62 protein-coding genes (1 of these 62 running past the window's edge) are annotated in these 57671 nt (G+C 44.9%); 40 read left to right on the top strand and 22 right to left on the bottom strand.

Annotation, left to right across the window (positions count from 1 at the left end; translation table 11 throughout):
- Positions 1-226 carry the 5' end (the start) of a hypothetical protein gene (locus tag L5M28_RS16810; RefSeq protein ID WP_263203990.1) on the bottom strand. The gene continues 590 nt to the left of window position 1, outside the view, so only the first 226 of its 816 coding nucleotides appear in the window; its start codon is at positions 224-226; the stop codon falls past the left edge of the window.
- A gap of 327 nt (positions 227-553) precedes the next feature.
- On the opposite strand from L5M28_RS16810, the gene L5M28_RS16805 reads away from it, so the two are divergent.
- The 8 genes from L5M28_RS16805 (at position 554) to L5M28_RS16770 (ending at position 8623) form a co-directional block, all read left to right on the top strand.
- Positions 554-2611: a TonB-dependent receptor gene (locus tag L5M28_RS16805; protein ID WP_411569182.1), complete on the top strand. Its 2058-nt coding sequence runs from the start codon at positions 554-556 to the stop codon at positions 2609-2611.
- A 275-nt stretch (positions 2612-2886) separates the two neighbouring features.
- The gene (locus L5M28_RS16800; RefSeq protein WP_263203987.1) at positions 2887-3729 is read left to right on the top strand and encodes an AraC family transcriptional regulator; all 843 of its coding nucleotides are present in this window, start codon (positions 2887-2889) and stop codon (positions 3727-3729) included.
- A 138-nt stretch (positions 3730-3867) separates the two neighbouring features.
- Complete coding sequence (locus L5M28_RS16795) at positions 3868-4581, top strand: LysE family translocator (protein WP_263203986.1); 714 nt, start codon at positions 3868-3870, stop codon at positions 4579-4581.
- Between the two features lie 97 nt (positions 4582-4678).
- Positions 4679-5509, top strand: coding sequence for a hypothetical protein (locus tag L5M28_RS16790; RefSeq protein WP_263203985.1), 831 nt, complete (start codon positions 4679-4681; stop codon positions 5507-5509).
- Positions 5510-6241: 732 nt separating this feature from the next.
- Positions 6242-7183, top strand: coding sequence for a hypothetical protein (locus L5M28_RS16785; protein WP_263198414.1), 942 nt, complete (start codon positions 6242-6244; stop codon positions 7181-7183).
- 64 nt (positions 7184-7247) lie between these two features.
- A complete protein-coding gene (locus L5M28_RS16780; protein ID WP_263198412.1) occupies positions 7248-7631 on the top strand; it encodes a hypothetical protein in 384 nt (127 codons plus the stop codon).
- A 101-nt stretch (positions 7632-7732) separates the two neighbouring features.
- On the top strand, positions 7733-8146 hold the full coding sequence (locus L5M28_RS16775; RefSeq protein WP_263198409.1) for a hypothetical protein: 414 nt from the start codon (positions 7733-7735) through the stop codon (positions 8144-8146).
- A gap of 81 nt (positions 8147-8227) precedes the next feature.
- Positions 8228-8623, top strand: a complete 396-nt coding sequence (locus tag L5M28_RS16770; protein WP_263198408.1) for a hypothetical protein — start codon at positions 8228-8230, stop codon at positions 8621-8623.
- A 187-nt stretch (positions 8624-8810) separates the two neighbouring features.
- Here L5M28_RS16770 and L5M28_RS16765 read toward each other — a convergent pair whose 3' ends face one another.
- Positions 8811-10751: a GGDEF domain-containing protein gene (locus tag L5M28_RS16765; RefSeq protein WP_263198406.1), complete on the bottom strand. Its 1941-nt coding sequence runs from the start codon at positions 10749-10751 to the stop codon at positions 8811-8813.
- Positions 10752-10975: 224 nt separating this feature from the next.
- Here L5M28_RS16765 and L5M28_RS16760 point away from each other — a divergent pair, with 224 nt between their 5' ends.
- A complete protein-coding gene (locus L5M28_RS16760; protein WP_263198403.1) occupies positions 10976-11737 on the top strand; it encodes a phosphatase PAP2 family protein in 762 nt (253 codons plus the stop codon).
- A 76-nt stretch (positions 11738-11813) separates the two neighbouring features.
- On the opposite strand, the gene L5M28_RS16755 is transcribed toward L5M28_RS16760, so the two are convergent.
- A complete protein-coding gene (locus L5M28_RS16755; RefSeq protein ID WP_115335541.1) occupies positions 11814-12362 on the bottom strand; it encodes a DUF2799 domain-containing protein in 549 nt (182 codons plus the stop codon).
- Between the two features lie 179 nt (positions 12363-12541).
- On the opposite strand from L5M28_RS16755, the gene L5M28_RS16750 reads away from it, so the two are divergent.
- Together L5M28_RS16750 and L5M28_RS16745 are read left to right on the top strand one after the other, a co-directional pair.
- Positions 12542-12859 (top strand): hypothetical protein, encoded by a 318-nt coding sequence (locus tag L5M28_RS16750; RefSeq protein WP_317629898.1) that lies wholly within the window; start codon positions 12542-12544, stop codon positions 12857-12859.
- A gap of 335 nt (positions 12860-13194) precedes the next feature.
- Positions 13195-14055 (top strand): PA4780 family RIO1-like protein kinase, encoded by an 861-nt coding sequence (locus L5M28_RS16745; protein ID WP_028759534.1) that lies wholly within the window; start codon positions 13195-13197, stop codon positions 14053-14055.
- A 728-nt stretch (positions 14056-14783) separates the two neighbouring features.
- On the opposite strand, the gene L5M28_RS16740 is transcribed toward L5M28_RS16745, so the two are convergent.
- Positions 14784-15017, bottom strand: coding sequence for a transposase (locus L5M28_RS16740; protein WP_106649408.1), 234 nt, complete (start codon positions 15015-15017; stop codon positions 14784-14786).
- Positions 15018-15689: 672 nt separating this feature from the next.
- On the opposite strand from L5M28_RS16740, the gene L5M28_RS16735 reads away from it, so the two are divergent.
- Both L5M28_RS16735 and L5M28_RS16730 read left to right on the top strand, forming a co-directional pair.
- The gene (locus L5M28_RS16735; protein WP_168825788.1) at positions 15690-16379 is read left to right on the top strand and encodes an OmpA family protein; all 690 of its coding nucleotides are present in this window, start codon (positions 15690-15692) and stop codon (positions 16377-16379) included.
- Between the two features lie 265 nt (positions 16380-16644).
- Positions 16645-17481: a molybdate ABC transporter substrate-binding protein gene (locus L5M28_RS16730; protein ID WP_263203983.1), complete on the top strand. Its 837-nt coding sequence runs from the start codon at positions 16645-16647 to the stop codon at positions 17479-17481.
- A gap of 79 nt (positions 17482-17560) precedes the next feature.
- Here the strand turns inward: L5M28_RS16730 and mgtE are convergent, their stop codons facing one another.
- The 11 genes from mgtE to L5M28_RS16675 form a co-directional block, all read right to left on the bottom strand.
- On the bottom strand, positions 17561-18925 hold the full coding sequence (gene mgtE / locus L5M28_RS16725; RefSeq protein ID WP_113939980.1) for a magnesium transporter: 1365 nt from the start codon (positions 18923-18925) through the stop codon (positions 17561-17563).
- 250 nt (positions 18926-19175) lie between these two features.
- On the bottom strand, positions 19176-19451 hold the full coding sequence (locus L5M28_RS16720) for an HPr family phosphocarrier protein (RefSeq protein ID WP_006083073.1): 276 nt from the start codon (positions 19449-19451) through the stop codon (positions 19176-19178).
- Positions 19438-20292: an RNase adapter RapZ gene (gene rapZ / locus L5M28_RS16715; RefSeq protein WP_105251390.1), complete on the bottom strand. Its 855-nt coding sequence runs from the start codon at positions 20290-20292 to the stop codon at positions 19438-19440. Before rapZ ends, L5M28_RS16720 begins: the two co-directional genes overlap by 14 nt.
- Positions 20289-20732, bottom strand: a complete 444-nt coding sequence (ptsN, locus tag L5M28_RS16710; RefSeq protein ID WP_006083071.1) for a PTS IIA-like nitrogen regulatory protein PtsN — start codon at positions 20730-20732, stop codon at positions 20289-20291. Before ptsN ends, rapZ begins: the two co-directional genes overlap by 4 nt.
- A gap of 2 nt (positions 20733-20734) precedes the next feature.
- Positions 20735-21022 (bottom strand): ribosome hibernation promoting factor, encoded by a 288-nt coding sequence (gene hpf, locus L5M28_RS16705; protein ID WP_028759468.1) that lies wholly within the window; start codon positions 21020-21022, stop codon positions 20735-20737.
- 28 nt (positions 21023-21050) lie between these two features.
- Positions 21051-22529 carry an RNA polymerase factor sigma-54 gene (locus L5M28_RS16700; RefSeq protein ID WP_105251391.1) on the bottom strand — a complete coding sequence of 493 codons (1479 nt, stop codon included), beginning with the start codon at positions 22527-22529 and terminating at the stop codon, positions 21051-21053.
- Between the two features lie 107 nt (positions 22530-22636).
- Positions 22637-23368, bottom strand: a complete 732-nt coding sequence (gene lptB / locus L5M28_RS16695) for an LPS export ABC transporter ATP-binding protein (RefSeq protein WP_105251392.1) — start codon at positions 23366-23368, stop codon at positions 22637-22639.
- Positions 23365-23919 (bottom strand): lipopolysaccharide transport periplasmic protein LptA, encoded by a 555-nt coding sequence (gene lptA / locus L5M28_RS16690; protein WP_105251393.1) that lies wholly within the window; start codon positions 23917-23919, stop codon positions 23365-23367. The genes lptB and lptA overlap by 4 nt, the downstream gene beginning before the upstream one ends.
- Complete coding sequence (gene lptC / locus L5M28_RS16685; protein WP_263197417.1) at positions 23906-24466, bottom strand: LPS export ABC transporter periplasmic protein LptC; 561 nt, start codon at positions 24464-24466, stop codon at positions 23906-23908. The genes lptA and lptC overlap by 14 nt, the downstream gene beginning before the upstream one ends.
- A complete protein-coding gene (gene kdsC / locus L5M28_RS16680; RefSeq protein ID WP_028759542.1) occupies positions 24463-25014 on the bottom strand; it encodes a 3-deoxy-manno-octulosonate-8-phosphatase KdsC in 552 nt (183 codons plus the stop codon). The genes lptC and kdsC overlap by 4 nt, the downstream gene beginning before the upstream one ends.
- Complete coding sequence (locus tag L5M28_RS16675) at positions 25014-25991, bottom strand: KpsF/GutQ family sugar-phosphate isomerase (protein WP_168825500.1); 978 nt, start codon at positions 25989-25991, stop codon at positions 25014-25016. The genes kdsC and L5M28_RS16675 overlap by 1 nt, the downstream gene beginning before the upstream one ends.
- A gap of 643 nt (positions 25992-26634) precedes the next feature.
- On the opposite strand from L5M28_RS16675, the gene mlaF reads away from it, so the two are divergent.
- From mlaF to murA, 7 genes are read left to right on the top strand one after another with little or no spacing between them, the layout of a single operon-like run.
- A complete protein-coding gene (mlaF, locus tag L5M28_RS16670) occupies positions 26635-27453 on the top strand; it encodes a phospholipid ABC transporter ATP-binding protein MlaF (protein ID WP_263197415.1) in 819 nt (272 codons plus the stop codon).
- Positions 27450-28235, top strand: coding sequence for a lipid asymmetry maintenance ABC transporter permease subunit MlaE (mlaE, locus tag L5M28_RS16665; RefSeq protein WP_105251396.1), 786 nt, complete (start codon positions 27450-27452; stop codon positions 28233-28235). Before mlaF ends, mlaE begins: the two co-directional genes overlap by 4 nt.
- A 56-nt stretch (positions 28236-28291) precedes the next feature.
- Positions 28292-28765, top strand: coding sequence for an outer membrane lipid asymmetry maintenance protein MlaD (mlaD, locus tag L5M28_RS16660; RefSeq protein ID WP_028759401.1), 474 nt, complete (start codon positions 28292-28294; stop codon positions 28763-28765).
- A gap of 11 nt (positions 28766-28776) precedes the next feature.
- The gene (locus L5M28_RS16655) at positions 28777-29439 is read left to right on the top strand and encodes a phospholipid-binding protein MlaC (protein ID WP_263197413.1); all 663 of its coding nucleotides are present in this window, start codon (positions 28777-28779) and stop codon (positions 29437-29439) included.
- Positions 29436-29720, top strand: a complete 285-nt coding sequence (locus L5M28_RS16650) for a lipid asymmetry maintenance protein MlaB (RefSeq protein ID WP_105251398.1) — start codon at positions 29436-29438, stop codon at positions 29718-29720. Before L5M28_RS16655 ends, L5M28_RS16650 begins: the two co-directional genes overlap by 4 nt.
- Positions 29721-29739: 19 nt before the next feature.
- A complete protein-coding gene (locus L5M28_RS16645; RefSeq protein ID WP_006086065.1) occupies positions 29740-29997 on the top strand; it encodes a BolA family protein in 258 nt (85 codons plus the stop codon).
- 9 nt (positions 29998-30006) lie between these two features.
- The gene (murA, locus tag L5M28_RS16640; protein WP_105251399.1) at positions 30007-31266 is read left to right on the top strand and encodes a UDP-N-acetylglucosamine 1-carboxyvinyltransferase; all 1260 of its coding nucleotides are present in this window, start codon (positions 30007-30009) and stop codon (positions 31264-31266) included.
- Between the two features lie 97 nt (positions 31267-31363).
- Here the strand turns inward: murA and degS are convergent, their stop codons facing one another.
- The gene (gene degS, locus L5M28_RS16635; protein WP_105251400.1) at positions 31364-32446 is read right to left on the bottom strand and encodes an outer membrane-stress sensor serine endopeptidase DegS; all 1083 of its coding nucleotides are present in this window, start codon (positions 32444-32446) and stop codon (positions 31364-31366) included.
- Between the two features lie 115 nt (positions 32447-32561).
- Positions 32562-33914, bottom strand: a complete 1353-nt coding sequence (gene degQ / locus L5M28_RS16630) for a Do family serine endopeptidase DegQ (RefSeq protein WP_263197411.1) — start codon at positions 33912-33914, stop codon at positions 32562-32564.
- A gap of 412 nt (positions 33915-34326) precedes the next feature.
- On the opposite strand from degQ, the gene zapE reads away from it, so the two are divergent.
- The 8 genes from zapE to rlmB all read left to right on the top strand — a co-directional run bounded on the left by zapE (position 34327) and on the right by rlmB (position 42233).
- A complete protein-coding gene (gene zapE / locus L5M28_RS16625; RefSeq protein ID WP_263142838.1) occupies positions 34327-35439 on the top strand; it encodes a cell division protein ZapE in 1113 nt (370 codons plus the stop codon).
- Between the two features lie 290 nt (positions 35440-35729).
- Positions 35730-36158, top strand: coding sequence for a 50S ribosomal protein L13 (gene rplM, locus L5M28_RS16620; protein ID WP_105251403.1), 429 nt, complete (start codon positions 35730-35732; stop codon positions 36156-36158).
- A gap of 14 nt (positions 36159-36172) precedes the next feature.
- Positions 36173-36565, top strand: coding sequence for a 30S ribosomal protein S9 (rpsI, locus tag L5M28_RS16615; protein ID WP_006083052.1), 393 nt, complete (start codon positions 36173-36175; stop codon positions 36563-36565).
- A gap of 138 nt (positions 36566-36703) precedes the next feature.
- The gene (locus tag L5M28_RS16610; protein ID WP_105251404.1) at positions 36704-36892 is read left to right on the top strand and encodes a DUF2065 domain-containing protein; all 189 of its coding nucleotides are present in this window, start codon (positions 36704-36706) and stop codon (positions 36890-36892) included.
- A 72-nt stretch (positions 36893-36964) separates the two neighbouring features.
- On the top strand, positions 36965-38260 hold the full coding sequence (locus L5M28_RS16605) for an adenylosuccinate synthase (RefSeq protein ID WP_028759421.1): 1296 nt from the start codon (positions 36965-36967) through the stop codon (positions 38258-38260).
- 112 nt (positions 38261-38372) lie between these two features.
- The gene (motX, locus tag L5M28_RS16600; RefSeq protein WP_105251405.1) at positions 38373-39029 is read left to right on the top strand and encodes a flagellar protein MotX; all 657 of its coding nucleotides are present in this window, start codon (positions 38373-38375) and stop codon (positions 39027-39029) included.
- Positions 39030-39068: 39 nt separating this feature from the next.
- Positions 39069-41492: a ribonuclease R gene (rnr, locus tag L5M28_RS16595; RefSeq protein ID WP_263203981.1), complete on the top strand. Its 2424-nt coding sequence runs from the start codon at positions 39069-39071 to the stop codon at positions 41490-41492.
- A complete protein-coding gene (gene rlmB, locus L5M28_RS16590) occupies positions 41493-42233 on the top strand; it encodes a 23S rRNA (guanosine(2251)-2'-O)-methyltransferase RlmB (RefSeq protein WP_105251407.1) in 741 nt (246 codons plus the stop codon).
- Positions 42234-42359: 126 nt separating this feature from the next.
- Here rlmB and L5M28_RS16585 read toward each other — a convergent pair whose 3' ends face one another.
- Both L5M28_RS16585 and L5M28_RS16580 read right to left on the bottom strand, forming a co-directional pair.
- Complete coding sequence (locus tag L5M28_RS16585; RefSeq protein WP_263197404.1) at positions 42360-43802, bottom strand: MFS transporter; 1443 nt, start codon at positions 43800-43802, stop codon at positions 42360-42362.
- Between the two features lie 242 nt (positions 43803-44044).
- Entirely contained in the window at positions 44045-44788 is a 744-nt protein-coding gene (locus L5M28_RS16580; RefSeq protein WP_219255974.1) for a YdiY family protein, read from the bottom strand.
- Between the two features lie 213 nt (positions 44789-45001).
- On the opposite strand from L5M28_RS16580, the gene rpsF reads away from it, so the two are divergent.
- From rpsF to rplI, 4 genes are read left to right on the top strand one after another with little or no spacing between them, the layout of a single operon-like run.
- Positions 45002-45397, top strand: coding sequence for a 30S ribosomal protein S6 (rpsF, locus tag L5M28_RS16575; protein WP_105251410.1), 396 nt, complete (start codon positions 45002-45004; stop codon positions 45395-45397).
- A gap of 8 nt (positions 45398-45405) precedes the next feature.
- Positions 45406-45711 carry a primosomal replication protein N gene (priB, locus tag L5M28_RS16570; protein ID WP_105251411.1) on the top strand — a complete coding sequence of 102 codons (306 nt, stop codon included), beginning with the start codon at positions 45406-45408 and terminating at the stop codon, positions 45709-45711.
- Positions 45712-45723: 12 nt separating this feature from the next.
- A complete protein-coding gene (gene rpsR / locus L5M28_RS16565) occupies positions 45724-45951 on the top strand; it encodes a 30S ribosomal protein S18 (protein ID WP_006083042.1) in 228 nt (75 codons plus the stop codon).
- 36 nt (positions 45952-45987) lie between these two features.
- The gene (rplI, locus tag L5M28_RS16560; protein ID WP_113939970.1) at positions 45988-46440 is read left to right on the top strand and encodes a 50S ribosomal protein L9; all 453 of its coding nucleotides are present in this window, start codon (positions 45988-45990) and stop codon (positions 46438-46440) included.
- Between the two features lie 268 nt (positions 46441-46708).
- On the opposite strand, the gene L5M28_RS16555 is transcribed toward rplI, so the two are convergent.
- Positions 46709-48907, bottom strand: a complete 2199-nt coding sequence (locus L5M28_RS16555) for a S46 family peptidase (RefSeq protein ID WP_263197402.1) — start codon at positions 48905-48907, stop codon at positions 46709-46711.
- 125 nt (positions 48908-49032) lie between these two features.
- Here L5M28_RS16555 and dnaB point away from each other — a divergent pair, with 125 nt between their 5' ends.
- Entirely contained in the window at positions 49033-50439 is a 1407-nt protein-coding gene (gene dnaB, locus L5M28_RS16550) for a replicative DNA helicase (protein ID WP_105251415.1), read from the top strand.
- Positions 50440-50542: 103 nt separating this feature from the next.
- Positions 50543-51619: an alanine racemase gene (gene alr / locus L5M28_RS16545; protein WP_263197399.1), complete on the top strand. Its 1077-nt coding sequence runs from the start codon at positions 50543-50545 to the stop codon at positions 51617-51619.
- Positions 51620-52043: 424 nt separating this feature from the next.
- On the opposite strand, the gene L5M28_RS16540 is transcribed toward alr, so the two are convergent.
- A complete protein-coding gene (locus L5M28_RS16540; protein WP_105251417.1) occupies positions 52044-52508 on the bottom strand; it encodes a chemotaxis protein CheX in 465 nt (154 codons plus the stop codon).
- A gap of 967 nt (positions 52509-53475) precedes the next feature.
- On the opposite strand from L5M28_RS16540, the gene L5M28_RS16535 reads away from it, so the two are divergent.
- The 5 genes from L5M28_RS16535 (at position 53476) to L5M28_RS16515 (ending at position 56783) form a co-directional block, all read left to right on the top strand.
- Positions 53476-53961, top strand: coding sequence for a hypothetical protein (locus tag L5M28_RS16535; protein ID WP_106649440.1), 486 nt, complete (start codon positions 53476-53478; stop codon positions 53959-53961).
- Between the two features lie 129 nt (positions 53962-54090).
- Complete coding sequence (locus L5M28_RS16530; protein ID WP_041411001.1) at positions 54091-54555, top strand: hypothetical protein; 465 nt, start codon at positions 54091-54093, stop codon at positions 54553-54555.
- A 198-nt stretch (positions 54556-54753) separates the two neighbouring features.
- On the top strand, positions 54754-55023 hold the full coding sequence (locus L5M28_RS16525) for a DUF1778 domain-containing protein (RefSeq protein WP_012586779.1): 270 nt from the start codon (positions 54754-54756) through the stop codon (positions 55021-55023).
- On the top strand, positions 55020-55550 hold the full coding sequence (locus L5M28_RS16520) for a GNAT family N-acetyltransferase (protein WP_011847801.1): 531 nt from the start codon (positions 55020-55022) through the stop codon (positions 55548-55550). Before L5M28_RS16525 ends, L5M28_RS16520 begins: the two co-directional genes overlap by 4 nt.
- Before the next feature lie 681 nt (positions 55551-56231).
- Positions 56232-56783 carry a hypothetical protein gene (locus L5M28_RS16515; protein WP_263203974.1) on the top strand — a complete coding sequence of 184 codons (552 nt, stop codon included), beginning with the start codon at positions 56232-56234 and terminating at the stop codon, positions 56781-56783.
- Between the two features lie 262 nt (positions 56784-57045).
- Here L5M28_RS16515 and L5M28_RS16510 read toward each other — a convergent pair whose 3' ends face one another.
- On the bottom strand, positions 57046-57264 hold the full coding sequence (locus tag L5M28_RS16510) for a hypothetical protein (protein WP_263203973.1): 219 nt from the start codon (positions 57262-57264) through the stop codon (positions 57046-57048).
- Between the two features lie 232 nt (positions 57265-57496).
- On the opposite strand from L5M28_RS16510, the gene L5M28_RS16505 reads away from it, so the two are divergent.
- Positions 57497-57671, top strand: a 175-nt coding sequence (locus L5M28_RS16505; protein WP_263203831.1) for a transposase, incomplete at its 3' end; no start/stop codon positions are given.

The following is a 57671-nucleotide window of genomic DNA, read 5'->3' as shown; positions in this document are numbered from 1 at the left end:
AGGAGAAGTCATATCCTAAGCGTTCAAAGGCTTGGGCGTAAATCAGTTCAGCCCATTTAAAGTAGAAGTTATGTTTGGGATCCTCATAAAACGCCATCGTAATGATAGGTTTATCAGCAATCATCGCTGTGGTTTCTGCTGTTGATTTACTGGTTGCATGAACCGAGACACAAAAGAAAAGGCCTACCCACACACTCCAAATGTGCATATTGCTCCATCGTTGCATAGCGTGTCTCTCAAAGTGTTGAGTTATTTAGAGTATAGCTAGCCTGATAAATGGGTTCATTTTTATTCAAGCAAGATTATTTCATTACCATGATTTCGCACTAACACACGGTTGAAATGTGATCTGCTGGCGGACATTTTGTCCTTTTGGGTTTAAAAATGTGCGATACGGCACATAGAAATGATATTTGCCTGTATTTTGCTGGTTTTTTATTCATCAGAGTTTGAGCTTGATCGGTTTTTTGCTTGTAAATAAGGCGTTAAATCCCTGCCGTCTATCACCTGTAGTAGGAAAGAAAGGATGAAATCGGGACTGGGATTATCAGGAATGCGGTTATCAAAGCTTTGGTTATCAATGACGTGGTTATTACCTCTTTGTTGTTTATCGAGTGCCGTAGTGGCAGAGGCTGCAACGGACAATATTGAACGCCTAGAGGTGCGCGGCAGGCAAATTAACACCTTAGGCCATAGCACTTCGGCATCTGAGGGAATAGTCGGCGCGGCAGAAATCGAGAGTCGCCCCCTATTACGAACCGGCGAAATCCTCGAATTTGTTCCTGGGATGATAGTCACTCAGCACAGTGGTTCGGGTAAGGCGAATCAGTATTTCTTACGCGGCTTTAATTTGGATCATGGCACAGACTTTAATACTCGAGTCGATGGTATGCCTGTGAATATGCGAACCCATGGGCATGGTCAGGGTTATACGGATCTTAACTTTTTGATCCCTGAACTTATAGGCGAGATCCATTATGCCAAAGGCGCTTATTATCCTGAGGTGGCCGATTTTTCTGGCGCGGGTGCAGCCCAATTACTGCTGGCAGATCAACTCCCCCATAACCAAGTTGGGGTGACGTTGGGTGAATATGGCTACCAGCGACTCGTGGCGACTCAGGAGCTAAATACTGACATGGGTCGTTTTATTTGGGGTGGTGAGGCACAAACCTATGATGGCCCGTGGACGGATATTGATGAGGATGTGAGTAAGATCAGTGTCGTCGGGCGTTATTTAACTCGGCTCGGCGAGGGTGACTTGAGCGTCACTATGATGGCCTACGACAACAGCTGGAATTCGGCGGATCAGATCCCCGCCCGTGCGGTGGATTCTGGATTAATTGATTTTTATGGATCTTTAGATAAAGACGTCGGCGGTGAATCTAACCGTTATAGCGTTTCAGCTAATTACGATGCGGGTGATTGGCAGGGAAATGTCTACGCCATTCGCTCGACTATGAATTTATTCTCTAATTTTACCTATTTTTTAAACGATCCCATCAATGGTGATGAGTTTGAACAAGTCGATGAACGCACGATTTGGGGCGGTGATCTTAAGCGTGATTGGCAGACTTCACTTGGTGGCACTCAACTGAATTACAGTGTGGGCGGCGATGTGCGTTATGACGATATTGGCGCAGTGGGTTTGTATAACACTCAGGCGCGACAACGGCTGAATACGGTAAGGCTTGATGAAGTGCAAGAGTTATCGAGTGGCATCTTTGGCAAAGTTGAGTGGCTGCCAGCTGAGCAATGGCGTTTTAATCTTGGGCTGCGTTACGATTATTTTGATGTGCAGGTCGACAGTGATAATCCGCTTAACAGTGGCGATGCGTCCGATGGTATGTTCAGCCTCAAAGCCGGCGCTTCTTATTTGTGGAGCGATAATCTTGAGTTATATGTTAATGCAGGCCAAGGGCTACATTCGAACGATGCCCGCGGTGCAACGATCAAGGTTGACCCTGTGAGTGGCGATGAGGTCGAAAAAGTCGATCTGCTCGTGCGCTCAAATGGCGGCGAATTTGGGGTGAAATACTATGACAGGGACTTTATTAATTTCTCTGCTGCGATCTGGTATCTGCAACTAGATTCAGAATTAGTATTTGTGGGCGATGCGGGTAACACTGAGCCGAGTCGTGCATCTGAACGTTATGGTGCTGAATTAACGGCTTATTATTGGCTGAATGAGGCAATCAGTATCGATATGGAATTAGCGTGGACTAACGCTAGATTTACTGAAAATGAATTTGAAGAGGGCAAGTATATCGATGGCGCGGTTCCCTTTGTTGCCAGTGCGGGCATCACCTATCGACCCGACGGCGATGGCCTGTATTCGAGTGTACGCGTGCGGCACCTTGGCGAGCGGGTGCTCGACAGCTTTAATGACCACAAGGCTGATGCGACCACATTAGTTAACCTCGCATTAGGATACGAGTTCCGCCGCTTCGATACTAAGCTTGAGCTGCTCAATGTGTTTGATAGTAAAGATCACGACATAGATTATTTTTATGCTTCTCGTTTGCCCGGCGAAGCAGCCGAAGGGGTTGAAGATCAGCATTATCATCCTGTTGAGCCACGAATGGTGAGAGTCAGCGTGAGTTATCATTTTTAGTGATATTCATCTGTTAAGGCGATATCGAAGGTTATTACGTATGTCGCCGAGCAAAAATGTATCTCAATTAAGCGTCCAGATAGTTGGGCGCTTTTGTTTTTCAGCGGCACTCATTTAAGCGCTAATTTAAGCACTAATCTAAGCCCAAATCGCTTCAAACTATGTGGCTGCAATAATTTACTATTCCCGCGCTGACGATGAAGGCTAGAATGAACCCTAGTGGATTTGAGTTTTCCCAGTGTTAAAACTGATGTTATAGGTAATAGCCGCGAGCGATGAGTACAGCAACACCCATTGAAAACATTAACTATTGGCGCCATCCTAGCTTATCAGGCATAGAACTGAGTCAGGCGGAATTCACTCATTTCAGCTTTGATAAACATGTGCATCTGGATTACCACTTAGGCGTAGTCACTCAAGGTGCGCAGCAGTTTGTGAATAAGGGCTGCAGTTATCAGCTTGGTCAGCATAGTTTATCGACCTTAAATCCCGACGAAACCCACGATGGTCAGAGCCGCGATGCCGACGGTTATCGGGTGAAAGTGATGTCGATCCCTGTGGAATACATGAATGAAGTCAGCCAAGAACTGGGTTTGAAGGAGCACTTTTTCAGCGCGCCTATGGTGGATGACCCTACGCTTTATCAATATTTTATTCAGCTACACGAGCTATTAATTCAAGGCCAATGCAGTGCGCTTGCGGGTGAGTCCCACTTACTGAATTTTATTCATCTGCTGCTGGAGCGTTACCCAAGCGGTATTTCATCTTGCCTATCTAAGCCGAGTGAACAACTCGGGTTATCTAAGTTGCAGGTGAGCTTAGTGAAACAGCGAATTCACGATGAGCCTTGGCATAATACTCAACTTGAAACCTTAGCTAATGAAGTGAATTTAAGTAAGTTTCAGTTTTTGCGGCAATTTAAACAGGCAACAGGGATGACTCCCCATGCGTACCTTAAACGGGTGCGCTTAGAGTTGGCGAAAAAATCCTTAAGTCATGGCGCTTTAGTGGCGGATGTGGCGCAGCAGTTCGGATTTTTCGATCAAAGTCATTTAAACAAAGCTTTTAAGCAGGCATTCCTATTATCGCCAGTGCAATTTCAGCGGCGTATGCTCTAATTTCCCCCCGTCTTTCGACGCCGCTGGTTTTTAAAAAACACTGAATAGTGCAATTTATTACAATTCAGCGCTGCGACAAATTGCCATACTGGCTGCCTCAGTTATCGTTATTAACTTTTTTTGCGGAGCCGCATATCTATGGATTTATCTTTATTACTCACCTTGGCTGTAATCCATGCCGTTGCTTTAATCAGTCCCGGACCCGATTTTGCCATTATGGTGAAGATTGCGACTCAGCAGTCCAGAAGCACTGCGGTTGCCGCCGCTGTGGGGATTTCAATAGCCATTTTAGCTCATACGATTTTGAGTCTGACCGGTGTGAGTCTACTCATTAAGAGTTCGCACACCCTGTATCTCTTAGTGCAAATTGTGGGCGCTTCTTACCTCGCTTGGATGGGGTTTGGTGCCCTGCGAGCCGGTCTTGCGATACTCGCTAAACGTAAAATGAGTGCCAGAGTCCATGCAGGGACAAATGATGATGCTGTCATTAGTGCTGGTGACGTTGAAGGCGTGGCGTCTGTTGCTGGTGGCTTAGGTGGCGCTATGTCACGCAGGCAAGGTTTTTTGACTGGGCTTTATACTAATCTATTGAATCCGAAAGCATTAGTATTTTTCTTAACCCTGTTTTCGGCCTTGATTACCCCAAGTGTTACAACGAGCACTAAAATCGCTTCCGCTATTTTGTTGTTGTCTTTGTCATTGGCATGGTTTGGCTTTTTAGCGGTAATGTTGTCAAAGGCGCAGGTGCAACTTAAATTGCAGCGACTAACACCGGTTATCGATGTGGTTATTGGTGTCATCTTTATGTCGGTAGCCTTGGCGATTTACTCAAACCTATTGTTAACCGCTTAGTCTGGCGCAGTGTAAATCACCTTAGGTTTTAGTCTGAGGCACTTATGGTATTCTTGGCCTTTAGTCTCAGCAGAGACATTTGGAGTAAGGGATAAATATGCCATTCGCCTCACGACTCAAGGGAAGCAAATTAGCTGTTTTCAGCCAAGTTACACTAATGAATATCGCGTTTTCTGCGGCGTTAATATTCAGCGTTATGGGTTTAAGCATCAATGCAAACGCCGCTGATGAAGCCATGCCACAGGAATATATCCCTCTGGTGCAGGGGCTTATCGACGCCGCCAAGGCCAATGATCTTGAGGTGATTGCTAAGCGTGTGGCTTACCCGCTTAAACGTGAATATCCTATCCCCGCGATTCAAAATACGCAGGAAATGATCGCACGTTTCGATCAGGTTTTTGATCCTAAGCTGCTTGAGCAGATCGCCCATTCTAAGATTGAAGCCGATTGGCAGACAATGGGCTGGCGCGGCATTATGCTCGGTAGCGGTGTTGTGTGGCTGGATTTTGATGGCAAGATCATTGCCATTAACTATCAAACACCGGTAGAGGCAAAACTGAAAGCAGAGTTTATTGCTAAGCAACAAACGGTATTACATCCGAGTGTGAGTGAGTTTGTCAGCCCAGCGTTATCTTGGGAGACCGCCAAGTTTACCATTCGTGTCGATGATATGGGGAACAGCCAATACCGCTATGCCGCATGGGCAAAGGGTAAGGCATTGAGTGAAAAGCCAGATTTAGTGCTGAATAAAGGCAAACTCGTTTTTGATGGCAGTGGAGGGAATCATTCATACCAATTTCGCAGCGGCCCATACCAGTATTATTGTTATGTCACCGTCTTAGGCGGCAGCGATAGTCCTCTAGGCGAGCTAGTGGTGTTTAAGAATGACCAAGAAATACTGACACAAGCTGTCATTAAAGCAGACTAGTCTCATTTCCCTATCCCTATGAGTGAGATTTAAAGCCGCGACCCTATGGTGATGGTCGCTGCTTTAATAATCCTAACGATTTCCTTTAGCTAGAAGCTATTGCCCCAAAGTGTGTTTCGTAGTTTGAATGCTTTAATCAAAATCAAAGTCGTGGGGCTTCACCCCACACCCGACCAAGGAGGACTGCTCGTCCTATCAAAAACGTCCATGTTAAATAGCCAGCTCGATATCCATATCTCGCGCTCAAAGCGGCCGTAGGCCTTCGCCCTTGGATGCGCTTTACATCCATGTAAATCCCTCCAGTTCGGCAGTCCCTGCCTCTCGCTCATAAGCGCGAAAATCACCGATTTTCATTCGCCCCTGCACCTGCGAAAGCTAGTCGGTCATCCATGACCGAACTCACGCACTCTTTATTAAATCAAGAGCTCTATTCGCCCTGCGGCAACTCCGAGTGGAGGTGTATTCCTTGGAGTTTTGAGTCGTTAGATAGCGATTGATCAGCAAAAAATAAGCGCGAAAAATGAGAAAGCTAAAACGATATCAAGTGATTACCCATCAAACTGTATAAAAAACCGCTACCGCAAAAAAGCAAATTCCTATAGCATCATTTATACCCATTTACATGGATGTGGCAGTGGCCATATTTGAGATTTAGTCAACAAGCGATTTATGCCCTGCAAACAGCGCAGCGCATAAATACTAAGACGTTAACTGCTACCTAGAATTGAGATTATGCGCGTAAAACTAAAAAAGATAGCCGACAATTTGAGCGATGAAGAACATTCATCTATCGCGGATGAAATACGCCAAGGAAAAATCGATGGTATATCTCTATCATACTTAGGTGGTGCTTTTGGTCCTACATGGTCTGCGGGTAACGATTACAGTTTAGATTTCCTGAAACACTATTCGGGCATTAGAGCTTTAGAGATTTTTCTTCCTGCGCTAACAAGTATTGATGCTATTGCTGAGCATGTAAACGAAATAGAGTTTTTGAGTCTGGGAGAGCTTAATAAAAAAACTGTATCTTTAAGGCCTCTATCAGATCTGAATAAGTTAAATTCTCTGAGTTTGGTCAAAAATAAGAAAGATATCGATTCTATAGCTACGCTCACTAGCCTTAGAGACCTAACCCTTTCAGGGTATCAAGAAAAACAAATAGAGCATGTTGCCAGTCTGAGTAATTTAGAAAGTTTATATTTGGGTTTCGGCACATTTGAAGACCTAAATGCTATTAAAGGATTATCTAAGTTAACAAGCCTAGAAATACTTTGGGTAAAGAAATTACACGACCTAAGTGCCCTGGAAAACCTGACATCTCTTGAGATATTGCATTTAAGTACTCTAAAGCAAGTTACATCCATTCCAGATGTTTCCAATCTAAAGCACCTTAAGAGCTTGGTCATGGATACCATGAATGGACTTTCCTCTTTGTCAGGTATTAAAGGCAGCTCAATTAACGAATTGGCTGTAATTAATTCGAAGATAGATCCTGTATTGTTTTCTGAGCTAAATAATAGTTTGCCAGTGCTGCAGCGACTTGTACTTGGTCTCGGAACTAAAGGGAAAACAAATGAAGCATCTAGTTTCTTTGATAGTTCCGTTATATGCGACACATTTAATGATTTAAAATACAGTACAGCCAGAGGCTATAGAATTGAGTTCTGCAGTTAACAAGGCGCTGCTGTCGGACAAATTTTCCGCTGCGCTCCGCAGAGCGCGGCGTTAGGCATACACAATGAGCCGTAGATACCTTAATCTTCAAGAAGCCGAGTCGGCGCTTAAGCGAGGGAAAGCAGTTGAGTGCTTTTTTGGTGGCTGTGAACGGGATGGCCGTGCTGGTATTCAGTGGCTAAGCGTTCTAGGTCCCAAATCCGAAATAGATGTTTCAGTTTACGAAACTGCTGATTTGGGTGATGAATCATTCCTTAATATTTATGAGTTTGGTCCACTAGATCCAGACCTAGAGCTAGAGGATGCCAATGAGGTCAAATCATTCACTTCATTTGGCCAAGCGATAGAGTTTATTGAGCAACGATTCGCAGGATCATCTGAAAGGTTATTGAACGAGTTTATGATTCAGGATGAATATGCCGACTATATTTCGAGGGGCCGGAAGTAGAAATGCCTAACAATCGCAGGCACAGCGACGGCCTTTTCGTTGCAGCTCCGCCTTCACTACAAAACCGCGCGTGCTGCGGGCGTTAACTTTATGGAAGAACTATGCACCCTCAAGCACCGCTTCAATTTTGCTATCAGGCCCTTACAAAAAAGGCGGTAAGCTATTATCGCTGGTGGGTTATCGGCACTATATTACTTGTTCTTGCTGCATTCGTTGGTGTTACAGCTTTTGAAATGGCTGAGTGGTTATTATTTTTAACCTTTGTCCTTGCAGGGATGGTAATGACTATCACAACGCTAAGGCTTTTCTTAGTGAAACTCTTTGAAGAGAATGCTGATGCGATTAATCTGTTCTCTAGTTATTTTCCGTCTCTGCTAGGCACCCGTAGATTGGAGTTAGCTTGTAAGATAACAAATTCAGTTTATTACGGAGTGTTTTATCTTTGTTGTTATTTCTTGTTGGCAGCTATTTTTTTGTTCCCGCTGTCTTTAGTTGTAGAGTATGCAAAAAGTTAACAAGGCAAGTCAGCATCGCACCTTCGGTGCTGGACTCGCTAACGCTCGCCGCTTGCGGTGTTATGTTCTCAGGGAGAGGTTGTGAATTTGGAGCACTTTTTACGAGCCGTGTTTATTGCTGTAACAATATGTTTTGTTCCAATTATGCTGTTTTACTGGAGTAATGAATCTGACTTAATAACAATGGATTTTAAATACTTCTATGGATCAATACGTTTTGTTTTAGTGTTCTATTTTATATTCTCAATTATTGGATGGATGTTAATTGGCTTTCCTGTGCATTGGGTGGCAGTAAAGTTCTTTAATCAGAATAAATGGTGTTATTTTTTAGGGATTCTAGCTTTCGGTATTCTGATTTCATTACCTTCTATGAAAATTGAATTGTTTTTGTTTTATGCAGGTATTTCGGGATTACAAGCAATCTTATTTTTGTGGTGGTTAGCAAGAGAACATAATAAGTTGCTTAAACGGACGTAAAACAGTTGGCTTGCGTTTGTAAGGTGATAACCCATAGAGATTTTAATCCGAACTCCACGAATTAGAGTAAAAAAACTAGCTCACTTTTGTACAAATGTGAGTTATAACATTCTGTGGAAATGACTATTCACGTAGCATTATTCAGTCGGTTTTAATTCGCGAAATAAAAAGAGCATTAAGGATGAACTTAATGCTCTTTTTTATGGATAAATGCCTGCTCAAACTGTGTTGCGGTAATGGGTTTACCGTAGAGGTAGCCTTGGCCTAAGTCGCATTCTTCGTGACGAATAAAGGCATCTTGTTCTAGGGTTTCTACGCCTTCGGCGATCACTTCCAAGTCTAGTTTCTTACCAATGGCAATAATTGCCTTTGTTAACTCTCTATTTTGTTCGTTTTCTTCGAGTTTACTAATAAAGCAGCGATCGATTTTTAAGGTGTCGAAAGAGTATTTTTGTAGATAACTTAAGGATGAGTAGCCTGTGCCAAAATCATCTAGGGAGATGCGGATACCGAGTTCTTGTAGTTTTTGGATAGCATTGTGGGCAATGTGTTCATCCTGCATCAGCATGCCTTCGGTAATTTCAAGTTCTAAGGCGGTCGGTGGCAATTGATAGAGGGTGAGTAAGTCGGCTATGTGTTCGCTAAAGCGGGGATTGCGCATTTGCAAAGGGGAAATATTGATGGCGATTTTAAACTCTTGGCCTACCTCGCGACACCATTTTGCCGCCTGAGACAGTGCGGTATGCAATACAAAATTGCCAATATCGATAATCTGGCCATTACGTTCAGCTAAGGCGATGAATCTGTCTGGGGCGACATTGCCAAGGATGGGATTATGCCAGCGCAGCAGGGCTTCAGCACCAATCACTTGCTTCGTCTTTAAGTTAATAAAGGGTTGGTAATGCAGGCTTAACTCGTTCTTGTTCAGTGCATCGACCAAGTGGGATTCCAGTTGATAGCGTAGGTTTAAAGCGGCTTGCGTATCTTGATTAAAGAAGCTGTGAGTTGAGCCATCAGCCTTGCTGATCGTCATGGCCGCTCCGGCTTTTTGCAGCAGGATGGCGGCATCGATACCATCCATAGGCGCTTGTGCTATGCCCATGCTCGAGGGAATTGTGATTACAAAATCAGCCACACCAAAGGGGGTATTACAGCAGTTAAGCACTTTATTGATGAGTTTATTGGTTTCGTTATTCGAAGGTTTGTGGGCTTGAATAATCACAAATTCGGCGCCAGCGATGCGGGCGATAAAGGTGTTTTCATCGGTATAGTGCTGTAAACGTTGGCTGAGAATAGTGAGAATTTTATCGCCAATCAGGTAACCATAACTGTCGTTGATGGATTTGAAATTACGCAGCCCCAGATAGAGTACTGAAATCTTTTCTTTGCGATTCACTTTTTCGAGCATGATCGACAGACTATTAATCAAATTGATGCGGTTGGGTAATCCCGTGAGCGGATCGTAGCTTTTATGGTATTCCAGTGAGGTTTCGGTGGAGGTGCGGTTTTCGATTTCTTTGATGAGCTTGCCGCTAAGTTCGGCGAGTTCATAGGTGCGTTGTTGCACTTTTTGCTCTAACTCTTGGTTGTGCAGTTGCAGCTTTGCCTGTTGATAGAGGGTGACGAGGTTGGCTTCGATACCATTTTGAAAACGAGCGAGTAAGCTGCGAAACGATTGGCTGTAATTATGCTCTTTATTATCGAGCATGCAGATAGTGCCAAAGGCGCTGTTATCGGGCCAGCGTAAAGGTAAGCCACAGTAGGCAATCATGCCGAGTTTTATATCAGGATTTTTATCCCAGTCTTTATCTTTTAGGGCATTCGGAATGTGAAGTTCCTTGCCTCCTTTTATCACTGTCTCGCAGTAAAGTCCGTGGCCTAAACTGTCTTTGTCGTGTTTTTTATAGGGATTCCCCTGAGTGCGGCTCGAGGTAAACACTTCTATATCGGTTTGATGGACACGCATGATTAAAGCCGCGGGAGTGTCGACCAATTCAGAGAGCAAATCTAAGGTTTGTTGCCAGTTATCAACCATTTCTTGGGGAACAACGATTTTGTCTGTGTCGATAGCAATGTCGGCGAATAAACGATCTTTTTGAGACTGATTAATGGCGAAATTGTATGGCATGAATGCTCAGTCCTAGAGGCGCGATATTATTTATAAACTATAGTCTTTTTACTCATGTTGTGAGTTTTTTGAATAAATTTAGTTGTATTGCGATGTAAATTTTGTGTTAACGTCGGCGCAATTGCGTTTCTTAAGTTTTAGATAAGAATTCAGCGCTACCCTAACGCAAGATATTCTAGTCATTGGATTTATGAGTGAGTAACTATTTGAAAGGTAATGTTAGGATGACATTTATCGATTTTGCCAAAGGGCATCTAATCGCGCCACTTTTAGTGTTTGCGGTGATCATCTTTGGGCTTGAATGGACTCACGCTGATATGAAAGTGGCGACCTTGTTATTTCATTGGCAGGGTGGTGTCGACTCTTGGCCATTAAGAGGCCATTGGCTGACCGAAAATGTATTGCACGTTGCTGGGCGTAACTTTGTTATCTTGCTGGCGGTGAGCGTTGTAGTCGGCATTGCCTTTAGTTTTCGAAGTGACAGGGTTAAGCCGTACCGTAAAGGGTTGATTTATCTATTTTGTAGCGTATTGGCGAGTGTTTTGCTGGTACGTATTGGCAAGAGCGTTACCCATATGACCTGCCCGTGGGATGTGATTGAGTTTGGCGGCCGTATGCTGCATTCCTCCCTGTTTGCCCGTTTACCTGAAGGCGCTGAATTTGGTCAATGTTTCCCTGGCGGCCATGCTAGCGGTGGGTTTGCTTGGGTTGCCTTGTATTACGTCTTGCGTGAGTATCGTCCGCATTTAGCTAAGTTTGGTTTGATTTTCGGGGTGAGTTTAGGCCTAGTGTTCGGTATCGGCCAAGAGTTACGCGGTGCCCATTTCTTGAGCCATGACTTATGGAGTTTAGCTATTGCATGGACGTCGGCGAGTCTACTTTACTATAGTTTTTTCCTGCGTCCATCAGGGTTTAAAAAAGCTAAATTTGCCGATGTTAGCCAAAGAGTCAATGTTAAATCCACTGCTGGATTAACACAAAAATAGCGGACTGTGAAACTGACATAACCTATGTGATTAACCTAAACACTGAGTCCAATTGGGCTCAGTGTTTTTTTATGGCTTAGAATCTGAATTCGAAGCGCATATCAGGTCTGCGTAGGCGAGATCTTTCATCTAACAGTTGGTTCTTCTCATTGAGTAGGCTGTTTTTCTGTTTCAATAAGTCGGCCTTATCGGTGAGATTATTGATCTTGCCATCAAGACTGCTTATCTCTCTATCGATGGCATTTAAGCGATCGGCTATTTCAGATAAGCGTTTGTTAGTCAGATATTGTTGATGGCCTTGATTATAACGTTCAACGAAGGCGTTATTGCTGCAAACCCCATAATAGCTTTCTCCCGCTAAGCCCACGCGGTAGCCATTTTCGGGAAGACAGTAACTGGCTAACCCTTGCTGGTATCCTTGTTTCCATTGTCCGGTATCGACGCTGAGATTAAATTCTCGGCAATCTTTTTGATATTGATTCAATTGCCCTGCGCTCGTCCCACGGTTGCCATCGGCCATTCCTAGGGCAAACCAATCACTATTGGCGCATTCTTCAATCGATAAGCTGCTGCATTGAGTGAGTGATAGGACCGAAAGGGCGAGGAAAAGGCTAGGATAATGCATGGACAAGTTCTCTATATGCTGTGGCGTTTAGGATAAAGGCTCTTATGGGGGAGATCTAGTTTTATATACCGCCGTTTATACTGTCATAGATGCGTTTTGTTGGGCAGAATCCATCACAGTTTAGCGGATGAATGCATGATAACAGGCTGATATTGTGTTAGTTTGCGATTAACACTTTAATGTCTGCTTTGGTGCTCGCTATGATTTCACTTATTTCATCTGCGTATTCAGCTTCATTACCGGCAGTTAAGTCGGCTCATCAATCCAGTGAGATGGCTGAGCCAAGTGGACTGAAATCCTTTACCTATGGTGCATTGGGCTTGGCGGCTCCCAAAGCTGAGCCCAGTTCCGATGTGGCTGCGATGAGCAAAACTGAGGCGCCTACTCCCGATACAGTCCCTAATGACACTAACGATTCGAACGATACTTATTACAGCGCTGGCCAAATATTGAAAGCGGCGGCGACCGTGGGAAGTGTGATTGCCTTATTTGTGTGAGTTAAGTTTCTGCAAAATGTTAGCTAGGATATCTATTTGAGCGGTCTTGGATTTACATGTTCGCTACAGCATATTGGCTGTGGTTTTACCTCTTGCTTTATATCGGTTGGCGGAAAAGAATATTCTTTTAGTTAAAGTGGTATTTTCAGTCTCTTTCTTTGCCAAAGCGCTGAGTAAATCTGGTATTGTGTTTAACACGCAAGTGCATTAGTTTTTACTTAAAATTCGTTTAACAATCCTAAACTATATTCATCAAACTTCCGCTGGAGACCGCTTTTGTATGAAGATTTGCCCGCAGTATTCCATATCATGCCTAAGTAAGGTATAAGGGCGCTATGAAAACTCCGAAACGAATCCAACCCCTGGTTGATGAAGGACTGGTCGATGAGGTCATTAGCCAGTTAATGAGCGGTAAAGAAGCGACTGTGTACGTTGTACGCAGTGGTGATGATATCCGCTGTGCCAAAGTCTATAAAGAAGCGGACAAGCGCAGTTTTAAGCAAGCTGTGTTATATCAAGAAGGCCGAAAAGTCCGTAACAGTCGTCGTGCGCGTGCGATGGAAAAAGGGTCTAAATTTGGCCGCGATCAGCAGGAAGAAGCTTGGCAAAATGCTGAAGTTGAAGCACTTTACCGTTTAGCGAATGCGGGTGTGCGGGTGCCAACGCCTTACGGTTGTTTCGATGGCGTGTTGCTGATGGAGTTAGTGACGGATGCCGAGGGCAATGTCGCGCCGAGATTAAACGATGTTAGTATGTCGGCAGAAAAAGCCTTGAAGGATCATGCGTTGGTGATGACCTATGTCAAACGTATGCTCTGTGCTGGGTTAGTGCACGGTGACTTGTCTGAGTTTAACGTGTTAGTTGACAGTGAAGGGCCAGTGATTATCGATTTGCCTCAGGCCGTCGATGCCGCGGCGAATAACCATGCTAAATGGATGTTAGCGCGTGATGTGAATAACATGACTCAATACTATGGTTTGTATGCTCCTGAGCTGTTAAAAACACAATACGCCAAAGAAATTTGGGCCTTGTTTGAAGCGGGTGAATTGAAGCCTGAAACGCCATTAACCGGTGAGTTTACCGAAGTGCTGGTCGAAGCCGATGTTAGTGCGGTCTTGGAAGAAATCCAAGCAGCCTTTGAAGAGGCACAAGAGCGTAAACAAAGGATCCAAGAGGCAAACGAAGAAGACTATTAATCGTCAGTCATTGTTTTCGCCCATAAAAAAGACGCTCAAAGTAGCGTCTTTTTTATGCTAAAAATTAAGTGTCACTATTATTTTTGTTTTTGATTTTATTACTTATTTTATTATTGTTATTTAATTTTTGGCGTTAGCCAATCCTTGGCTTAATCCCCGATGGAAGCTGGGGCCATCCTTATTGCTACAAACAAGCTAGCAATCATCGAACAGTGTAATAAAAGGACAAGAGCTGAGAGAGAAATATGTTCATGACTTGGGGGGGCACAATTCACATATTTAATCTTTGGGGAAGATAACTCCCTCAATCCTTGCCGAAACCTTGGTCACTCTTCAGTCAATCTATGTAATACCAATCACGGCCTTCCTTGGCGCACTACACTCATTGCAGTGCTGGATCATCATTGATCCTGTGAATAAAATGACAAGGCCAGAGAGAGAAATATGTTCATGACTTGGGGGAGCACAATTCACATATTTGATCTTGGGGGAGATAACTCCCTCCCTAGTCTTGCCGAAACTTTTGCATTGTCCCTATCCGTTTGTTGCTGTTAATACTATTTCCCAATCTTCGCTGGGTTCATCAATTTGGACGACAAGGCCGGACTAAAAAGGGCGCTGTTATTATTGTTGTTAGCACATCTTTTACATCGTTAGCGTTATCAGCAGGGCGATATGCAATCTCGTCCGGCCTTGTCTATTCGGGCACGTTTAGCTTGTTGTACAGGCTAACCTATCGTGCGTAGCTCTTGATTGAGCTGTTTAATTTTTTTCTGTAGCTGGGCAATCTCACTCATTAATGCGCATTCTCTTTGCTGGGGTTGCAGATCGCTTTCTCGCACCCATTGGTAGACTGCCTTGGCAGATAAACCGTATTGACGTGCAACATCCGACAGTAAGCGACCTTGTACTTTAACCTCGGTGATAACATGTAGCTTGAGACTATTTTCTGCGATTCCCATGAGCGTTCCCTCTTTTACTGCCTTAGAACCAAAATATGACCGTTTGCGTTGCCTTTTATTGATAATAGTGAAGCTGTTCTAAATCCCACTGGCTCAGACCTAGATGGCGCAGACAAATCCATTCGTGGCGACATAGTGCGATAAAGTTCATGACCGTTTTCATACTTCCTCCTTTATGACCCTAAATACTCGAGCCCATTTTCTGTCTCGATAGGTCCATTTAATTTGGATTAATCCTGTTGAAGTTGACTCTAGTTTTCGGCGATGTTTACCGCGTCTGACTGTCTACTCACTTAGTAGTATGTAAAATTCGTGCCAATATTTTAATTTTTATTTTAACCTTTAAAATCATTGTATTGCGACTTAGATTAAAACGGCATTATTTTTTAGTGCTGCCAATAAAGGTGCAAGGTGCACTATTTCGGTGCCATAGACTTGATATGAAATTGGGCGGTACAAGCCATGATTGAAGCCCGAAATCTGTATCTTTGCTGACTAAAATCTGGATTAGCGTAATTGAAGATGGATAAAGGATTGTCTCCAGCGCAATTGCTTATATACTGCCTGCTTTGTGGCAATCCCTAGGTCATTCGTATTACCTAATGGACGTGATATTTCTTGCCCTTTTGAGCGGTATTCACAGTCATCAATCATATAAAGAGGTTATAAATGATGAAGTGTTTTCAGGCAGTGCAATCTAAACCATCCCTGTTAGCCATAGTGGTATTGACGACCGCGCTAGTTGCATCGGGTTGTACAACAATCAATCCCTATTCAAATGAAGAACAAACCGCTAAAGCGACCAGTGGCGCATTGATTGGTGCCGTCGCGGGTGCCGCAATTGGAGTGGTATCTTCGAGCAAGAGCGACCGCGGTAAAGGTGCCTTAATTGGTGCTGCATCGGGCGCTGCAGTCGGTGGTGGTATTGGTTATTATATGGATGTGCAAGAGACTAAATTACGCCAACAATTAGCCTCAACGGGCGTGAGTGTGACCCGTAACGGCGATAACATCATTTTGAATATGCCTAATGAAGTGACCTTCGGCGTAGATCAAACCGAGTTAAGTGACGGGGCTAAACGCGTGCTGAACTCAGTGGCGGTTGTGGCCAAGGAATACAGCAAAACGCAGCTTAACGTATTAGGTTATACCGACAGCAGTGGTTCAGACTCTTACAATTTACGTCTGTCACAGGTCCGTGCTAGCGAAGTGGGTAATTACTTGATGAGTAAAGGCGTTGCCTCTGCCCGTGTAAAATCAAAAGGTATGGGTGAAGCGAGTCCTATTGCATCAAATGCCAATGCAAATGGCCGAGCACAAAACCGCCGCGTTGAGATCGTACTAATACCAACGGGTAAATAGTCTGGTCTAAGCACAAAGTTCTCGCTGAAAAAGTCGCCTGGGGCGACTTTTTTGTTTTCAGTGGTGGGCTAATTGAGTGATTAGCTTGCCGTGCTTCAATTAGACAATTTGTCCTTTATGAAGCGCACCTTGAGTGACCTGCAGCACAAACATATCACTGCTAATGACCTTGGGATGACTTCAGCTTGATCCCTTTATCGATTTCACGTTCTGTATGGGGATAAGTCACAAGAATGACTTTTAGTGCCTAAAGGAGAATATGACTATGATAAGCAAAAATGTGTTAGTAGCCTTGAGTTTAAGTCCTGTCATCATGGTGACAGCTGTACAAGGAGTGCCGATGAAAGCCGAACTGACCACAGGAGTCGCGCCGATAGAACTGCGCGCCGCAGGCAGTTTAAAGGCTGCGATGAGTGATATTATTGCTGCTTATCAAGCACAGTCGCAAATGAGTGTTGTAGCGCAATATGCGCCCTCAGGTTTATTGTTAAAACGCATTCAAGAGGGCGAGAAAGTCGATATCTTTGCCTCGGCGAATATGAAACATCCACAGGCATTAGTGGATTCAGGTCAGGGCGAAGCAGTGCAAATGTTTGCCCGTAATCAACTCTGCGCCATTGCTCAAGACACAGTTCAGGTGACGAGTGCGACGTTACTCGATACCTTGTTAGATCCTAAGATTAAAGTCGGTACCTCAACCCCGAAAGCCGACCCCGCGGGTGATTATGCCTGGGCCGTTTTTGCTAAGGCCGAAGCGGTAAAACCCAATGCGAAAGCCGCGTTAGAGACCAAGGCATTACAACTGACGGGCGGTCCTGAGAGCGTTAAACCGCCTAAAGATCGCAATCCCTATGGCTGGGTGATGGAAAACAAGCAAGCGGATATCTTTTTAACCTATTGCACTAATGCTGTGCTGGCTAAAAAAGAAGTGCCGAGTCTCCAAATCATCGATTTACCGCAGGAACTCGCCGTGGGTGCCGACTATGGTTTACTGGTTTTACAAGGCGCTAATACTGCCGCTACGCCGTTAGCTGAGTTTATTCTATCGACAAAAGGCCAAGCGATTCTGAGCAGTTATGGTTTTCAACCTCCGGCAAAATAGCCTTCTTTAGTTTTCCAGCGGGATAAAAAACGGCACCTTTGAGGTGCCGTTTTTGTTATTAGCTCAAACTGTTAAAGCGTTAGTTCATCAGGTAGAGCGTCGCTAACCCGAGGAAGGCGAACAGGCCAACCACGTCAGTGACTGTGGTGAGCACCATACCGCCAGCGAGGGCAGGATCGATTTTAAGTCGTTTTAAAATCAATGGAATACTCGCACCTGCAAGCCCAGCTACTGTCATATTGATCAGCATGGCGCTACCAATTAATCCCGCCAGTGCCATATCATCCTTCCATAGCCACACGGCGACAAAGACTAAAATCGACCACATCAAACCATTGAGAAAACCAATCGATAGCTCTTTACCGATAAGCCAGCGAGCGTTGCTTTGGCCTATATGGCCTAAAGCAATACCACGGATCACGAGCGCTAAGGTCTGATTACCGGCAACACCGCCCATGCTAGGGACAATCGTCATTAGGATGGCGATAGTGGCAAATTGCTCAATAGTGCCTTCAAACATATTGCTGACCGACGAGGCGAGCAGGGCGGCGAATAAGTTTATAGTGAGCCAGAGCGAGCGACGTAGGGTACTTTTTAGCACAGGGCCAAAGGTATCTTCATCTCCGTCCATCCCCGCCATACCCATCATGGAATGTTCAGCATCTTCGCGGATAACATCGACTACGTCATCGATTGTGATACGCCCGAGCAGCTTACCATCACTGTCGACTACAGGTGCCGATACCCAGTCATTGCGTTCGAATTTCTGCGCGACTTCGCTGTCGGACATGCTCACAGGAATACTTTGAATATTGGGATCCATGATATTGCGAATTGTGGTGCTTGGCGCGCAAGTCAGCAGATCTGCCAGCCTAACACCGCCAAGGACTTTGTCCTGTTTGTCGACCACATATAAGGTATCTGTGGTATCGGGTAGGTTGCCCCTTTGCCGAAGATAGCGCAGCACCACATCAATATTCACATCGGGTCTTAAGGTGACTGTATCTGTGTTCATCAAGCTGCCGGCGGTCTCATCTGGATAAGATAGAGCTTGTTCTACCCTCAGGCGATTTTGTTCCGTCATCGACTGCAACACTTGTTTGTAAACGGCGTCGGGAAGACTTCGCAGAATATAGGCGAGATCGTCGGTGTCCATGCTTGCTGTCGCTTTCGCGACTCGCTCAGGGCTCATGCTGCGGATCAGTGGGTCTTTGAGTTCTTCACTCAACTCATCGAGTATGTCACCTATTTGTTCCTGATCGATGAGCTGCCACAATACTTGTCTGGCACTTGGCGGTGATGATTCTAAGATCAGCGCGATATCTGAGGCGGCCATTTTTTGCAGCATATTGCGCACGTGTACGAACATGCCGCTGCTAAGCGCTTGGTTTAACTGGTCAAGACTATGTCCGGTGTGATCGTTTTCTGCATTATCTACGGGCATTTGTCCTCCATTGTGCGGCAAATTGGTTTGAGATCTTAGTGTTGGGCTAGGATTTTACGGTGACTAAGCGTCAGTCGATGACACAGATTAAGACGGCTAAGGTAAGGCCAGCGCCAGCGCAATGACCGCTAGTGTAATCGCCTGTGGCTTGTATCGTCGAGCGACAAATGTTTTGCCATGTGTGAATGGCAAGTTTTTTAAACTAGACATGAAGTGAAACTAACGATGAAGTGCTTAGTGTGAAGTGAAACTAACAGGCTTCGTCAAACTTAGCGTCGATTAAGGCACAAATGGCATCGAGAGCCGGCTCTGCATCTGGGCCTTCGGCGATAAGCTTGATGGTCTTACCCATGCCAGTTTCAAGCATCAGTAAGCCAAGTACACTGGCGGCCGATGCTTGTTTATCGCCTTGGATTAAGGTGATGGTCGCATCAAACTCGGAAGCCAGTACCACCAACTTAGTGGCGGCACGGGCATGTAAACCGAGCTTATTACAGATAGTTATCTGACGTTCAAGCTTTGGCATTGTTGAGCTCTCGATGACGGGCATAAACTTTATGTTTACCGTTACTAAAGCGTTTGGCCAATTGCTCTGCGACGTAAACCGATCTGTGCTGTCCACCTGTGCAGCCAATGGCCACAGTTAAATAACTGCGATTGTTACGCTCAAGGTGCGGCAGCCAAGTCTCCAGTAAATTTTCGATTTGCCAGATGAACTTATTGACCAGTGGTTGACGATTTAAGAACTCAGCTACGGGTTCATCTAAGCCAGTCAATGGCCGCAGCGCCAACTCCCAGTGGGGATTGGGCAGGAAGCGCACATCGAACATAAAGTCTGCTTCGGTGGGCATTCCGTGCTTAAAGCCAAAGGACTCGAAGTTGATCACGAGTTCTTTATCGACGCTACCAAGGAGAATTTGTCTGACTTGGTCGCTTAAATCATAGATATTCAGATTCGACGTATCTATGTAGTGATCGACCAGTTTTGACATAGGCTCGAGCAGTTTCCCCTCCAGCTTTATCGCTTCTTGCAAAGAGACTCGGCTCTTCGACAAAGGATGCAAACGGCGGGTTTCGCTGTAACGCTTGAGCAGAATTTTATCGCTGGAGTTAAGGAAGAAGCTCGTTAACTCAGTATCTGGAGGTAGGCTAGCGAGTTGTTTCACTAAGACCTTATCCTGCTCAGGCATGTTACGCACGTCGACACTGATGGCGACGAGATCGTTACTGCCTTTGAGTTGCTCAAGCAAACTGCCAATCAATGGCAAGGGAAGGTTATCGACACAATAATAGCCGAGATCTTCGAGTACCCTAAGGGCGACAGATTTGCCTGAGCCTGAGCGGCCCGACACTATGACCAGTTTCATCCAGTGATTACCTGATAGAGTTCCGTTTCATCATGCGTCTTGCGTAATTGCTTTAATATTTGCTTGTCGCTCAGCTTTTCGGCCATGCAAGACAAAGTACTTAAGTGCTGCTGACATTGGTCTGCAGGCACCAGTAGTGCAAATAAAATATCAACAGGTTGCTTATCGATAGCATCAAATGCTATCGGCTCTTCACACTTAATGAGTATGGCAATGGGCTGATCTATATCGGCTAGTCGACCATGTGGAATGGCGATGCCGTTACCTATACCTGTGCTCCCCATCTTTTCGCGCGCCACTAGGCTTTCGAATATCTCTTGAGATGAGAGGGTCGGGTACTGGGCAGCGACTAAGTCGCTGATGAGTTCCAGTACCTTTTTCTTGCTGCCCGGAGTGGCGCAGGTAGTGCACTCCGGCCGCAGTATGGTACAAAGTTCCATTATTAGTGTTTTGTTAACTTCTCTTTGTGTTTAATAACCTGACGGTCAAGCTTGTCAATCAGGGCGTCTATAGCGGCATACATGTCAGCATGCTCTGAAGTCGCAAAAACTTCACCACCTATGAGGTTTATTCTCGCTTCGGCAATCTGTTGCATTTTCTCAACATTGAGCACAACGTGCACATTATTGATCTGTTCGAAATGGCGTTCAAGTTTTGAAAACTTTTCTTCTACATATGCACGTAACGATTCGGTAATTTCGATATGGTGCCCACTCAGGTTTATTTGCATAGAAACGTCCTCCGATATCCACTGTAGGTTATAAACTTTTACGCTGATTAGAAGGTGGAATAAGCATAGCCTCTCGGTACTTCGCAATGGTTCTGCGGGCTACGTTGATCCCTTGTTCTGCCAGAAGTTGTGCCATCTTACTATCGCTTAATGGTTTTTTCTGGTTTTCCGCTGCCACCAGTTTCTTTATAAAGGCTCTGATTGCTGTGGATGAGCACTCACCACCATCGTCAGTACCGACGTGGCTAGAGAAGAAGTATTTTAGTTCAAAAAGTCCCTTAGGGGTATGCATGTATTTTTGAGTTGTGACCCGTGAGATGGTGGACTCATGCATTTCTACCGCTTCGGCAATATCGTTAAGCACCATAGGCTTCATGGCTTCTTCACCATACTCAAAGAAACCTTGCTGATATTGCACTATGCAATTAGCAACTTTAAGCAAAGTGTCGTTACGGCTTTCTAGGCTCTTAATAAACCATTTAGCCTCTTGCAGATGGCCGCGAATAAATTGGCTATCGGCTTGGTTTTTAGTGCTGCGCGCCATTGAAGCATAATGTTGATTTACATTGATTTTGGGCATGCAGTCAGGATTAAGCTCAACCACCCAGCGGCCATTTTTCTTCGACACAGACACATCTGGGATAACGTATTCGTCATTATTGGGCGTGATCAACAAACCTGGGCGAGGATTGAGGGTTTGGATAAGTGCTATACCATCCCTTAATTCATCTTCTTTTAATTTAGTCTTACGCATCAATAACCTAAAATCACGGGCGGCGATCAGATCTAAATGATCTTTGATCAGCATGCGGGCATTTTCTAGGTTGGGAGTATCAGCGGCGAAATGCGACAGTTGGATCAGCAGGCATTCACTTAAATCGCGGGCGGCAACGCCTATGGGATCAAAATGCTGAATACGCTTGAGTACGGCTTCGACTTCGTCAAGCTCAACTTCAGGATTGCCCATGGCTTCGAGAATTTCTTCAGTGCTTTGGGTGAGATAGCCCTGATCGTCAATGGCATCAATAATGGCGGTGGCAATGGCTAAATCGGTTTCAGAAAACGGGGTGAGGTTTTTTTGCCATTCTAAGTGTTCGTACAAACCTTCACTGGTCTCGCCTTGGAAGGGCATATCGTCTTCACGACTGCCGCCGGGGCCTGAGTTTGGGGAGGCGGTAAACACTTCATCCCATGTGGTGTCCATGGGGAGCTCATCAGGCATGGATTCTTTGGTTAGCGACTCTGCCGTGTCTATGGTGGAGCTGTCTTTTTCTGGTGGCAGAGTGCTAGATTCACTGAAATCCGTATCGGATAGCGTTTGGTTTACAGGGGTTTTAGTGGCGTCGAATTGATCCTCTTCCAGCTCGAGAAGGGGATTAGAATCTAATGCTTGCTGGATCTCTTGCTGCAGTTCTAATGACGACAGTTGCAACAGACGTATGGCCTGTTGTAATTGTGGCGTCATGGTTAACTGTTGACCCAGTTTGAGCTGGAGTGACGCTTTCATGTTACCGCTGATCCCTACGTTATTATTGTTGGATAAGGTCGCTTATTATTATCTTGAGTGAAGCCCAATGGCGGTATAAATTGCCTCCATTGGCTTCGCTCGATTAACTATAGCCTGAATTGTTCACCTAAGTACACAGCCCTAACTTGCTGATTGTCTAAGATCTCTGCTGGAGTTCCTTCGGCAATCAGGTTTCCGTGACTCACAATATAAGCATGTTCACATACATCTAATGTCTCGCGGACATTATGGTCTGTGATCAATACGCCAAGGCCGCGACTTTTGAGTTGTTCGATAATCTTCTTGATGTCGATAACCGAAATAGGATCGACGCCAGCAAACGGTTCATCGAGCAAAATGAACTTAGGATTAGCGGCTAAAGCCCGCGCAATTTCGACGCGACGACGTTCGCCACCCGACAATGACATGCCTTGGCTGTCACGGATGTGGGTGATATGAAACTCTTCGAGCAGATGTTCTAGTTCTTCTTCTCGTTCTTCATTTTTAAGTTCTTTACGAGTTTGCAGTACGGCCATGATGTTGTCATGAACAGTTAGCTTACGAAAGATACTGGCTTCTTGCGGTAAGTAACCTATGCCTTTGCGGGCACGCAGATGCATAGGATCTGCGGTTAAATCATCATCGTCGATAAAGATATGTCCCTTATCGCTCTTCACTAGCCCGACAACCATGTAAAAGGTCGTGGTTTTACCTGCACCGTTTGGACCGAGTAGGCCAACGACTTGACCGGTTTTTACCGTCAGACTGACGTCTTTAACCACTTGGCGACTCTTGTAACTTTTCGCCAGATTTTGTGCTCTTAAGGTGATTTGGGTCATTTAGAGTCCTGCTTTTTTACAGGTTTATCCGCCGGAGCGTCTGATTTAGCATCATCTTGATAGTTTTCAGGCTGAATAATAGTGATCACGCGATCGTCACCACTGCCAGTACTCTCGGCCATCAATTTCTGTTGAATCATGTTATAGCGGATTAAATTGCCTGTAACTTGGCTACCCGCTTGATCTAATGACGCCATACCTTTCAGTGTTAAGGTGCGGCTTGCCATATCGTAACGAATTTCTTTCGCGCTAGCCGATGCAGGACGGCCATCGTCTAATATTTGGCTATACGTAGCAGGGTTACCTGTGGCGACCAAAGTTTTGCTATTTTCACCTTCAGCGGAAAATGCACGCAGTTCATTTGCTTGGATTTTTATTGAGCCTTGGGTAACTTCAACCGGACCAAAGAAAATGATCTGGTTGTTTTTGATATCCGCAGTTTGGCTCACAGCTTTGATTTTAACTTCCTGCTTTAAGTCGCCGACTTTCGCGAAAGCACTCATGCTCATAATTAGCATTAGGCTGGCAAGTAATACGTTATTTTGCTTCATATGTTCCTACTACCTGACTGGTCAATTGCACTTCTTGCGCGTTGAGGTCGGCATAAAGGCCTTGGCCTTGAATATTAAAATCTTTCCCTGTGACGTAAATGGTACGGTCAGAGGTCATTATCATAGTGTTGAGATCGAGTTCCAGATAACTGGTGGACAAGGTCTGAATCGGTTCTTCTGGGCTAATGGCATCGATAATAACATTATTTTCTAATACAACCTTGCCAGTTTCCTTGTTTAGCTTGCCCTGATCTGCCCTGAGTTGCCATTGTGCTTTACCTTGGTCTGGATAAACAAGATAAACAGGTTGAGTAAAGAAAGTTTGATTCGTTGAATCATAATGTTCCATGTGTTTCGCCGTCACACGGCTATTCACTAGTCCTTGCTCATTGAACTCAGCACTGCGCAGATCTTCAACGATGAAATCTGGGGTATTTTGATCTTTAACTCTGTTATCGGAATCACCGCTGTGTTTGTTCTGGACCTGCCAGTAAAGCGCTAGTGCAGTTCCAAAAAAAGCGATAATCGCGAGTGTCACACGACTCATATACTCATTCCATGGGCCGAAGTGAATTTATTTTGACTTAGGAGTAACAGATCTGTGAGTTCACGCAGTGCACCGTGGCCACCATTGAGCGTAGTGACAAAGTGGGCGTGCTGACGCACATAGGGATGACCATCGGCAACACTGACCGCTAAACCGACGACATTCATCACGGGGAGATCGACAATATCATCACCGATATAAGCCACTTCTTCTGGGGTGACACCATAAAGTGCGAGCAATGCTTCATAGGGCTCGAACTTATTATCTACGCCTTGGTAAATATGGGTAACACCAAGGGCTGTCATACGGTTTTCAACGATTTTGGATTGACGTCCTGTGATCACGGCGAGGTTGAAACCGCTGGTGAGTAGTGAGCGCACGCCATAACCGTCACGGGTATGGAAGGCTTTGAGCTCTTCGCCGCTATTGCTCAAGTAAATACGGCCGTCGGAAAACACCCCATCGACGTCACAGATTAACAGTTTAATCTTTTGCGCGCGTTGCCACACATCATCACTGATTGGGCCGTAAAATCCTTGCTGTGGCATTAAATGACTCCTGCTTTAACCATGTCTAGCATGTTAAGAGCGCCGATAGGATGGCGGTCTTTATCAATAACAATTAATCCGTTGATGTTTTTTGAGTCCATCACTTGCAGCGCTTGGGCGGCCAATACATTATCCGTGATCGTGACGCAGTTACGGGTCATCACATCGGCAATGGGCGTCGTGCGTAAATTCACTTCGGCATCAATAACGCGGCGTAAATCACCGTCGGTGAAGATACCAACCAGCTTGCGCTGATCATCAATAATCGCCGTCATGCCTAAGCCTTTCTTGGAGATTTCGTACAGAGCTTCTGTGATGCAAATATCGTGGTTGACGAGCGGTAAGTCATCACCGCTATGCATGACATCGCAGACTTTTAACAGCAACTTACGTCCTAATGCACCGCCGGGATGGGACATAGCAAAATCATCACGGGTAAAGCCTTTTGCTTGCAGCAGCGCAATGGCGATGGCATCGCCCATCACTAAGGTTGCTGTGGTACTTGAGGTGGGGGCAAGTCCAAGTGGGCAAGCCTCTTCTGGGACTTCAATACATAAATGCACTTTAGATAATCGCGCCATATTCGATTCGGGTTTACCCGTTACCGCAATAACAGGCACGCCCATACGTTGGATGACCGGCATTAAGGTGAGGATTTCGCTCGACTCACCAGAATTTGAAATCGCTAAAATCACATCGTTATCGGCCAATACACCCAGATCTCCGTGGCTGGCTTCACCCGGATGCACAAAAAATGCGGGCGTTCCTGTGCTGGCGAGGGTGGCAGAAATCTTATTGCCGATATGGCCCGATTTGCCCATTCCCATGACAATCACTTTGCCTGTGCAGTTGAGGATCAACTCGCAAGCCTCTGCAAACTCAGCCGAATCAACATATTGATAAAGATTGTCTAGGGCTGACTTTTCAATGTCGATAACTTTACAACCCCATTGGCGCAGTTGTGATTTGTCTACCATGTCTATCTCTCTTTTTGCATTGTCTTTGTCGCCCCATTGATGGGATTGGAATAGCACAATTTGGTACGCGATAAAGATGATATGTAATAGGCTTTCTGCCAAGTATTAGTTTGTTTTCAGACAATTTAGCTTATGTCTTACTGTGGTTTATTACCGAAAACAGCAAAACAATTGCGGCAGGCTAGAGCGATTGATCCGACTCGTCAAGTTCAGCTGCGTTAGCTATTCACGCACAATAACGTGTTTAGCGGCAGAAGGTCTTGAGCAATATCATCGTCTTTGTCGTTTATTTCAATGGATTTATCCCATATTGCAGCGGGTATTACCCTATGGGATGCCTCTATTGCGCAATTGCGTATCGACTCTCCCCGATAAAAGTGGGCAAAGAGTGAGCTAAGTGCGAACGAATTAGCCAATACTGCCAATTCTGCAACTAGGTTGAAAACATTAAGTAACATTTTACCTGTGCAGAGTGAAAACTTAGGGCGCATTTTCGCTGTAAATGAGGCAAATTGAAAGTATCGCAGGGCGATAGTGTCGATTCGGTTGTAGGTTAAAGCGCAATTACGTACAATTTGCGGCTCTTCGATTGGTCAGTCTCGGAAGACTAGGATCACCTCATTTGCAAATGTCGGAATCAAGCATGACTCAAGAACAAACGCCGTTGGTTGAGATCCGTAATTTGGGGTTTAGCCGCGGTCAGCGTGTGATATATGAAGATATTAGCCTGTCCATTCCAAGGGGCAAGGTGACGGCGATCATGGGGCCGAGCGGCATAGGCAAAACGACCCTGTTGAAATTGATTGGCGGCCAATTAACGCCTGACCATGGACAAGTGTTATTCGACGGTCACGATATCCATGGCGTGGGTCGTAATGAATTATTTAGTCTGCGTAAGCGGATGAGCATGCTGTTTCAAAGTGGCGCGCTGTTTACCGACATCAATGTGTTCGATAACGTGGCGTTTGCGCTGCGTGAACATTCTGGACTGCCTGAAGACATTATTCGCACTATCGTGCTGATGAAGCTTGAAGCCGTAGGTTTACGTGGTGCCGCTCAGATGATGCCAAGCGAATTGTCCGGTGGTATGCAACGCCGCGCCGCATTAGCTAGAGCCATAGCGCTTGAACCTGAAATGGTGATGTACGATGAGCCTTTTGCAGGGCAAGACCCAATATCGATGGGCGTGTTAGTAAAGCTTATTCGTGAGTTATCCGATGCGCTGAATCTGACTTCCATTGTGGTGTCCCACGATGTGGATGAAGTGCTTGGCATTGCCGATTATGTATATGTGGTGGCTGACAAAAAAGTCATCGCCCACGGTACCCCTGAAGAATTAAAGTACGCTGATAATCCGCAGCTGAAACAGTTTATTCAAGGTGCTCCGGACGGCCCTGTGCCGTTCCATTATCCGGCAAATGATTACCAGCAAGAATTAATGGCAAAAGGAGTTGGCAAGTGAAGTTAATCGACAGTATTGCCGACTTAGGCCGCAGCGCGATTGAGCTAGTGCTCGGTTTTGGCCGTGCAGGCCTTATGCTGTGGGGCGCGATTTTTCGCTGGCCACGCGTGCGTAAAGGTTTTCCATTATTAGTGCGCCAGATTTATGTGGTCGGTGTGCAATCTATGGTGATTATTTTAGTCTCAGGACTCTTTATCGGCATGGTGCTCGCACTGCAAGGCTACAACATCTTAGTTGGTTTTGGCACCGAAGAAAGCTTAGGTCCTATGGTGGCGCTCAGTTTACTGCGTGAGTTAGGGCCAGTTGTTACCGCGTTATTGTTTGCGGGACGGGCGGGTTCAGCATTAACCGCTGAAATTGGTTTAATGAAAAGTACTGAGCAGCTTTCTAGTTTAGAAATGATGGCGATTGACCCATTAAGGCAGATTATTGCACCGCGCTTTTGGGCTGGAGTGATCAGTATGCCATTGCTGGCGTTGATGTTTACCGCTGTAGGTATTTATGGCGGGCACCTTGTTGGCGTGGAATGGAAAGGGATCGACAGTGGTGCGTTTTGGTCGATTCTGCAGGCGTCTGTCGAATGGCGTCAGGACATAGTTAACTGCTTGATCAAAAGTGGTGTGTTTGCCGTAGTGGTCACTTGGATTGCGTTATATCGCGGTTATCAAGTGATCCCAAATCCGGAAGGCATCAGCCGTGCAACGACCCAGACTGTCGTTCAGTCGAGTCTCGCTGTATTGGCATTGGATTTTTTACTGACAGCCCTGATGTTTGGCCGCTAACGGAACACTGCGGATTTCGACACAGGTTAGATGGATTAACAGAGTGGTAGCTGAACATGTTGACACGAAAAATTGAATTATTAGTGGGTGTGTTTCTTTTAACAGGATTGGCCGCTTTTTTGGTCTTAGTCTTTAACGTCGCCAATATTGAAGTAAAAAGCAGCGATAGCACTTATACCATACAAGCCAATTTTACCAACATTGGTGGTTTGAAGGTGCGTTCGCCAGTCAAGGTTGGCGGTGTTGTCGTTGGCCGAGTGAGCAGCATAGATTTAGACCCAGTTAAGTTAGTGGCTGTGGTCACATTAGTGATGGACAAGCGTTACGATAAATTCCCTGAAACCAGTAGTTTAGCCATTTTGACTTCGGGTTTGTTGGGCGAGCAATTCTTAGGGTTAACACCGGGTTTTGTCGACGATGATGTCAGTATGCTCAAAGATGGCGATAAGATTGACGACACACGCTCGGCATTAGTGTTGGAGGAGCTGATTGGTCAGTTCTTATATAGTATGGGTTCGAAGGATAAATAGGGGTTACCGCTATGTTTAAAAACTTATCTCGTTTTTTATTGCTGTTAGTGATGGTTTTAGGGGCAACGAGCGCAGTCGCCGCTGATGTGGTTGTCGATACGACAGATCCGTATGCCATGGTGAAAGCCGTTGCCAATAAAACATTCGACCGTTTTCACAAAGATAAAGCATTAATCGACGCAAATTCAGACCATTTAAAGGTGATTGTTCGTGAAGAACTCATGCCTTATGTCGATTATAAATACGCTTCTTATAAGGTATTAGGCCAATATCTTAAGGATTCAACCGAAGAGCAACGCAATCGTTTCGTCAATGCTTTTGAAGGTTATTTAATCTCTACTTATGCCCAAGCCTTTACTGAATATACTAATCAAAAAGTGGAATTCTCACCTGGGATTGATTTCAGCAAAGAGAAAATGGTCGATGTAAACGTGCAGATCATCGAAGCCGGTCGCCCACCGATTAAACTGTTGTTTAAGGCGCGTCGTTTAAAGGATGACTCATGGAAGGCATTTGATTTAGTTGCCGAAGGTGTGAGCTTACTGTCTTCTAAGCAGTCGGAAATCTCTAATCTAATTCGCCAACAGGGCATCGATCCCGTGATTAAGATGCTTGAAGATCGCACTAAAGAGAAAGTGGTCATGAAGGCTAAGTCAGGGAAGTCACAGTCGTGATTGAATTTGTCCAACAGGGGACAGTTTGTCATCTCAAAGGGCGCATAACCCAAGCCGATGTCATTACACTTTGGCCACAGCGGCAACAACTGCTGAATGAGTCAACCCAGATATTGTCTCTGTCTGGGCTCGAATACAGTGATAGCGCTGGCATGGCATTTTTGCTGGCGTTAGTGCGTGAACATCGCAGCCAACTTGTATTGAGTTCTGCTTCACCACAACTTAAAAAACTAATTGATTTATATGATTTAGATGCCTTCTTTACCGAAGAAGCGCATTGAGAATAGGGTAATAGATTTCATGGAATGCAGCTTAATCGAACAGATTTTACGTGATGCGTTAGGGCTTGAAGAAGTTCACGCTAGCTCGGATGGTAGCCATTATAAAGTGATCGCCGTAGGTGAATGCTTCGATGGTATGAGCCGAGTCAAACAGCAACAAGCCATTTATGCACCGTTGACGGCACACATTGCCAGCGGTGAATTACATGCATTAACGATCAAAACTTTCACGCCGACTCAATGGAAACGCGAAAAAGTTTTCAACATGCCTAGCTAGTGAGGAAAAGTGGATAAACTAACAATTCAGGCAAGCCCCCCGCTTGCCGGTGATGTGATTATTTCGGGTGCTAAAAATGCAGCTTTGCCTATTCTGATGGCGGGTGTATTGGCTGAAACCGATTTTGTGGTTTCTAACGTGCCCAATCTGCGTGATGTGAGTACGAGCTGTAAGTTATTACGCTGTCTCGGCGCTGAAGTGACTGAACTCGGTGACGGACAGATCCGCATTTCTACCACTAATCTGAATGAGTTTTGCGCTCCCTATGATCTAGTGAAAACCATGCGTGCTTCTATCTTGATCTTAGGGCCGTTATTGGCGCGTTATGGTACTGCTGACGTGTCATTGCCTGGCGGCTGTGCCATTGGCGCAAGACCAGTGAACTTGCACTTACATGGCCTCGAAATGATGGGCGCCAAGATTGAAGTGAAAGAAGGTTATATCAAGGCCCGTGTTGATGGTCGTCTTAAAGGCGCACATATCTTTATGGACATGGTGAGTGTTGGAGCCACCGAAAACTTACTGATGGCCGCAGCATTAGCCGATGGCGAAACCGTGATTGAAAACGCGGCACGCGAACCTGAAGTGATCGATCTCGCTAATTGCTTAATTGCTATGGGTGCAAAAATCACTGGTGTAGGCAGTGCGACACTGCGTATTCAAGGGGTTGAGCGTTTACAGGGCTGTAATTACCGCGTGATGCCAGATCGTATTGAAACCGGTTCCTTCCTCGTTGCTGCCGCGGTAACTCGTGGCCGTATTCGTTGTTTAAAAGCCGATCCTGCTTCACTGGAGTCGGTCATCGCAAAACTTGAAGATGCAGGCGCGACGATTACTACGGGCGAAGATTGGATTGAGCTCGATATGCAGGGTAAACGTCCGAAGGCGGTGAATATCAAGACGGCACCTTATCCTGGCTTTCCGACTGATATGCAGGCGCAGTTTTGTGTACTCAATGCCTTAGCGCAAGGCACGGCAACCATAACTGAGACTATCTTCGAAAATCGTTTTATGCATGTGCCCGAACTTATCCGTATGGGCGCTACCATGGAGCTTGAAGGTAATACCTGCATCATTCAAGGGATTGAATCTTTAAGTGGTGCTCAGGTAATGGCGACGGATTTACGTGCGTCAGCGAGTCTAGTGATTGCGGGCTTAGTGGCCGATGGTAAGACGATTGTCGATCGTATCTATCACTTAGATCGTGGCTATGAGCATATTGAGAATAAGTTTCAAGGTTTAGGCGCACAGGTTGTGCGTATTCAGTGATCTGTTACTGACTTAAGCTAATTTTGAATCATTAAAAAACCAGCTAAATGCTGGTTTTTTGTTTTCTGCCTTTGAGCGCGTAATGCTGAGTGACGCTCTAGTTATCGATCACAACCTTCTCATCGATAATCACAGGCAACTCTTGTTGTTTACCTTGGCGTATCACAGTCATCATCACTTTCTTACCCGGTGTGGTTTCAGCGATGCGGTCCATTAGCATTTCAACGCCTGGCACATCTTCACCATCGTATTTAATAATCACATCCCTTGGCATTAGCAGGGCTCGGGCCGCAGGGCCATTAGGATCGACACCCGTAACGAGCACACCTTTGAGATCGGGTAGATTAAGGATTTGTGCCACCACAGGATTAATCGGCTCGCCAGAAATTCCTAAGGCACCACGGATCACGCGGCCGTTTTTAATCAACTTACCCATAATGCTGTGGGCTAATTTAATCGGGATAGCGAAGTTAATCCCATGGCCGCCACCTTCTTCACCCACTTGGAATGCTGCGGTATTAATACCGATAAGGCTGCCGTTAGTGTCAATGAGTGCGCCACCCGAGTTACCCGCATTAATCGCTGCATCGGTTTGTAGGAAGTCTAAGTAACCTGAACTTAAGCCGTTGCGCCCCGTGGCACTGATGATGCCTTGGGTAATGGTTTGGCCTAAATTGTAGGGATTACCAATAGCGAGTACGACATCACCGACTTGAGGCGGACTGTCGAGATTAACGGGGACAATTGGTAAGTTATCGCCTTCAATTTTGAGTACCGATAAATCGGTTTCAGGATCGAAACCAACCACTTCAGAGGTAAATTTGCGTCCATCTTGCAGGGCGACAACAATCTCATCGGCCTTCTTAATGACATGATAATTAGTGAGAATATAACCTTCTTTACTCATTATCACCCCAGAGCCTAGACCTTGAAGTGAGCCTGAATTAAGCGGCCGATTTTGATCTATGCTGAGGCTATAAATATTTACAACGGCAGGAGCTGCACGGCGTACCGCCTTGGCAAAGGATAGCTCGACTGTGTTGTTGGCACGGGTTTGTAGCAGACTACTGCCGAGGGATTGGTTATCGAAATAACGTGTCACCAATAAAAACATGGCCGCCATGATAAGGCCGAAAAGGGTGGCTTTACCGAGATATAACAGAGTGTCTTTTATAGTCATGGCAGGATGGATCTAGAAAAAGGTGAGTTAGATTAACATGTTTAATCGATGTAAGCATAGGGAACCTAAGCTCCCTATGCTTATCTATGGCAGAAAAAATGGCCTATTTTGTCGATTAACGTAGGACTAAATACAACATGCTCTTATCACGCATTATCTTCAGTGCAACGGCACCTTCTTGATCTTTAAGTTGTGCTTTAAGTGTCTTAAGATCTTTAATCGCAGTACGGTTAATACCGACAATCACATCTCCTTTTTGTAAGCCACTCATGGCCGCTGGTGAGCCTTGTGCGACATCGGTAATTTCAATGCCCTTAGATGAGTTTTCTAAGGACGCACCTTGCAACATAGGATGCACGGCGCCCGCCGCAGATTCACTGGTTTGGCTCGCTTCACCTAAGGTCACTTTAACTGTTTTCTTATCACCGTCACGGATGAGTCCTAACTCAACGTTAGCACCTGCACCCATAGTGGCGACTTTAGCCCGAAGTTCTTGGAATGACTTAATACCACGGCCATCAACGCTGATGATAATATCGCCTGCTTTTATACCGGCCTTCTCTGCGGCACTGCCCTTGGCTACTTCATTCACGAAGCCGCCGTGTTGAGTGTCTAAACCGAAACCTTGGGCGAGTTGGCTATCGAGATCACGTCCCGAAATACCTAATACACCGCGGCGTACTTCTCCGTGTTCGGCAATTTGTGCCACGAGGTTTTTCACCATATTAGCAGGGATGGCAAAGCCAATACCGACGTTACCGCCGCCCGGTGCTACGATTGCGGTGTTAATCCCAATTAACTCGCCGTTAAGATTGACGAGTGCGCCACCCGAGTTACCACTGTTAATCGCGGCATCGGTTTGAATAAAGTTTTCCAGCATTTCAATGCCTAAGCCGCTACGGCCTAAAGCACTAACAATGCCCGAGGTGACGGTTTGACCTAAGCCGAAGGGGTTACCAATGGCAACGGCAAAGTCACCTACGCGTAAATCATCGGAATCAGAGGATTTGATTGCGATGAGATTTTTCGCTTCAATTTGCAATAATGCGATATCTGACTCTGAGTCAGTACCAATCAGTTTTGCTTTTACTTCACGGCCATCGTGAAGACCAACTTGAATATCATCAGCACCGTCAATCACATGGTTGTTCGTGACGATATAGCCTTTTTCTGCGTCAATAATGACGCCTGAGCCTAAGCCTCTAAAAGGACGTTCTTGCACTTGCTCTTGTGGCGCATTAGGGCCGAAAAAGTAACGGAAAACATCAGGTACTCTTTGCTTAGAAACATGAGTCCCCGTTACCGCTACTGATACGACTGCGGGCGTCGTACGCTCAAGCATAGGCGCAAGACTTGGAATGGATTGTCCCTCAACCGTCTGTGGAATGGCGGCCTGTGAGACGACAGGCATTATAGTCAGGGTCGCGGCTAACATTGCGGCTGAAAGTACAGATAATTTTGTTTTCATCTATTCATAACTCCAAATAAGGGTTGAAAGATCTGGATGTAATGCATCAGCAATCGTGCGAGTGCCAGATCAAATCTGTATCGGTACCGGCTATTTGCCTAGGTAATCACTCTGACTCGCACCTTATTGAAAAAGTTCATTATATTAATAAATGTTAATTTTTTCAGCCTATTTTGTCGGCTGTTTCATACTTGTTTCTGAACAGAAATCTGTGGGCGAGATTAGGATTTTTCAAGCCCCAATATTAGCGGATTTTGCCGATTAAAATGACCTACAGCATAGATGCTTATTAGACGTTTGTATGCAGTTTAGCGTTAAGGTAAAAGTCGTATTCTGCATTAATATATCCTGCGTCATATTGGCCGTGCTAATATCGTCACAGTTTTAATAAAGGACATAAGAGAATTTAAACGTGCCTCAGTTAAGCCCTTGGCAGCATTATCAAAAAGATCTTACCCGTGACGGTTTTTCCCATGATCCGGCTCAAGAAATTGCCGTTAAGGCGTTACAACGTGTCTATGAAGACTTAACTACGGCAGAAGAGCCGAGTTCTATTGTAGGGAAATTGTTTAGCGCATTAGGCTTAAAATCGGCACCAGCATCACCTAAAGGCCTGTATCTTTGGGGCGGAGTTGGGCGCGGTAAAACTTACCTGATGGATACTTTTTTTGATGCCTTGCCTGGCGATCAAAAGCTGCGGGCTCACTTCCATCGTTTCATGCATCAGCTACATTTAGATTTAGATGAGCTGAAAGGCGTGCGCGATCCCTTGTTGGTGATTGCGAAAAAGATGGCTGCAAAATATCGCGTTATCTGTTTCGATGAATTCTTTGTCTCTGATATTACCGATGCCATGCTATTAGGTACGCTGTTTCAAGCGTTATTTAAAGAAGGCGTTGTACTGGTTGCAACCTCGAATATTATCCCCGACGACTTATACAAAAATGGCTTACAGCGCGCACGTTTCTTACCTGCGATAGCTCTAATTAATCAACATTGTGAAGTGCTCAATGTGGATTCTGGCATTGACTATCGATTGCGTACCCTTGAGCAAGCAGAGATTTATCATCATCCATTAGATGCACAAGCTGATGCCAATCTTATACGTTATTTTAGTCAGTTAGCGCCTGAGTCTGAGGTGCTTACTGCTGACATCGAAATAGAAGGCCGCAGTATTAGTATTCGGCAACAGGCGCAGGGAGTATTGTTGGCCGATTTTAGAGCGCTCTGTGATGGTCCACGAAGCCAGCGTGATTACATGGAACTTGCGCGGATTTATCACACTGTCCTCGTGAGTGGCATAGAACAAATGGGCGCCTTTTTGACTGGCGATGACATCGCTAGACGTTTTTTAGCTATGGTCGACGAATTTTACGAGCGCAATGTAAAGCTGATTGTATCGGCTCAAGTGCCACTCGAAGATATTTATGCCGATGGTTTGCTTAACTTCGAATTTAGGCGTTGCCGTTCACGCTTAATTGAGATGCAATCCCACGATTATTTAAAAACCGAACACCTGCCGTAACCCAGTAGTGTAAGAGTTTTGCATTAGCTGCGGCCTTAAATCACCAGAGGCTTGTTAATCCTTAGGATGACAAGTCCGATTGGTCGATATTTTATAATTTTTATCAAAATATCAGGTGATTTTTAACTCAGCTTTGTCTATACTCCGCCACCTGCCCACGTTACTCCGCCAATTGGGCGGAAGTTGTAAGCCGAAGTCGGTGCTCGAAGGGGTACTAAAAGGCAATTTTGTGTTGTTTGCAAATGCAGACAACATGTGAGACAGAAAATTAACTTTGGGTTTTTGTAATAATGAAGACTTTTACTGCTACACCAGAAACTGTAACTCGTGACTGGTTCGTCGTCGACGCAGACGGCAAAACTTTAGGTCGTATCGCTACTGAAATCGCTGTCCGTTTACGCGGTAAGCATAAGCCAGAATACACTCCACACGTTGATACCGGTGATTACATCATTGTTGTTAATGCTGAAAAAGTGACTGTTACTGGTAACAAAGCGAAAGGCAAAACGTACTACTCGCATTCAGGCTTCCCTGGTGGCATTAAGCAAATCAGCTTTGAAAAGCTGCAAGCGCAAAAGCCAGAAATGATCATCGAGAAAGCAGTTAAGGGTATGTTACCAAAAGGTCCTCTGGGCCGTGCCATGTTCCGTAAACTGAAAGTTTACGCTGGCGCAGAACATAACCACACTGCACAACAACCTCAAGTTCTTGATATCTAAACGGGATTAAGCAAATGGCTGCAACTCAGTACTACGGCACTGGCCGTCGCAAAACCTCTACAGCTCGCGTTTTCGCTAAAGCAGGTAGTGGCAACATCGTTGTAAATCAACGTCCTTTGGATCAGTATTTTGGTCGTGAAACTGCTCGTATGGTTGTTCGTCAACCTTTAGAGTTAGTTGAAATGACTGACAAGCTGGACATCTATGTAACTGTTAAAGGCGGTGGTATCACTGGCCAAGCAGGCGCAATCCGTCACGGTATTACCCGTGCTCTGATGCAATTAGATGAAGCACTGCGTCCATCACTACGTTCTGCTGGTTTCGTTACCCGTGACGCTCGTAAAGTTGAGCGTAAGAAAGTGGGTCTACGTAAAGCACGTCGTAAGCCACAATTCTCTAAGCGTTAATTCGTTTTTGGAATATCAAAAAACCCAGCCTATGCTGGGTTTTTTATTGGTTAAAAATTGACGGTATAAGAAAACTCTTTGGTTGGAGTATGCTGATATACAATAAATTTATATTAAGCGAGTGAGTTTGAGGTAAGCATGACTTTTCAGATTTTTATGCTAGCAGTGGCACTTGTGTTGGTTTTGGAAGGCCTTGGTCCATTATTATTCCCAAATAAATGGCGTCGTTATTTAAATGAACTCTCCCATCAAAATCAGCAAGTTATCCAGCGACTTGGTGGGGCATTAGTCACGGCTGGAGTCGTTATTTGGGTTATTTTTGCGTAAAAAATAGCCTGCTTGCCCTTATTAACTAAGATCTGTTAAAATTCTTTTTTAACCGCAACCTTGCAGCAAATAATGGGCAAAAACGTAGTTGTTCTCGGCACCCAATGGGGTGACGAAGGAAAAGGTAAGATTGTCGACCTTCTAACAGAACAGGCAAAATATGTAGTTCGCTATCAAGGCGGCCACAATGCTGGTCATACCTTGGTTATCGACGGTGAAAAAACCGTTCTTCATCTGATCCCATCGGGTATCTTGCGCGATAATGTGAAATGCATTATTGGCAACGGTGTGGTGCTTGCACCTGACGCCCTGATGAAAGAGATCAACATGCTGAAAGATCGTGGAGTTCCTGTTGAGGAACGTCTGTTGATCTCTGAAGCGTGTCCGCTGATCCTTCCCTTCCATTGTGCCCTTGATATTGCCCGTGAAAAAGCGCGCGGTAATAAAGCTATTGGTACAACTGGCCGTGGTATTGGACCTGCGTATGAAGACAAGATCTCTCGTCGCGGTCTGCGAGTAGGCGACCTGTTCAATGCTGAACTGTTTGCTGAAAAGCTGAAAGAAGTTATGAAATATCATAACTTTATGCTGACAGAGTACTATCAAGTCGAAGCGGTTGATTACGAGCAAACACTAGCAGATGCGTTGGCTATGGCCGATTATCTGAAGAGCATGTGTGTTGATGTGACTGAACTATTGGATACTGCGCGTAAAGCCGGTGAGCCAATTCTGTTCGAAGGCGCTCAAGGTACATTACTCGACATCGACCACGGAACATACCCATTTGTAACCTCTTCAAATACCACTGCCGGTGGTGTTGCGACGGGTTCAGGTTTTGGTCCGCGTCACTTAGACTATGTCTTAGGTATCATGAAGGCTTACACCACTCGCGTAGGTGCAGGTCCATTCCCAACTGAACTATTATGTGAAGTCGGCGATCATTTAGGTACTAAAGGTCATGAGTTTGGTGCAACAACGGGTCGTAAGCGTCGTCCAGGTTGGTTGGATGCTGTAGCAATGCGCCGCGCAGTTCAAATCAACAGTGTTAGCGGCTTCTGCTTGACTAAGTTAGATGTACTTGATGGTCTGAAAGAAGTGAAGATTTGTGTCGGTTATCAGAATCCTGATGGCACTATCTCTAAAGTCACTCCGCTTGCCGCTGAAGGTTATGAACTGGTTACGCCGGTTTATGAAACTATGCCGGGTTGGAGCGAGTCGACTTTTGGCGCGACATCAATTGAGCAACTGCCTCAAGCAGCGATCAATTATATCAAGCGTCTTGAAGAGTTATTAGAAACACCTATCGACATTATCTCTACGGGTCCTGATCGTAACGAAACCATGATTTTGGTTAATCCGTTCAATTAAGATCTGTTAAGGCCGTGTTTCACGGCCTTTTTCTCTGCTTCTTTATGCCTTTCTCTGTTTCATTCTGCGGTTAGAAATTCAGCTCAAGCTCAAGAAATAGGTTATACTGCCGATGCAAGTATTCATCCTACTGTCATTGAGAGTCGTTATGCTACGTACAGCACTCGTTGCGCTACTGCCTTTAGTATCTTCAATGTGCTTTGCTGAAACGCAGGCGGTGGATATTTATAGTCAAGATCAATTGCTTGATTTGATCCGTAGCAATCAATACTTAGCGAAAGTGAAACGTGATGATTGCCAGTTAGTCCAAGACATTGAGGCGCGAGCCCAAGTCTTAAAACAGCCTTTATATCAATTTCTTTGGGGCGAAATGCTCAATCATGGAACGTGTGTGAAGGCTAACCCTGTGAAGGGTATTGCTTTGTTACGTGACTCGGCCGAACAAGGTAGCTCAGAAGCGATGTTAAAGCTTGCCGAGTATTATCAGAGTGGGAAATTTGTCATCCGCAATAAAGACAGAGCAGTGCATTATTTACTGCCTGCGGCTGCAAGTGGCAGTTTATCCGCTCGTATGATGTTAGTTCGTTTATTCGGTGAAGGTTATGGTAGTCCTAGGGATTACGAGATGGCCTATCATTGGTTATATAACGATGTATTTGCGGACGAGGCGACTAAGAAAAAAGCCTTGTCTTTACTGCAGGTGTTAGCAGCTAAAATGCCCCCCAGTGCAGTGGCGCGGGCCCAGCAAGAACAGTTGCGAACCCGTTAAGTGGTCTCTTAATCTAGAGACACATTATTTGGATATTGAATGATCAAAGACCCTCATTTTGAGCGTGAACAGGATAAGTACGAAAACCCTATCCCAAGCCGTGAGTATATTCTCGATTACTTACGTTCTCAAAAATCACCTATCACTCGTGACAGCATTGCCGCGGCGTTAAACATCCAAGAGGAAGAACAACTTGAGGCCTTGCGCCGTCGCCTACGTGCGATGGAACGCGATGGCGAACTGGTGTTCACTCGTGGGCAGAGCTATGGCTTACCCGAGAAAATGGATCTGATCCCCGGCACAGTGCTCGGACACAGAGAAGGCTTCGGCTTTTTCAAACCCGATGAAGGCGGTGATGACTTATTTATTTCGAACCGCGACATGCTGATGTATTTCCACGGTGATAAAGTGCTGGCGCAAAAAGCGGGCACAGATCGTCGTGGCCGTCGCGAAGCGCGTTTGGTTCGTCTGATCCAGCCGCGAAGTGCCGCGATTGTTGGCCGTTATCATGTCGATAGCGGTATGGCATTTGTCATTGCCGATGATAAGCGTATTACCCAAGAAATTTTAGTCGCGAATGAAGATCGCAATGGCGCCCGTCAAGGTGATGTGGTTGTGGTTGAATTAACGCGTCGCCCAGGCCGTTTTGTTAAGGCTGCGGGTAAAGTGACTGAAGTGCTCGGTAAGCAAATGGCGCCGGGTATGGAAATCGAAATTGCCCTGCGTAATTATGATTTACCCCATACTTGGTCACCTGTGATTGAGAAGAAACTGCGCCGTATTCCCGATGAAGTAACCGACGCCGATAAAGTCGGTCGTGTGGATTTACGTCATCTGCCATTAGTGACTATCGACGGTGAAGACGCCCGCGATTTTGACGATGCCGTGTATGCCGAGAAGAAAGCCGGTGGTGGCTGGCGTTTATGGGTTGCGATTGCCGACGTCAGTTATTATGTGCGTACCGATTCTGCCTTAGATACCGAAGCGCGTGCCCGTGGTAACTCTGTGTATTTCCCATCGCAAGTGATCCCTATGCTGCCGGAGAAAATCTCCAACGGCCTATGTTCGCTTAATCCTCACGTCGACCGTTTATGTATGGTCGCCGAGATGACCGTGTCTGCCAAAGGCAAGTTGTCGGGTTATAAGTTTTATCCAGCTGTGATGTATTCCCATGCCCGTTTCACTTATACCCAAGTGGCGGAGATGTTAGAAGGCGGCCCAATTGCGCCTGAGCATGAAGTCTTGTTCCCGCATTTACAGTGTTTACAGTCATTGTATTTAGCGCTCGATGAGCAAAGAGCCGAGCGTGGTGCGATTGCGTTTGAAACCATGGAAACGCAGTTCATTTTCAATGAGCAGCGCAAGATTGATAAAATCGTGCCGCGTGGCCGTAATCAAGCCCATAAAATCATTGAAGAATGCATGATTTTAGCCAACGTATCTGCGGCTAAATTTGTGAAGAAACACAAAGGCGACGTGCTGTACCGAGTGCATGAAGCGCCATCTGAGCAAAAGTTGGCGAACTTTAAAGAGTTCCTTGCTGAGCGTGGTTTGACTATGCCTGGCGGACTTGAGCCAACGCCGTCAGATTACCAGAACGTGATGCTGCAAATTGCCGACCGTCCCGATGCTGAACTTATCCAAGTGATGTTATTGCGCTCTATGCGTCAGGCAATTTACACTCCGGATAACGAAGGTCACTTCGGTTTAGCCTTAGAAGAATATGCGCATTTTACCTCGCCCATTCGCCGCTATCCGGATTTAGTGTTACATCGTGTGATCCGTTATTTACTGGCGAAGGAAAGAGGCGAAGCCACAGAAAAGTGGACGCAGGATGGTGGCTATCATTATCAACTCGATGAGCTCGACCAATTAGGCGAAGAGTGTTCAACCACAGAACGTCGTGCCGATGAAGCGACTCGCGATGTTAGCGATTGGCTGAAGTGCGAGTTTATGCAAGATCACGTCGGCGATACCTTTGAAGCTGTGATTGCCTCAGTGACCAGTTTTGGTTTGTTTGTGCGCTTAAATGAACTGTTTATCGATGGCTTAGTGCATATCTCAAGTCTAGGTAGCGATTACTACCAATTCGACCCTATGCGTCAACGTCTTATCGGTGAGAGCACAGGTCAAGTTTATCAAGTCGGCGATCCTGTGACGGTTAAGGTCGCTGCAGTCAACTTAGATGACAGACAGATTGATTTGGTTATGCTGGGTGATGACGGCAAAGGTGGTAAACGTAAAGCATCTGCCAGCCGTGATAAGCCGATGACAGCCCGTGAGCGCGTTAATCGTGAAGGCGCTAAGCAAGGTAAAGCAGGCAAAACCGCGGCATCTAGCGCCAAGGCTGAAACAGGCAAAACCAAACCTAAGGCCAAAGCTGGCACTAAAGCTAAAAAAGCAGCAGTAAAAGATCCGGCTAAAAAGCCAAAAGCCGCTAAGCGGAGCACGAGAAAGAAATAAATGAAAAAACAAGATATTATTTTTGGGATCCACGCAGTTGAAGCCCTGTTAAAACACAGCCCTGAGCGCATTATTGAGTTGTGGCTGTTACAAGGTCGTGACGATGAACGCTTAACTGTGCTGGCCGATCAGGCTAAAGCCTTTGGCACGACGATTCAAGTCGCTTCTCGTAAAGCCTTAGATGACAAAGCGGAAAGCAGTCAACATCAAGGCATAGTCGCGCGTGTTAAAGCGGCGAAAGTATTGAATGAGCAAGATTTAGATGTGCTGCTTGCTAACACTGAGCAAGCATTCCTGTTGATCTTGGATGGTGTGACGGATCCCCATAACTTAGGCGCTTGCCTACGTAATGCCGATGCGGCTGGCGTACAAGGTATTATCGTGCCTAAAGACAATTCAGTTGGCTTAACTGCGACTGTGAGTAAAGTGGCATGTGGCGCTGCGGAAACAGTGCCTTTATTCCAAGTGACTAATCTTGCACGTACTATGCGTCACCTGCAGGAAAAGGGTGTGTGGATAGTAGGCACCGCGGGCGAAGCAGATTGCGAGCTTTATCAAGCCGATCTTAAAGGGCCATTAGCGATTGCCATGGGCGCGGAAGATAAAGGTTTACGCCGTTTAAGCCGTGAGTCTTGTGATTCACTGATCTCTATCCCTATGGCCGGTAGTGTGTCTAGCTTGAACGTATCGGTTGCAACGGGTATTTGCTTATTTGAAGCAGTGCGTCAGCGTCGTAGCTAATATGCTCACGTTTGCCTGATCTCACATATGCAGTATCAGGCTTGAAGTAACAACTTGCAGTAACAACTGGTCGTAATAAAAAGGCGGATTAACGATATAAAGTTAATCCGTTTTTTATTGGCCTTTTTACGTCATCGCTTTGTCTAGGCTAACCTGATTGCTATCAGTTTCATCTATTTGAGCGGCTTCAGGCTCTGCTTGCTCAATATCGAAACTAAAGGCGAGTTGTTCCTCATCACTGTCATTATCATCGATAATATCGTCATCGACGCCATCGGCCCCTAAATCATGCTCCGATTCATCTAAGTTAGCGCTTGGCGTCATATGCTCTTGAATTGATTCAACATCAACCCGTGGGTCCAACGCTGCCGCCAGTGGTGACGAGACTAAGTCGCCTGTCGCCATTATGTAGTCTTGGGTGACATTGGTTTCGACTTTTTGCTGTGAATGTACATAACGTAAACGCACAAAGAGTATTAAGGTACAGGCTGACATAAAGCCATATAACATGTTATTGCCAAACCATTGCATTAATGTCGATGCGATAAGCGGACCTATACTGGCGCCTAAGCCGAAGGTTAATAATATTGTTGCTGATAAGCCGACTCGCTCATTTTGCTCTACTCGAGAGTTGGCAAGCGCTGTGGCAAGCGGATAAAAAGTGAAACCTAAAATACCAAATAGGAAAGTCATCACCAGTGAAATCACCGGATGATAGGGGGTTAAGGCGATAGCTAAGGCTAAGATACCGAGCAATATACAGTTGATACGGATAAGGCGACTGCGGGACATAATGTCGGACAATTTTCCCATTGGCCATTGTGCCAGTAATCCCGCTAAAATCGTTGCCGTCATATACGTGGCGACTTTTTCAGGTGGTAAACCTAAGTTACTGGCGTAGGCGGGAGCGAGACCATAAAACGAACCCACTATCATGCTACCAATCGCGATTGTCGTGAGTGCTTGTGGCGCTTTTTTCCAGTAATAGGCAATTTTGAGTGGGGCAGGGACTAAGGGCGCAGGGTGAAGACGACGCGTGAGTGAAATCGGTACAATACAGAGTGAAAAACAAATCGCGATAAGTAGCAGTGGTTCTAGTCCTAATTCGGGGAAAATACTGATTGCACCTTGGCCCAAGATTAAGCCGAAGTAAGATACGATCATATAACTCGCAAACACTGTGCCCCTTTGATTACTTTCGGCTTGTTCGTTAAGCCAACTTTCTAACACCATGTATTGGCACATCATCCCCATGCCGACCACGAGTCTGAGGAGCAGCCAAACCGCTAGCTCATCCACGAGTGCATGGCCTAATGCCGATGCCGCGACTATGCCTGCACTGGCGACAAAGGCGCGGATATGGCCCACTTGAGCGATAAGTCGATGACCAATCTTAGAGCCTGCCACTAGGCCAACATAGTAGGCCGACATCATGCCGCCAATCCATATTTGTGGCACATTCATCACTGAGAGCCTGAGCCCAAGATAGGTGGTAAGCAAGCCGCCGGCTAATACCATTAATAATGTGGTGCTATATAAAGAGGCGAAAGTGCGCAGCGGATTAGTCATATACAACTCCGAAAACACAAACTAGATTGATAATGAGGAGTGAGTATATCAGGGGTTAGTGTTTATGTTGTGTTGCAAATTGTTGGTAAATCTTGATTAATTGCGCATTTCTGCTCAAAAAATCACTGAATTATGTCGGAACAACTCAAGGGGATGCTTGTAAAGCATTCACATAGACGCCAGCCGAGTAGGCTATTAGCGTCATCTTACTCTATGTATTTCGTCGTATTTTTTAAAAAGAGTTATCTAAAAGTGTAAAGCAAGTTGAAGGTGGTGATGGTATCCATGGGTTGGCTTCCTTCTGGTACCACTTCAGTGTATTTGATGTTCATACCGATCTTAAATGCCCAATCTTGGAACACCAGATTTTTATAGTTCATATCTAAGGTGAGGGTGTTGTTGTTCTCGCCCACTTCCGCGGTGAGATCGGCATTGAGACTGCTGTATTCCTGTAGTTTTTGAGAGAATTTGGCAGCGGTACGAAGAATGACATCTTTTTCGGCATCAGGGTTGGGAATGGTTACCGACTCTGCAGGTAAGTTATATCGATAACCTGGGCCGAACTCGAGACTGAGTTTTGTTTTATAACTACTGATAGCATTGAAACCGTAACCACTCGAAAGCGTTGATATTTGCGTGTAACTACCGAATTGATCCCAAGTAAAATCACCACGTCCGAAGACATAACCCTTAGTCAGTTTATAGTTCGATTGTAACTGTAGCTCATATTTTTCGGAGGTTGTTTGACTTTTTTCTGAGGCAAAATAGGCTTTTAGTGTGGCTTCTTGCTTGGTTTGCTTTGTATCGTAAATCAGTTGGGTTCGACCATTAAAACTGCTGGATTCGGTATTGCCTGTGTTCAGTTGCAAGCCGGCTTCGATTTCCGCGGTAAAATCGCTGGGCGGTTCCTGATAATCAGGTGGAACAAGCGCAAGCGCTGGAAATGAAAGGAAAAACAAACTGATTGGCGCAATAACTTTTAGCATTATGTTTTATTCTTGGTTAGCTGATTTCAGACGTCCGAATGTAGGCGAACCGCCATCATACCTGTATTGATTGGTGAGGCAAAGTTATTGCTTGAGTTTCTGGCTTGCTTTCTGTACTATCTCGCGCTCAAATCAGTCACTATTTTTCGTTCCTTGCCTCCATTTGGTTTGACTGAGCCAATACCGAGGCTACATAACCGTAAGGAGCAATAAATGCGTCATTACGAAATCGTATTTATGGTTCACCCAGATCAAAGTGAACAAGTACCAGGTATGATTGAGCGTTACACAGGTGTTATCACCGAAGCTAACGGCACAATCCACCGTTTAGAAGATTGGGGCCGTCGTCAACTGGCTTATCCAATCCTTGACCTGCATAAAGCTCACTACGTTCTGATGAACGTTGAAGCTAAAGCAGAGACGATCGAAGAGCTAGAAACAGCTTTCCGTTTCAACGACGCAGTTCTGCGTAACATGGTAATGCGTACTAAAGTTGCCGTTACTGAAGCATCTCCAATGGCTAGAGCTAGAGATGAGCGCGATTCACGTCGTGGCCCAGCTGGCGAACGCTCATATGATGAAGCTCACGCTGAAGAAATCGCTGAGTAAGGTAATCTGTGACCACCAATAACTTGGTGTTGTCAGGAACGATAACTCGTTCAAGACGCTTTAAAAGCCCAGCAGGTATTGCACACAGTGTAATTATGTTGGAACACAAATCGCAGCGTTATGAAGCCGAAATGCTCCGCAACGTCTACGTACAAATTCAAGTGATATTGAGTGGCCCACGCTTTGAAAGCGTCGCAGAAGATCTGAAAGCAGGTGTGGAAGTACAAGTGCAAGGCTTTATGACGCTTCAACAGGGGCGTAATGGTCAGAACCGCTTAGTCATCCATGCCGAAAATGTCGAATTGAAAACTTAGGAGACTGTCAACATGGCACGTTATTTCCGTCGTCGCAAGTTCTGCCGTTTCACCGCTGAAGGTGTTGCAGAAATTGATTACAAAGATATCGTTACTTTAAAGAACTACATCACTGAAAGCGGCAAGATTGTTCCTAGCCGTATCACTGGTACTAGTGCTAAATATCAGCGCCAACTAGCTCGCGCTATCAAGCGTGCTCGTTATCTTTCTCTACTGCCATACACTGATTTACATCAGTAATTGCAGTATTCCTAATCGAATATAGAGGATTTGATAATGAACGTTATTCTGCTTGATAAAATCGCTAACCTAGGCAACTTGGGTGACCAAGTTACTGTTAAAGCTGGTTACGCTCGTAACTACCTTTTGCCACAAGGTAAAGCTGTTGTTGCTAACGAAAGCAACGTTAAAGTATTTGAAGCTCGTCGCGCTGAATTAGAAGCTAAATTAGCTGCTGAATTAGCTGCTGCTAACCTACGTGCTGAGAAAATCACTGCACTGGAAGCTGTTGTTATTGCTTCTAAAGCGGGTGATGAAGGCAAACTGTTTGGTTCAGTTGGCAACCGTGACATCGCTGATGCAGTGACTGCTGCTGGTGTTGAGCTGGCTAAATCAGAAGTTCGTTTACCATTAGGCGCTCTGCGTACTACTGGCGACTTCGAAGTTGAAGTTCAGTTACACACTGAAGTTAAAGCTGTTGTTAAAGTTTCTATCGTTGCAGAAGCTTAATTACTCCTTGCTTTAATCTTAAGAGAAACACCGCTTCGGCGGTGTTTTTTTATGGCTGAAATTTAGGATTTGAGTGTATTTAGGTTTGGATATCGACTCTGCGATGGATTTAATGCGATTAGTATAATTGCTAGGTGATATACGCCTACTCATTCAATCTCATCATCTCAAAGTGCATTCGCTGCTAAAATACGAGCCCAAATAAAAGCCGCTTACTGCAAAACAGTGAGCGGCTTTTTGTTTAGATCAACTGATTCAGCTCTGGGTGTTAATTTCTTACTAAATCCAGTTCTTTAATCAGATTATCGGCATGGTCGACTTCGTCCATCATCCACAGGATATAGCGGATATCCACGTGCACGGCACGGGTGATGGTTGGGTTGAAGAACCAATCCTTGGTAATTGCTTCATAGGTAGAGTCGAAGTTAAGGCCAACGAGTTCTCCTTTACCGTTGAAGACGGGTGAGCCGGAGTTGCCGCCTGTGGTGTCCACGCTCGATAAGAAGTTAACCGGTACAGAGTTAAATTCTTCGGGTTTGTCTAAGCAAGAGAAGAGTCTGCAAATCCAGCCGCGAGGATCTTGATAAACCGACTTCACTAAATGATTGCCAAAACGTTGTTCGCTAATCGCATCGAGGAGCTTTTTCGGCGCATTATAGGGCTCAACGCCTGTGTGTTTTGCGACTATGCCATCAAGACGAGTAAACGGCTGTTTATAGAGCGCATCACGTGATTGATAACCATCAACCATGCCATAGCTGATCCGTAGCGTACCGTTGGCGTCAGGGTAGACTGGCCAGTTGTTTGCTTTGTAGTATTCGATCACGGCCGCCATATAATCAGGGCGAGCACTAGACAGCTTGCCGTCTAAGATTTTTTCTGACTTTTCCTGTGCCATATTCGTGTCATAAAGTGCTACGGCTAAACGAATAAAGGGATCGGCACTGGTTTCGAAAGCGCTAGCATCGGCATTCATCCACGCGAGGCGCTTAGCTTGGTCTGTGAGCGTAGTGAGTGAGTACAAACCATCGAGTTTAGCTGCGAGATCGGCATCTTTAGTGTTCGCACTTAGCATTTCATCGAGTGCAGCTACGCGATTTGATTGGCTAAGGTAAGCATTTAAATCCTGTAGCCACAAAGTCTTATCAACAGTGACATCAAAACTTGAATCGATACGTTTAAGACGTGAGCTTAGCATAGCAATATCACGTTCTTGGTAGCCTTGCTCACGCTCGGCATCGGGCTTTTGTTTTTCTTTAGCAAGACGGTAGAGGCTGTTTGCTGCGGTTAACAATGTGCTAGATTGGGCATTGGTAAAGTAGTAATTACTTTGGAATGCTTGTTGTTGCTCGGCGAGTAACACTTCTAACTCAGCAATGAGATTTTGATTTAGCTTAGGGTTTTGTTTAAGCCAAGCTAAAAAATTATCTTCACGGCTTTGCTTAATGCCAATGATATCCGTTGCTTTAAAACCCGCTAATAGGCCGTTGAGTTTCTTCATCCGGTTGGCCATTGAGGCCATATTACCTGCGTACTTAATGGCGATATCGGCATCTTTTTGTCCCATAGCCTCGATAGTATCAATCTGTAATTGATAGCGCTTAGCTTGGGTTGGGTACAACCAATCACTGGCAAATTTAAGTTCACTGGTCAGGTTGTAACGGCTAGTCGTGCCAGGGTAACCCGCCACAAACACGCCGTCACCGGCTTTTACGCCATCGGCATTGACCTTAAGGTAGCTCTTTGGCTGGTAAGGAATATTATCGTCGCTATAAGCGGCAGGTTTGCCATCTTTACCCACATAAGCCCGTAGGAAGGCAAAATCACCCGAATGGCGTGGATATTCATAGTTATCAATATCGCCACCATAGCCCCCTACACTTTCAGGTGGTGCGTAGACTAAGCGCACATCGCGGATCATCAATTGCTTGATTAAGTAGTATTCTAAGCCGTTATGGAAACTGCGCACATTACAACGATAGTTAGCATCGGCTTCACAGCTTTTGATGAGCGCTTTACTGTGATTTTGAATGTCTTCGTAACGACTTAGCGGGTCTTGGCTGAGGTCTTTATTGATTTGCGCGGTAACATTGGTCACTGCTTCTGTGATGTATAAACGTTCGTTAGGACCGGCAGAGGGTTCCTTGTCCATCGATGTTGCTAAAAAGCCTTGTTCTAGGTAGTTATGCTCTTGCTTAGTGTTATATTGTATCGCCTTGTATGCACAATGGTGGTTTGTCACAACTAGCCCTTGGGGGGAGACAAAACTGGCGGTACAATAGCCTAGCCCAACCACAGCGTTCATTGGATAACTTGTCAGATCGGCCAGTTTTTCTGCCGGAATATCGATTCCGCGTTCACTGAGTTTGTCTGCAATTGAAGGCATTTGATAAGGTTGCCATTGTCCTTCGTCGGCAGTTGCTATGCCGGATGTCAGTACTAAGGCCGCAACCAATGCAATACGCATGTTCTTTCCTTATTGATTGTTAAAGTGTCCGTTGGAATGAAATAACAGGCGAGTGTAAACATCCTGTTTGCTTGACGCGGGTTTTATATCATATTTTGTTAAGTTGTTGGAAATCGGGAGCGTTAATGTCACAACAAGGTGCTTTTAAGCCTAAAAGTAAGCCAAGAGATTTGCAGCTTGATGGACTCAAGCTGCCACCGCATTCAATTGAGGCTGAACAATCGGTATTAGGCGGCTTGATGTTAGATGCCGAAGCGTGGGACAGGGTCGCAGAGGCTGTCGTAAAAGAGGATTTTTACTCTCGCTCACATAAGATGATCTTTTCTGCCATGCACAGATTGGTCGATTTAGGGCAACCGATCGATTTGATCACTGTTTCTGAACAGTTAGAAGTTGAGAACCAATTAGAAGATGCCGGTGGTTTTGCCTATTTAGGTGAGATTGCGAAAAATACCCCAAGTGCGGGTAATATTTTATCTTACGCTGAAATCGTCCGTGAACGTGCTGTCGTTCGTGACATGATCCGCGTCGCACATGAGATTGCAGATGCAGGCTATAACCCAGAAGGTCGGGACTCGGGTGAATTACTCGACCTGGCTGAGAGTAAAGTATTTAAGATCGCAGAGATGCGAACTAATGCTAATGAAGGTCCCGAAGGCATTAAAACTATTCTGGAAAAAACCGTTGATAAGATTGAGCAGCTTTACAATAACCCCCATAACGGTGTGACTGGAGTATCGAGCGGTTTTAACGATTTGGATAAGATGACCGCTGGTTTCCAGTCTGGCGACTTGATTATCGTTGCGGCGCGTCCTTCTATGGGTAAAACCACCTTTGCGATGAACTTGTGCGAACAGGCCGCAATGAATGAAGATAAACCCGTACTTATTTTCAGTCTCGAGATGCCGTCAGAACAGATTATGATGCGTATGTTGGCCTCCTTAGGCCGCGTCGATCAAACTAAGATCCGTACTGGTCAACTCGATGACGAAGATTGGGCGCGGGTTTCATCGACCATGGGTATCATGCTCGAGCAAGGTAAAATGTATATTGATGATGGTTCGGGATTAACCCCGACCGAAGTCCGTAGCCGCGCGCGTCGTATCGCCCGTGAGTACGGTGGTTTATCTATGATCATGATAGATTACCTGCAGTTAATGCAGGTGCCCGCCTTAAAAGATAACCGTACCTTAGAAATTTCTGAAATTTCACGCTCGCTGAAAGCATTAGCCAAAGAGTTGGAAATCCCGATTATTGCCCTGTCGCAGCTTAACCGCTCGCTCGAACAAAGGGCCGATAAACGTCCTGTTAACTCGGATTTACGTGAATCAGGCGCTATCGAGCAAGATGCGGATCTCATCATGTTTATTTATCGCGATGAAGTGTATAACAACGATTCTCAAGATAAAGGCACGGCAGAAATCATCATTGGTAAGCAACGTAACGGCCCCATTGGTCGGGTGCGGCTCACTTTCCAAGGGCAATTTTCGCGTTTCGATAATTATGCTGGGCCGCAGTTTGAAGAAGATTAATTGACGTTTAAAAACAGTCAGTTTGCGTTTGCAGAAGATGAGCTGTATTGATGTATTTTTTTATATCCGTGACTTTTTATTTCCTGAGTAAACAAGGTAAATTTTGAACCCTTTTCCCCGTGCAGAAATTAGCAGTAGTGCACTGCAAACCAATCTCGCTGCGTTGCGTCAGCAGGCACCAGCGAGTCGTGTGATGGCCGTCGTTAAAGCGAACGGTTATGGTCATGGATTATTGAATGTCGCTAATTGTTTAGTCAGTGCCGATGGCTTTGGCCTAGCACGATTGGATGAGGCCTTAGAATTACGAGCGGGCGGCGTGACAGCGCGTTTATTATTACTAGAAGGTTTTTTCCGTGCCACCGATCTTCCGTTACTCGTCGGGCATGATATTGACACTGTAGTGCACCACAGCTCTCAGCTTGAAATATTAGAGCAAACTGTGTTGTCAAAACCTGTCACTGTCTGGCTTAAAGTGGATTCAGGCATGCATCGTTTAGGTTTTACGTCCGAACAATTTTCAACGGTTTACGCAAGGTTAATGGCCTGTCCAAATGTGGCAAAACCGATCCATTTGATGACACATTTTGCCTGTGCGGACGAGCCTGAAAACACCTATACCTCAGTACAGATGGCGGCTTTTAATACGTTAACGGCAGGCTTGCCCGGATTTAGAACCTTAGCAAACTCTGCTGGTGCCTTGTATTGGCCTCAGAGCCAAGGCGATTGGATCCGTCCTGGTATCGCACTCTATGGTGTATCTCCTGTTACTGGTGATTGCGGTGCGAATCACGGGCTAGTTCCTGCGATGGAATTAGTATCACAGTTGATTGCGGTACGGGATCATAAAGCCAATCAGCCAGTGGGCTATGGTTGTTTCTGGACCGCGAAGCAAGATACTCGTTTAGGCGTAGTGGCGATTGGTTATGGTGATGGTTATCCTCGCAATGCACCGGAAGGCACACCCGTGTGGGTCAATGGTCGCCGCGTACCCATAGTCGGCCGTGTTTCTATGGACATGTTGACTGTTGACTTAGGCCAAGGGGCGCAAGATAAAGTTGGGGATAGTGCATTGCTGTGGGGTAAGGCATTACCCGTGGAGGAAGTCGCTGAACATATCGGCACTATCGCTTACGAATTAGTCACTAAGCTTACGCCAAGGGTTGCTGTTTGCTTAGCTTAACCCTGACAGATAGAATTATTCTGGGACACTTTTTAGCAAGAAAACGGTGATTAAACACCTTTTTCTTTTATGTAAAGTGTCAGGATGAATAATTGCCACTACACGAATGGTTACTGCAAATAACACTATGAATTATAGTTATTTGTTAGCGGGAGAAGTGTCGAACCTGTAGGGCTGAGATAAGCAAAATAGTGGTTTGCAGTTCACAGTTGGAGACGCAATATGTTTTGGACCTGAGGATGAAGCTGTGCTGAACTGGTGTTAGGCGGCAAAATAGACGATAAAAATACCTCAATTCAGGTTACGGTAAACCAGCCGTTCTGATCTTTGTTATCTGGCTTTAAATAAGCGAATGAAACATAAGATCCAGAGCGACAGGATAGTTAATGTATTTTGAGCTGACTGGCTTGATGCATTTAAGCTATTAGTTTTCAAAACATATTTCAATATAAGCAGTACCATGCGGGCTTGTAAATGGCATGATAATCTTAGTGCCATTAGCTTTATGGGAAATAGTATGGCCTTTTCCTGATACGACCATAGGAGTGGCCATTTCAAATTCATAGCCTTTTTGCCCCAAAAGATTTTTTGCGCCACCAGTCACCATATTCGTAATTTCGCCTACTAAGTCAGTCACTTCCTCGTTAATTTTACCCGGGTTTTCGCCCAGCATATTCTGCATTATCTGCAAAACAAGCTTTTGTTCGAAGGTAATTGACAGTGATCCTTTTGTTTGGGGTCCAACAAGACCGATTAGGCCGGATACATCACCCTTAGCTAAGTTATCTACTTTGATTTGGGGTTTGCCCGGCGTCAAATCCATACTCGCCATCGTAGATATGACATTGAGCAAAGATTGGAGGAAAGGATTAATAAAATTAACGTTCATGCCTAAGTTTGTCCTCTTTTGAGCCTAAACCATGGAGTAATGGCATTGCTTAAGGCTATTAGAAAAGTTGCTTATTGACAGCAATCTTGATCACACTCTATCAGCTTAGATGAGACAGCTATAAATGTGAGGCTAATTTAAAGATATTCTTATCATTTATCTGAGTTATAGGCAGCTAAAGCTCCATATAACCGTGTCCTTTATTGTTTAGACCGTTTTGTATGATGGTTTATAAGTTTGTTTGGAAGACGCTTATCGTCAAATAGCGTTGTTTTACGTCTCATACATACAAAAAATGGCAATATATCGGCTGGATTAGCCCCATTCATAGTGGCTCATGAGTGCCGATGCTGCAAAGTTTTTTAGCCTTTTTATGGAGTAACTCGACTTTTATTTGCACTTGAACTTGTGAGAAGGCGTTGCTACTCAACTATCTATCCCATCGCGTCTTACGTAATCCCATTTTATATGGCTATTTTCGGCATTGTGGAGTGCTATCAAAAAGGCGTCTTGGCCTTGAGTGTCTTAGCTGACTTTGTAAAAGTACGATGTTCGCTGTAAACTGTCTCACTTTTTGCTTCACCCTAACGACGCATTTGTAGTGTGTTGTTCAGTACGTGTTTTCAGGTCAATTACTGGGAACACCATCTTGAGCGCTCAATCTTATAATTTGGGATACCTCACAGGATGCCCGGCAATTAGACAAATGCACAAATGTGTAAAAACAGCTTAAAATGTGAGTGTAATGATTCAATCTAAAATGAGTAAAACCCCAGTTATATCAACTATTCCAATTGATAGAACCTTTTCAATTGCGCCCATGTTGGATAGGTAAGATTTTAATTTAACCATTTGATTTATATAAGGTGGTTAAAAGTGTGGTTCACTATAGGATCACCGATTTTAAAAAGTTGTTTCATGGTTCCCCGCTGGTGATATGATTGCTCAATAAACATTGAGGTGATCTATGGATAGAAAATCTTTAATACTACTCGCGCTGGTGTTAACGAGCGGTCCTACTTTTTCGGCCTTTGCCGAAGTCTATAAATGTGCTGATGGAAAGTATCAAGCCGATCCCTGTGATGAAAACAGTCAGCCAGTTGATTTAAGTGGTGTCGGTAGCTTTATTAAAAGCAGTGACAGCATTTCTCAATCAAGCGTGAGTTCAAACGCTACCTCTGATAAGAAAAAAGAAATCAGTACCTATATCGAGAAGCAACGTATTGCCCGAGAGATCACTCGGCTTGAGGGTGATCGTAAGCGGGTGATTGCTGAACGTGACCAGCGCTTACGTAATCTGCGCGAAAGTCGGCAGTATGCGAATAACAACTTAGCCGGTGCAACGTGGGAGCAAAGCTTGGCGCAGGAAATGACAGCCACCGCCCAAGAGGCCGATACGCAGGTGTCATCTATCGATCGGCAGATTGAGCAGCTTAAAGACGAGTTAAAATAGTGCTGGCTCGTTTTAATGTCGTATGTCCGCCTTATGACTTCAGTTGTCCTAAATCAAACTCTAATACATCTACATCTTGATATAAGAGGTTGGAACTCGCGCTTGTGTACTAAATAAAGGAGATGTTTTTTGTTTGAATTCAGTGAAATAGCAATAGTTATCGGTGCAGCATCTGGGCTTGTAGCTTTAGTTATGCACTTTAGGAATTTATTTCTAGAAACCGGCGTTCTCAAGCTTCGAGCCTATGTAGGCTATGTCGATGGAACTCATAAACAACCTGATAATGCAGTGAGCGTTGTGCTTTTAAATAGAGGGAAAACAAAGGTTTATATACATAAGTTCGGAATTCGTGAGCCGAAAAGAAAAATAAATATGAATGGTCTAAAAGTTACAGCCGAAGGCGGCGTCTACGATACAATGTTTAATGACTTTAATACATTAACTATCGAGCCAAATCAGAAGAAAGTTTTTCATTTTGATGGCTATAGTGAACAAGGTATTAAGGAGCTACTTCAACTAAGAAAGGTTAAAGCTTTTGTTGTCGATTCAAACGGTAAAAAGTATGAATCAATAATAACGCAATACGGCTTATAAGAAATTAGACAAGGACAAAAACAGTTGGCTTTTGATCATTCCTCGTCATTTTAAATAACTAATGTTGTTAGCTTAAATAGGTTTTATCCCCACAAATCTAAAAATGAATCCGTACTCTATCCGTACAAGTTGCGCTGTGGTTGTTTAAACTTTATACTCCAATCCATTACGGATTAACTCCGTACGATAGGAGGTTTTATGGCGACTGCAAGACTTGATATCCGATTGGATGAAGAGATCAAAGCTAAGGCTGAGAAAGCATCGGCTTTGCTTGGGTTAAAAAGCTTAACTGAATACGTTGTTCGCTTAATGGACGAAGATTCAACTCAGGTGATTGCTGAGCACGAAAGCATTACTGTTAAAGCTGATGTATTCGACCAATTCATAATGGCTTGTGATGAGGCTAAGGCCCCGAACAAGGCATTGCGTGAAGCGGCAGCATTTACTAAACGTGGTGAGTTTAAGTGAGTTATTCCAAGACTTTTAAAGAATTGGATAAATCACAACACGATAGAGCATCATTTGACTGTGGCGAAGCAGAGTTAAACGATTTTATCCAAACTCAAGCAGCGAAACACATGCAAGCAGGTATTAGCCGTACAATGGTTTTACCTGCTGTAACGCCATTACCCAATCAAAAATATCCAATTTGCTCATTTTATACTATCGCACCAAGTTCAATTTGCCGTGATACCTTGCCGCAAGCCATGGGTAAAAAGTTACCACGTTATCCCATTCCGGTCTTTCTGCTTGCTCAACTTGCTGTCCATAAAGAGTTTCATGGTAGTGGGTTAGGTAAAGCTAGCTTAATCAAAGCGCTAGAATATCTGTGGGAAATTAACGCTCACATGAGAGCTTATGCCATTGTTGTCGATTGTTTAACCGGCCAAGCTGAATCATTTTATGCCAAGTATGGTTTCGAGGTTCTTTGTGAAATCAACGGTCGTGTAAGAATGTTTATTCCAATGAAAACAGTCGGTCAGTTATTCACTTAGCTACAATCTCCTCGCCTTACTTGCTTATGCCTCACATTTGGGTATAGAAACTGTCTTTTGTATTCATAATGACTCAGTCTTAGATGCTGTTATGTATACAGTATTATTCGATTTGATCACATTTCACGAAATAAAACCAAAATAGTTTTGCTCGTTTACAGGGCTAGTGCCTGTATATACCATTTTTAATCAATGACTTATTTGCACGTTGCTTGAGGTGGTATGTTTGGAACTCACGCATCTGTGTTTTTCCGCATGGTTTATTTGTTAAATAACTGATAAGTTCCTTTTGTTACAAGTAATTAACTATGCGCATTTTACAGGTCTAATGATGTAAACGCGCATGTGCACTAATAAAATGTTGAACTAAGCCGCTGCGCGGAGCTTAACTGCGACTTTGTGGGATGATTAAGCCTGCTCGAATCAGCTAGATTTAAAAAGATGCGATGGAACACAACGATGACAAAGGATTTTCGATGAAATTCGTAGAAACCACGCAATATTATTTGTTCAAAATAGCTCAGCAGTCCAGACCCCAGCATCAAAAAATGCAAATTCCTATAGGATGAAGCATACCAATTAATCTGGATAAGGTATCGGCCAAGTCCAACAAGCGATTTATGCCCTGCAAACAGCGCAGCGCACAAATACTAAGACGTTAGGTAAATAAGGGCAGGTTCTATGGCACTGGTAAGGCTTCTGTTGATCACTTTGGCCCTCTTCGTTAGTCAAGCGTACGCTGATGTGCAAAGAATTTTTGTTCAGACCGAGATTGATGATGACCACATTATCATCGTCACGGAAAAAGGGGAGCAACTGCTTCTTGAAAAGTGGTCACTCAAATTTTCACCCCTCTTGTTTGAGGGGAAGTCCTTTTTAGCGGAGATTTCGCCACTGTGGGTAACAATCCATATTGAGGACAGGGATCCGATAAAATGGTCGATAGAAAAGAATCTTGGCAACGTTGATACTGAGAAACCTAAACCCAGTCAAGGTAAAACCGAGCCGAAAGCCGCACCAACAGAAACTTGCTACAAGACCAATATTCAAGAGCCAACGCCTTTCAATGGCAACGGTGGTGAACTGATCATGCTCGCTGATGGCAGCATTTGGAAGGATTCGAGTTATCTTTACCTTTATCTTTACGAGTATTACCCGGAAGTAGTGCTTTGCCCGAGTGAAGGAAAAATGATCTTAGAGAGCCACGTATTCCATGTAACACGTATGAAATGAAGACGTTGGCAGGTTGTTTGCCTCACAAATCGCAGCATGGGACATTTGACTCGTCGCCCATTTTTGCTTTCGCAAAAACAGCCGTTGCCTCAAACGCTCCTGAGCTCAGGCGTTATAACACTCGTCACGCTAGTGATTTCTCCACACTGCAAAAAAAGGTTAAAAATGGATAACGGTATAGACAAATTAGAAGGCAGGCTCATTGCCGTAGAGAAAGGTCTAATTAAAATGTTAGATTACTTTGAATACACAGTCATAGCCATTATAACGCTAACACTTTCGCTAATTCTTTTAACTGTTTGTTGGTTTTTGGGTATAACATCCGACTCCGTCTTGTCTTACTATAAGGTTTTATCCAATACGCCTGCATGGTTAATGCTTTTAGCCTTAATTGGCTTTTTTGGTATAAGTTATTGGTCAATTCTAAAACTTCTTCATACACGTATTCGTCTTCTTGTTTATGATAAAATATCGAAATCATTTTTGGACTCCCTTGATTAACTCTAAAAATGAGAGGTTTGTTATAACAAGCGTAACTAAGGGACAACTTCCCTCGCGACGCTCACTCATTTGCCCGTGTTACGGGCGTTAGCTACCAGTGTTTACCTAAGGAGTATATTTTTGAACCTTGAGTTAATGTGTAGTGGCACACTAATTTTGGCCACCTAAATAGAGGTGATATTATTACCTCGTAGATGACTTTAGGTGAACACATGAGATCGACAACCAGAAAAACATTTAGTGCTGAATTCAAACTTGAAGCAGCCCAATTAGTCCTCGATAAAAACCATAGCATCATCGAAGCTGCAAAGGCGATGAACGTAGGTAAGTCCACTATGGATAAATGGGTGAGACAGTTAAAACTAGAACGCCATGGTGGCACACCAA

This window comes from Shewanella sp. SW32, from assembly GCF_025653365.1.
Classification (GTDB): domain Bacteria; phylum Pseudomonadota; class Gammaproteobacteria; order Enterobacterales; family Shewanellaceae; genus Shewanella; species Shewanella oncorhynchi.
This window is presented reverse-complemented; position numbering and strand designations above follow the sequence as displayed.

Coding starts and splice junctions, on each gene's coding strand:
- L5M28_RS16805 (WP_411569182.1), top strand. CDS start 554: ATGCGGTTATCAAAGCTTTGGTTATCAATGACGTGGTTATTACCTCTT.
- L5M28_RS16800 (WP_263203987.1), top strand. CDS start 2,887: ATGAGTACAGCAACACCCATTGAAAACATTAACTATTGGCGCCATCCT.
- L5M28_RS16795 (WP_263203986.1), top strand. CDS start 3,868: ATGGATTTATCTTTATTACTCACCTTGGCTGTAATCCATGCCGTTGCT.
- L5M28_RS16790 (WP_263203985.1), top strand. CDS start 4,679: ATGCCATTCGCCTCACGACTCAAGGGAAGCAAATTAGCTGTTTTCAGC.
- L5M28_RS16785 (WP_263198414.1), top strand. CDS start 6,242: ATGCGCGTAAAACTAAAAAAGATAGCCGACAATTTGAGCGATGAAGAA.
- L5M28_RS16780 (WP_263198412.1), top strand. CDS start 7,248: ATGAGCCGTAGATACCTTAATCTTCAAGAAGCCGAGTCGGCGCTTAAG.
- L5M28_RS16775 (WP_263198409.1), top strand. CDS start 7,733: ATGCACCCTCAAGCACCGCTTCAATTTTGCTATCAGGCCCTTACAAAA.
- L5M28_RS16765 (WP_263198406.1), bottom strand. CDS start 10,751: ATGCCATACAATTTCGCCATTAATCAGTCTCAAAAAGATCGTTTATTC.
- L5M28_RS16760 (WP_263198403.1), top strand. CDS start 10,976: ATGACATTTATCGATTTTGCCAAAGGGCATCTAATCGCGCCACTTTTA.
- L5M28_RS16755 (WP_115335541.1), bottom strand. CDS start 12,362: ATGCATTATCCTAGCCTTTTCCTCGCCCTTTCGGTCCTATCACTCACT.
- L5M28_RS16750 (WP_317629898.1), top strand. CDS start 12,542: ATGTCTGCTTTGGTGCTCGCTATGATTTCACTTATTTCATCTGCGTAT.
- L5M28_RS16745 (WP_028759534.1), top strand. CDS start 13,195: ATGAAAACTCCGAAACGAATCCAACCCCTGGTTGATGAAGGACTGGTC.
- L5M28_RS16740 (WP_106649408.1), bottom strand. CDS start 15,017: ATGGGAATCGCAGAAAATAGTCTCAAGCTACATGTTATCACCGAGGTT.
- L5M28_RS16735 (WP_168825788.1), top strand. CDS start 15,690: ATGAAGTGTTTTCAGGCAGTGCAATCTAAACCATCCCTGTTAGCCATA.
- L5M28_RS16730 (WP_263203983.1), top strand. CDS start 16,645: ATGATAAGCAAAAATGTGTTAGTAGCCTTGAGTTTAAGTCCTGTCATC.
- mgtE (WP_113939980.1), bottom strand. CDS start 18,925: ATGCCCGTAGATAATGCAGAAAACGATCACACCGGACATAGTCTTGAC.
- L5M28_RS16720 (WP_006083073.1), bottom strand. CDS start 19,451: ATGCCAAAGCTTGAACGTCAGATAACTATCTGTAATAAGCTCGGTTTA.
- rapZ (WP_105251390.1), bottom strand. CDS start 20,292: ATGAAACTGGTCATAGTGTCGGGCCGCTCAGGCTCAGGCAAATCTGTC.
- ptsN (WP_006083071.1), bottom strand. CDS start 20,732: ATGGAACTTTGTACCATACTGCGGCCGGAGTGCACTACCTGCGCCACT.
- hpf (WP_028759468.1), bottom strand. CDS start 21,022: ATGCAAATAAACCTGAGTGGGCACCATATCGAAATTACCGAATCGTTA.
- L5M28_RS16700 (WP_105251391.1), bottom strand. CDS start 22,529: ATGAAAGCGTCACTCCAGCTCAAACTGGGTCAACAGTTAACCATGACG.
- lptB (WP_105251392.1), bottom strand. CDS start 23,368: ATGACCCAAATCACCTTAAGAGCACAAAATCTGGCGAAAAGTTACAAG.
- lptA (WP_105251393.1), bottom strand. CDS start 23,919: ATGAAGCAAAATAACGTATTACTTGCCAGCCTAATGCTAATTATGAGC.
- lptC (WP_263197417.1), bottom strand. CDS start 24,466: ATGAGTCGTGTGACACTCGCGATTATCGCTTTTTTTGGAACTGCACTA.
- kdsC (WP_028759542.1), bottom strand. CDS start 25,014: ATGCCACAGCAAGGATTTTACGGCCCAATCAGTGATGATGTGTGGCAA.
- L5M28_RS16675 (WP_168825500.1), bottom strand. CDS start 25,991: ATGGTAGACAAATCACAACTGCGCCAATGGGGTTGTAAAGTTATCGAC.
- mlaF (WP_263197415.1), top strand. CDS start 26,635: ATGACTCAAGAACAAACGCCGTTGGTTGAGATCCGTAATTTGGGGTTT.
- mlaD (WP_028759401.1), top strand. CDS start 28,292: ATGTTGACACGAAAAATTGAATTATTAGTGGGTGTGTTTCTTTTAACA.
- L5M28_RS16655 (WP_263197413.1), top strand. CDS start 28,777: ATGTTTAAAAACTTATCTCGTTTTTTATTGCTGTTAGTGATGGTTTTA.
- L5M28_RS16645 (WP_006086065.1), top strand. CDS start 29,740: ATGGAATGCAGCTTAATCGAACAGATTTTACGTGATGCGTTAGGGCTT.
- degS (WP_105251400.1), bottom strand. CDS start 32,446: ATGACTATAAAAGACACTCTGTTATATCTCGGTAAAGCCACCCTTTTC.
- degQ (WP_263197411.1), bottom strand. CDS start 33,914: ATGAAAACAAAATTATCTGTACTTTCAGCCGCAATGTTAGCCGCGACC.
- rplM (WP_105251403.1), top strand. CDS start 35,730: ATGAAGACTTTTACTGCTACACCAGAAACTGTAACTCGTGACTGGTTC.
- rpsI (WP_006083052.1), top strand. CDS start 36,173: ATGGCTGCAACTCAGTACTACGGCACTGGCCGTCGCAAAACCTCTACA.
- L5M28_RS16610 (WP_105251404.1), top strand. CDS start 36,704: ATGACTTTTCAGATTTTTATGCTAGCAGTGGCACTTGTGTTGGTTTTG.
- L5M28_RS16605 (WP_028759421.1), top strand. CDS start 36,965: ATGGGCAAAAACGTAGTTGTTCTCGGCACCCAATGGGGTGACGAAGGA.
- motX (WP_105251405.1), top strand. CDS start 38,373: ATGCAAGTATTCATCCTACTGTCATTGAGAGTCGTTATGCTACGTACA.
- rnr (WP_263203981.1), top strand. CDS start 39,069: ATGATCAAAGACCCTCATTTTGAGCGTGAACAGGATAAGTACGAAAAC.
- rlmB (WP_105251407.1), top strand. CDS start 41,493: ATGAAAAAACAAGATATTATTTTTGGGATCCACGCAGTTGAAGCCCTG.
- L5M28_RS16585 (WP_263197404.1), bottom strand. CDS start 43,802: ATGACTAATCCGCTGCGCACTTTCGCCTCTTTATATAGCACCACATTA.
- L5M28_RS16580 (WP_219255974.1), bottom strand. CDS start 44,788: ATGCTAAAAGTTATTGCGCCAATCAGTTTGTTTTTCCTTTCATTTCCA.
- rpsF (WP_105251410.1), top strand. CDS start 45,002: ATGCGTCATTACGAAATCGTATTTATGGTTCACCCAGATCAAAGTGAA.
- rpsR (WP_006083042.1), top strand. CDS start 45,724: ATGGCACGTTATTTCCGTCGTCGCAAGTTCTGCCGTTTCACCGCTGAA.
- rplI (WP_113939970.1), top strand. CDS start 45,988: ATGAACGTTATTCTGCTTGATAAAATCGCTAACCTAGGCAACTTGGGT.
- L5M28_RS16555 (WP_263197402.1), bottom strand. CDS start 48,907: ATGCGTATTGCATTGGTTGCGGCCTTAGTACTGACATCCGGCATAGCA.
- dnaB (WP_105251415.1), top strand. CDS start 49,033: ATGTCACAACAAGGTGCTTTTAAGCCTAAAAGTAAGCCAAGAGATTTG.
- L5M28_RS16540 (WP_105251417.1), bottom strand. CDS start 52,508: ATGAACGTTAATTTTATTAATCCTTTCCTCCAATCTTTGCTCAATGTC.
- L5M28_RS16535 (WP_106649440.1), top strand. CDS start 53,476: ATGGATAGAAAATCTTTAATACTACTCGCGCTGGTGTTAACGAGCGGT.
- L5M28_RS16525 (WP_012586779.1), top strand. CDS start 54,754: ATGGCGACTGCAAGACTTGATATCCGATTGGATGAAGAGATCAAAGCT.
- L5M28_RS16515 (WP_263203974.1), top strand. CDS start 56,232: ATGGCACTGGTAAGGCTTCTGTTGATCACTTTGGCCCTCTTCGTTAGT.
- L5M28_RS16510 (WP_263203973.1), bottom strand. CDS start 57,264: ATGATTTCGATATTTTATCATAAACAAGAAGACGAATACGTGTATGAA.